Raw genomic sequence first — 53,966 nt, forward strand, 5'->3', positions numbered from 1 at the left:
CTAGAAGCGATTGATTCCGGAACTATTCTTGTGAATGGAATCAATTTAAACAAAATAAAAGAAAAAGATTATTTTAAGAACCACCTTAGCTATTTATTTCAAAATTTTGGTTTGATTGACAATAGAACAATTCAGGAGAATTTGGAATTGGCATTTTTAGGTAAAAAAATAACTAAAAATGAAAAACTCTCCCAGATGCGCATGGCGCTTAAAAGTGTCAATTTGAATATCGATTTAAATAGAAAAATCTTTTCATTATCAGGAGGAGAAGCTCAACGTGTAGCGATTGCTAAAACCATACTCAAAGATTCTCCTATTATTTTAGCAGATAAGCCTATGGCATCTGTTGATAAAAAAATAGTGATGAAATTATTGAGCTAATCTTAGGGCTGAAAACGGAGAAAAAGATTATTATTATAGCAACACACTCTCCAGATATTTACAATAAAGTAGATCATATCATAAGAATCAGAAAAAGGTAATGCATGAAATTTCAATTATTAAGTATTTTATTGAATGGTATTATTTTTATAAATGCCACTTTTATTATGTTGACACAAATAGGGAGTATTAGGCAACCGACTAAATTGTTAGTACAAATAATCTTTGTACTGAGTTTATTGTCACCCATAATAACTGTCTACCAGTATTTAACGATGGAAAAAGATTGATACAAGGTTTAAGATTGTCTGAAATAGATACTGTGTAAATAAAAAAGCGACTAAATAATGCCAATAAATCAATCTTAGACAGATATAAGGTCTCAACAAGAAGTAGAAATAAAAGTATGTTAAAATAGTTTGAGGGGGTGGCGATTGCTATCACAATGTTTGTTATTCATTAACTAGTCTAATTTACAATTATTTTAGTTCAAAAAACAAGTAACTATTAGTTATTTTAAGGAGCTTACATTGAATAAAAGGATATTATTTAACCTAGTGATGACATTGTTTTTTATCCTATTAGCTATTGTTTCTATTTTCCTTAATTTTGATTATTTAATAGGTATTTTAGGATTAGGAATTTTGACAATCATACTCTTGTTTGGAAATTATTATCACAGATGTTCCCATCCAAAGAGTCTTAATAGCATATCCCACCATACAGAAAAAAGAAAAGTCAATATTTCACTATATTTATTTTTTACTTTTCTTATTTGTGAGTTAGGTATAATGGGGCTCATGCTATATTTAAACAATACGATATCACTTAAAAACCAAAAAGTATTAGCTTGTTTACTATGCGCCTCAATATTTTGTATGTTGCTTGCTGGATACCAATTTGAAAGTAATAGATTTCAAAGTTCTAAAAATTTTTCAGAAGTAAGATGCTTCGGTGTCGCCGTGAATCCCAGACACCCAATAGGTCGTGTAATCTATATAAGTGCCTTTGTTTTAATGGTTATTCTATTTTGTATTCTATTAATTTGGGGACCGACAGACTGATTGACTTATGATTCACAAAAGGACAGAGATTATTATGGAAGTCTCTAGTTTGTGATGCTTAGTATAAGTGTGTTGGCTAATACAGCTATAGATTTATCTATAGTGCTTGTTTATTGGAATTAACCCAAAGATTATTTATTGATAAAAACCCTCCTAAGTCTTAATGAACTTAGGAGGGTTCTTGCTATTTTACAGCTGGAATATTAGCATAAGCTATCAATTCTATTACATAAGGATAGACTATTGGTATGTCATCATTTCAAATGATCTACAGCATATTGGGCTTCATCATTTGTGAATTTATCGCCCAGCGTAGATGTCAATTGTTTATAGATTTCTTCTTTGGATAAAGAAGAACTACTTTGATAACTTTTAGCAGTCTCAAGAGCATTTTCTTTGAAATCTACTTTGAGATGGTCTATAGCATATTGGGATTCTTCTTTTGTAAATTTATCAGAGTGGGTTGCCTTATCTGGAGACTCCGAATAGAGCTGTTCAAAGATAGATTGTTTAGATAAATTCATGGTCTTTGAATAAATTTTGGCAGAAATCAAGGCATTTTTTTTGTAATCAACCTTGAGGTTATTAATCACAAAGTTGATGTCTTCTTGACGATATTTCTTAGAATCCTTTTTTAATTTTTCAATGATACTATCTTTAGACATATGGCCAGACTTAGCATATTCTCTTGCTTTTTTGACAATTGTTTTTTGAGTTTTATTAAATTTAACTTTTGCTTTCTTGGTGGCAGCATAAACGTTGTTATGATTAAAAATAGAAGTTGTTGGTGTATATAAGGCTATTCCTATTAAAAGAGTAGCGCAGATAAATAAGAATATCTTTTTGGTCATGTTTAGCTCCATCAGCTTTTTAGGTGAATCAGGTTTACACCTTGATTGATGCTTTGACATCAAGTCTAGATTAATTATAAGTATTAAGTAGAGAAAGGTCAAGAAATTACTGATGTGGTAGTGTTCTAAATGTACTACTTTACTACTTTTTATAAGTGATTAGAATGTACTTTTTCTTCAAAAAAGAGTATACTAAATTATCGAAGATTTTAATCAAAAAGGAAAGAACATGATTATCGACAAAACCGTTTCAACTAAAGGTTTGGAGACTTCTCCAGTGGCAGAAGCCTTGGCTGGTTTGCGTGCAAATGAAGCTCGCTATTTCTGGAATAAATTCAAAGTAGCCTACGAAACATTTCCAGTATCAGACTATCCAGAATTGATGGCAGATATTAATCACCTTCTAAAAAATGAACGTAACCTTGTTTTTGCTGCAAAGCCTTTAGAGATTTCACAGCTTTTTTTAGAGAATCGTATTTTATGGACACATGTTTTCTATGAGGATGGTTTAGCCATTAATATTTTATATGAATTAGATAATCCTAAAAAGAGAGCTGTAGGTTTAAAATTATCAGATGGAATGGATATTCCTATTGAATTAGCGGACAAGTTTAAGTTCGCTCGTCAAAAGTCAAAACTCGCAGGTATAATACGTGGTTCTTATTTTACCCTAAAAGGAGAAAATGAAACTCTGATGCAGCGTTGGTTGGATAATATGAAGTGAGGTATGGTAATGAAAGCAATTGAAATTTATATGAATATTAATGGGCGTGGGGCCGAAGCTATTACATTTTATGAAGAGGCTTTTAATACAAAAGCAGAACACGTCACAACTTTTGCACAGGGCTGGCCAGATTGTCCGCCAGAACTTGAATATTTAATTATGAACGCTCAATTTAATATTGATGGTATTCGAATGCAACTTTCTGACAATAATCCTATTTTTGATTTTCAAATTGGACAAAATATGACAGCAGCTTTAATTGTAGAATCTGTAGAAGAAGCGCAAGAGTTATTCAATAAGCTTTCTCGAGATGCAATGAACATTAAAATGCCTCTACAAGCAGTTCCGTGGAGTCCAGCTTATGGAAATGTGACTGACAAATATGGTATGACATGGCAAATCAATACTGAGCTTAGCTAAAATGGGGTTGAGGATTATTTCTCAGCCTTTTTAAATAGCATTGACAGAGTATTCTAGCTAAGCTAAAATAAATTGATTAAGGTGAAAAGGAGAAAAAAGATGTATCAAACTCAGACAAATAAGGAAAAATTTGTTTTATTTTTGAAATTATTTATCCCAGTATTAATTTATCAATTTGCTAATTTTTCAGCTACTTTTATTGATTCGGTTATGACTGGACAGTATAGTCAGCTACATTTGGCAGGTGTGTCAACTGCTAGTAATTTATGGACTCCGTTTTTCGCTTTATTAGTAGGTATGATTTCAGCATTAGTACCAGTAGTTGGTCAACATTTGGGTAGAGGAAATAAAGAACAAATTCGCACAGAATTTCACCAATTTCTATATTTAGGTTTGATACTGTCCTTAATATTATTTTTAATCATGCAATTCATTGCTCAACCTGTCTTGGGGAGTTTGGGTTTAGAAGATGAAGTTCTAGCAGTTGGTCGTGGTTATTTAAATTATATGTTGATTGGAATCATGCCGCTGGTGTTGTTTAGCATTTGCCGTTCATTCTTTGATGCATTGGGGTTAACAAGGTTATCTATGTATCTGATGCTTTTAATTCTACCCTTTAATTCATTTTTTAATTATATGCTTATCTACGGTAAATTTGGTATGCCTAGACTAGGAGGTGCGGGGGCAGGTCTTGGAACTTCTTTAACTTATTGGGCTATTTTTATTGTTATTATTATTGTGATGGCACTTCATCCTCAAATTAAAACATATCATATATGGACTCTGGAAAGAATAAAAACTCCTTTGATTATTGAAGATATTCGATTGGGATTACCGATTGGTTTACAAATTTTTGCAGAAGTTGCAATTTTTGCAGTAGTAGGCTTATTCATGGCAAAATTTTCTTCAATCATTATTGCAGCACATCAGGCTGCTATGAATTTTTCATCATTAATGTATGCCTTTCCTTTAAGTATTTCCACTGCTCTAGCTATTACAATATCGTTTGAAGTAGGGGCAGAGCGCTTTCAGGACGCAAACACTTACAGTAGGATAGGACGCTTAACAGCGGTAGGGATTACATCAGGGACCTTACTATTTTTATTTCTATTTCGTGAGAATGTAGCAGCAATGTATAATAGTGACCCTCACTTTGTCGCTATTACAGCTCAATTCCTAACTTATAGTCTCTTTTTCCAGTTTGCAGATGCTTATGCAGCTCCTGTACAGGGGATTTTACGAGGCTATAAGGATACAACAAAACCGTTTATGATCGGTGCGGGCGCTTATTGGTTATGTGCTTTGCCATTAGCGGTTATCTTAGAAAAAAATAGCCAGTTAGGTCCGTTTGCCTATTGGATTGGTTTAATCACAGGTATTTTTGTTTGCGGTCTATTTCTAAACCAACGTCTGCAAAAGATTAAGAAGTTGTATTATTAAAGTTTGACAAGATTTATACCAAAAAAGGCTTAGTTCTTTACTAAGTCTTTTTTATCATTTACATTGACTTGCCATTAAATGTGAAGCGTATATTAGGAAATTCTTCTTTGCCGTCTTTATCACTCATGAAAGCTTTCGCATCTTTTTTGATTTGGAGAAGATTTATCCCTTGATCTTTAGCACCGAAGATACACCCACAGTAACATTGGCGGTAGATATCATAATCTTTACACATCTCAACGGAACGTTGGTAACCTTTATTTTTTTTAAGGTCGCTAGGAAGATACTGAGTATCATAAATTTTTTGGACATCAATACCAATAGTATTGATTGTTTGAGAGTTTTTGTGAGGACTAATAGTTAGGGCACTGCCAAAGTAATCAAAACCTAGTTCAACGGCTTTTTCCGCTGTCTTATCAAGACGGAAATCATAGCAAACTTTACAACGCTCCCCACCTTCAGGTTCTTCTTCTAACCCATGAACAATTTTGAAAAATTCATTTGGTTCATATGGTGCTGATAAGAATTGTACAGAATATCCAGTATTTTTGTTGAAATCATGAACAAATTTTTGAGTAACATATTCGCGGCGATAATATTCATCTTTAGGATGGATATTTGAATTAGCAAAATAGATGGTAACATCTGCCCATTGTGATAAGTATTCAAGGGTATATGTACTACAAGGAGCACAGCAGACATGCATCAGAATTTTAGGACGGATATCACTAGCTTGCCACTGCTTAACCATTTGTTGCATGACCCAATCGTAATTGATTTTTTGGTTAGGTTTCATTTTTTCAAGAATATTCTCAACGTCTATCATAAAAACTCCTCAATAATTCACTTGTTTAAAGTGTAACATAAAATAATTGCTTAGACTAGGAGTATTGAGGTTTTATTCAAGTATTGGAAGATACAATAGATGTTGGGGAATAGTATTTATTTCGTAAAGATTACAGTACATTTTGTTATAATAGTTCTATGAATGAACTGATTAAACATAAGCTAGAATTGTTACCAGACAGTCCTGGTTGTTACCTTCATAAAGATAAGAATGGGACAATTATCTATGTAGGTAAGGCTAAAAATCTTAAGAATCGTGTGAGAAGTTATTTTCATGGGAGTCATAATACTAAGACAGAACTTTTGGTCTCTGAGATTGAAGACTTTGAATACATTGTGACAACATCTAATACCGAAGCTCTATTATTGGAAATTAATTTAATCCAAGAAAATATGCCGAAGTATAATATTCGATTGAAAGATGATAAGTCTTACCCATATATCAAAATAACAAATGAACGTTATCCTCGTCTTATGATTACACGTCAAGTAAAAAAATCAGATGGCACTTATTTTGGACCTTATCCGGATTCTGGGGCAGCAACTGAGATTAAGCGGTTACTAGATAGGCTCTTTCCTTTTAAGAAATGTACTAATCCAGCAAATAAAGTATGCTTTTATTATCATTTAGGGCAATGCAATGCACATACAGTTTGTCAAACTAATAAAGCTTATTGGGATAGTCTGAGAGAAGATGTAAAACAGTTTCTTAATGGTAAAGATAATAAAATTGTTAACGGATTAACTGAAAAAATGAAGAGCGCTGCTATGACTATGGAATTTGAGCGTGCGGCTGAGTATCGAGATTTGATCGAAGCAATTAGTTTGTTGCGTACTAAGCAGCGTGTTATTCATCAAGATATGAAGGATAGAGATGTTTTTGGTTATTTTGTTGATAAGGGTTGGATGTGTATACAGGTCTTTTTTGTTCGAAATGGAAAATTGATTCAGCGTGACGTGAATATGTTTCCTTATTATAATGAACCAGAGGAAGATTTTCTAACTTACATAGGGCAATTTTATCAAGATACAAAACATTTTCTACCCAAAGAAGTCTTTATTCCACAGGATATTGATGCTAAGTCGGTTGAAACAATTGTAGGCTGTAAGATTGTTAAACCACAACGTGGTGAAAAGAAACAGTTAGTAAATCTGGCAATAAAAAATGCTCGTGTCAGTTTACAACAGAAGTTTGACTTACTGGAAAAAGATATTCGTAAAACTCATGGGGCAATTGAAAATTTAGGTAATCTTCTTAATATCCCTAAACCAGTACGCATAGAAGCATTTGATAATTCCAATATTCAAGGGACAAGTCCAGTAGCTGCTATGGTGGTATTTGTGAATGGAAAGCCAAGTAAAAAAGACTATCGAAAGTTTAAAATTAAGACTGTTATCGGACCAGATGATTATGCTAGTATGAGAGAAGTCATTCATCGGCGTTATAGTAGGGTTTTAAAAGATGGCTTGACACCTCCGGACTTGATTGTAATTGATGGTGGTCAGGGGCAAGTAAATATAGCGCGTGATGTTATTGAGAACAAATTTGGTTTAGCCATACCTATTGCAGGTTTGCAAAAGAATGATAAACACCAAACACATGAATTACTTTTTGGAGATCCTTTAGAAGTAGTAGAGCTACCGCGTAATTCAGAAGAATTTTTCTTACTTCACCGTATTCAAGATGAGGTACATCGTTTTGCTATTACTTTTCATCGTCAATTACGCTCCAAAAATTCCTTTTCTTCAAAATTAGATGGTATCACTGGGTTGGGACCAAAACGTAAACAATTGCTAATGAAACATTTTAAAAGCTTACCTAATATCCAAAAAGCTGAGATTGAGGACATTATTATGTGTGGTATTCCTAGGACTGTTGCAGAAAGTCTCCGAGATTCTCTTAATGATCCTCCTAAATAAAAAACTTAGTAGATACTGTTCTACTAAGCTTTTTATTTAATTTAACCCTCGCTATCAATAAGTTGGAGAGCTCTTTGATAATAATTAGGGCTATTTTTGATATCTTTATTAATGACCTTGAAAAGATTGAGTTCATCTGTGATGATTCCATTAACTGGGCTTTGTAAATAACGTATCATAAGGTTATCACGGTTAATAGTCCAAACATAGAGCTGTTTATTATATTCTTGGGCGAGATATGCAATCCAATCATTGTATGAAAATTCCTCAATCCCATAAAAGTCAACGTTATGATTTTGAAGCGTCCCCCAGTGTAGTGGGATTAGGTAACCTGTATCAAGTTGTGGCAATTTTTTCTCAACCTTTTCAATGAGTGTCAAGTTGAGAGACATTACTTTATGCTTGGTTGATAGACGAAGCTCTTTAAATTCTTTGATAAATTCATCCGCATAGATATCGAGGTTTTGATTATACGGTTTCAATTCAATCATGATTTTTTGATCTAGTGACTGAGCGGTCTTCATAAATTCTGCAAATGATGGAATGTAACTAGCAAAACGCCCTTGGTGAATTGGGATTTTTGTAACTTGATCTAAAGTTAGTTTAGAAACATCTTTGTTCATACCAGAGAGTCGTTTGAGATTATCATCATGGATGACTACTAATTTATGATCTTTTGTCATGATAACATCCATCTCTGAGTAATCTGCTTTTGCTTTATGGGCTGCTTTTAATGCTTCAATAGAATTTTCAACGCCATGTGATGTATCACCACGATGGGCTATTAATTCTTTTTTAATTGAAATGTTATCTTGTAAGAGAGCCAGAGCTATAGCATTTTTTAAGGCAGTGGTACCAATAGCTAGAGCTAGGATAACACAAGCAATGTGTTTAAATTTTTGCTTATGTTGGACGCCTTTCCAAGCTCTCCATTGTTGAACAATACTTTTATTTTGTTTAATATCTGCTAATAGGTGACTTATGATTAAACATTTAATAAGAAGTGTTACGGCAAAAAGTATTGATTTTAAAAGGTTATAGAAAGTGGCTTGAAGAGGAAAATTGTTTCCAGAATGATCAATGAATGAAAATGTACCAGCAACAACAGCTAGTGCAACTGTTCCAATTACAGATATAAATAAACTGGTTAAAATAATTTTACTTAGAAGACGCCACTGACGCTTTCCGTGGCTAAGTTTCCAACTCTCTAAAAGTGCTTCTTTAGCATTGTAGTCAGTTAAAATGGTCAGCGGGAGAAAATAAATTAATCGAAGGTTTAAGTAACAAATAAGCAGTAAAAGGGTAGAGTAACCTATCTTTCCAAAGACTGTCTTTGTTAACTCGCCAGAAATAAAGTCAGGAATTTTAAGATGCTCTAGTATACTTGACCTTAGACCAAGGTTAGCTAGAGGAATTGTCAAAAGTAAGTAGATTGATACCCAAATTAGCTGTGGTCCTAAAAGTGATTTTATTTTTTTAGGAAAGATTGTTAGCCATTTTTTGATACTGAGAGAAAATTCAGTTTTCAGTATGGCAATAGTATAGATAGCGAACTCAGTATAGATGAACCCAATTAGGATTACGATATAAAGTATAAAGAGTAATAAAGCTAAGGGATGATTAAAAAGCAAAGTCCAATTGTCTTTAGTCACTGCGGGAGTATTTGACAATATCAATATCCGACGAAAGATAAAACTCAGAATTCCTTTTACTAAATAAGCAACTAAAGTTTGGATTAAGATACCAGTTCCAATGTAAACCCAAAATTGATTTTTTAAAGAGGTTAAGGTTAGAAAAAAATCTTCTTTTAATGCTCGTAGCATGAATAGCTCCTTTTTTATAGTCATTAGATATTGTACCACAAGTTTGTTTGTTTTTTATGGTAGTTTTCAAACCGGTTTCACTTTTTTATCAATTTTGCCTTCAAAAGCTGAAACGCATTTTAAAAAGTGATAGAATAGTAGGGAAAATCAAATAGAATAGGAGGTTTTTATGAAATTTCTAGAATTAAATAAGAAGCGCCATGCTGTGAAACATTTTAATGATAAACCAGTCGACTTTAAAGATGTTAGAACTGCTATTGAAATTGCGACATTAGCGCCATCTGCTAATAATATTCAGCCTTGGAAGTTTGTCGTTGTCCAAGAAAAAAAATCTGCTCTAGCAGAAGGTTTACCGGAAAGTAATTGTAACCAAATTAATCAAGCGCAGTATGTTATTGCTTTATTTACAGATACAGATTTAGGACAGAGATCACGGAAAATAGCTCGTATTGGTCGTAGATCTCTTCCTGATGATTTAATTGGTTATTACATGGAAACTCTACCACCACGCTATGCTTTATATAGTGAAAAACAAACTGGAGAGTATCTCTCTTTAAATGCAGGTATCGTTGCTATGAATTTAGTACTTGCCTTGACAGATCAAGGTATTAGTTCTAATATGATTTTAGGGTTCGATAAAGCGATTACTAATGATGTCTTAGAGATAGATAAACGTTTTAGACCAGAAATATTAATTACTGTTGGTTATAGTGATGAAAAGGTTGAACCTAGTTATCGTTTGCCAGTTGATCATATTATTGAAAAACGTTAATTTTTAAGCACAAACTACATAATATTTTATAGAAGGAGTTGCCGTAATGACAATTGATTTTAGAGCAGAAGTAGACAAACGCAAAGACGCTTTGATGGACGATTTAATAAATCTTCTTCGCATTAACTCGGAGCGTGATGATTCACAAGCTGATGCAGAGCATCCATTTGGTCCTGGACCTGTAAAAGCCTTGGAATTTTTCCTTGAGATGGCTGAGCGAGATGGCTACGAAACAAAAAACGTAGATAATTATGCGGGACACTTTACATTTGGTCAAGGCGAAGAAGAACTAGGTATTTTTGGGCATTTAGATGTTGTTCCTGCAGGCAGCGGTTGGGATACAGACCCTTATGAACCAGTTATCAAGGATAACCGTTTATATGCTCGAGGCTCATCAGACGATAAGGGACCAACAATGGCATGTTATTATGCTCTAAAAATTATTAAAGAGCTTGGGCTACCAACATCTAAGAAAGTTCGTTTTGTTGTAGGAACTGATGAAGAATCTGGATGGGGAGATATGGATTACTACTTCGAACATGTTGGTCTTCCAAAACCTGATTTTGGTTTCTCTCCAGATGCAGAATTTCCAATTATAAATGGTGAAAAAGGTAATATTACTGAATATTTACATTTTTCAGGAGAAAATAAGGGAGCTGTTAGACTGCATAGCTTTTCTGGCGGACTTCGCGAAAACATGGTTCCAGAATCAGCCACAGCACGTTTCACAAGTCATTTAGATCAGACAACACTTGGGGCTAGTCTAGCTGATTTTGCAAGTAAACATAATTTGAAAGCAGAATTATCTGTAGAAGATGAGCAATATACAGCAACAGTTTATGGTAAATCTGCTCATGGTTCAACACCACAAGAAGGTGTTAATGGGGCGACTTATTTAGCTCTTTATCTAAGTCAATTTGATTTTGAAGGTCCTGCTCGTGCTTTCTTAGATGTTACAGCCAACATTATTCACGAAGACTTCTCAGGTGAAAAACTTGGAGTAGCTTATGAAGATGACTGTATGGGACCATTGAGCATGAATGCAGGTGTCTTCCAGTTTGATGAAACTAATGATGATAATACTATCGCTCTTAATTTCCGTTACCCACAAGGGACAGATGCTAAAACTATCCAAACTAAGCTTGAGAAACTTAACGGAGTTGAAAAAGTGACTCTTTCTGACCATGAACACACACCACACTATGTACCTATGGACGATGAATTAGTATCAACCTTACTAGCTGTCTATGAAAAGCAAACTGGTCTTAAAGGACATGAACAGGTTATTGGTGGTGGGACATTTGGTCGCTTACTTGAACGGGGTGTTGCATACGGTGCCATGTTCCCAGGAGATGAAAACACTATGCATCAAGCTAATGAGTACATGCCTTTAGAAAATATTTTCCGTTCGGCTGCTATCTACGCAGAAGCTATCTATGAATTAATCAAATAAAATAATCCTTAAACTAAATATGTGATCAATGATAAAGGGTGGTGAAGACATGAAAGTGTCTTTGCCTCTTTTCATAAGGTTAGATTTGGAGACTTTATGACTGACTTGGAAAAAATTATTAAAGCAATAAAAAGTGATTCACAGAATCAAAATTATACAGAAAATGGTATTGATCCTTTGTTTGCTGCTCCTAAAACAGCTAGGATCAATATTGTTGGCCAAGCACCTGGTTTAAAAACTCAAGAAGCAAGACTCTATTGGAAAGATAAATCTGGAGATCGTCTACGCCAGTGGCTTGGAGTTGATGAAGAGACATTTTACCATTCTGGAAAATTTGCTGTTTTACCTTTAGATTTTTATTACCCAGGCAAAGGAAAATCAGGAGATTTACCCCCTAGAAAAGGTTTTGCGGAGAAATGGCACCCTCTTATTTTAAAAGAAATGCCTAATGTTCAATTGACCTTGCTAGTTGGTCAGTATGCTCAGAAATATTATCTTGGAAGCTCCGCACATAAAAATCTAACAGAAACAGTTAAAGCTTACAAAGACTATCTACCCGATTATTTACCCCTGGTTCACCCATCACCGCGAAATCAAATTTGGCTAAAGAAGAATCCATGGTTTGAAAAAGATCTAATCGTTGATTTACAAAAGATAGTAGCAGATATTTTAAAAGATTAAGGATAGGAGTTGGTATGAGAGATAATCATCTACACACGTATTTTTCCTATGATTGTCAAACGGCATTTGAGGACTATATTAATGGTTTTACAGGTGAATTTATCACAACAGAACATTTTGATTTATCAAATCCTTACACCGGTCAAGACGATGTTCCTGATTATAGTGCTTATTGTCAAAAAATAGATTATCTTAATCAGAAATATGGAAATCGATTTAAAAAAGGAATTGAAATCGGTTATTTTAAAGATAGGGAATCAGATATTTTAGATTATTTAAAAAATAAAGAATTTGATTTAAAACTATTGTCAATCCATCATAATGGTAGGTATGATTATCTGCAAGAAGAAGCTCTGAAAGTACCAACAAAGGAGCTTTTAGCAGATTACTTTAATCGTATGGAATTTGCCATAGGCCGTGTGGAAGCGCACGTTTTAGCTCACTTTGATTATGGTTTTCGTAAGTTAAACTTAGATGTAGAAGATTTAAAACCGTTTGAAACGCAATTGAAGCGCATTTTCATAAAGATGTTATCTAAGGGGTTAGCTTTTGAACTAAATACCAAATCCCTTTATCTATATGGGAATGAAAAACTTTATCGCTATGCTTTAGAGATACTCAAACAGCTTGGTTGTAAACAATACTCTATAGGCTCTGACGGTCATATTCCTGAACATTTTTGTTATGAATTTGATAGACTTCAAGGTCTGCTAAAGGACTATCAAATTGATGAAAATCATTTGATATGAGGAAATTTTTGATAAAAAAGCTAGGCAATATTGCTTAGCTTTTTTGTAATGCTATTGATAGTTTTAGTGAAAATTTCAAAAAAATAAAGAAATCATTTACTTGTTGCAAGCGCTTGCGTAAATTGTTATGATTTTATTGGTAACAATTCATTAAAAAAGGAGAATGATATGAAAAGAAAAGACTTATTTGGTGATAAACAAACTCAATACACGATTAGAAAGTTAAGTGTTGGAGTAGCTTCAGTTGCAACAGGGGTATGTATTTTTCTTCATAGTCCACAGGTATTTGCTGAAGAAGTAAGTGTTTCTCCTGCAACTACAGCGATTGCAGAGTCGAATATTAATCAGGTTGACAACCAACAATCTACTAATTTAAAAGATGACATAAACTCAAACTCTGAGACGGTTGTGACACCCTCAGATATGCCGGATACCAAGCAATTAGTATCAGATGAAACTGACACTCAAAAGGGAGTGACAGAGCCGGATAAGGCGACAAGCCTGCTTGAAGAAAATAAAGGTCCTGTTTCAGATAAAAATACCTTAGATTTAAAAGTAGCACCATCTACATTGCAAAATACTCCCGACAAAACTTCTCAAGCTATAGGTGCTCCAAGCCCTACCTTGAAAGTAGCTAATCAAGCTCCACGGATTGAAAATGGTTACTTTAGGCTACATCTTAAAGAATTGCCTCAAGGTCATCCTGTAGAAAGCACTGGACTTTGGATATGGGGAGATGTTGATCAACCGTCTAGTAATTGGCCAAATGGTGCTATCCCTATGACTGATGCTAAGAAAGATGATTACGGTTATTATGTTGATTTTAAATTATCTGAAAAACAACGAAAACAAATATCTTTTTTAATTAATAACAAAGCAGGGACAAATTTAAGCGGCGATCATCATATTCCATTATTACGACCTGAGATGAACCAAGTTTGGATTGATGAAAAGTACGGTATACATACTTATCAACCCCTCAAAGAAGGGTATGTCCGTATTAACTATTTGAGTTCCTCTAGTAACTATGACCACTTATCAGCATGGCTCTTTAAAGATGTTGCAACCCCCTCAACAACTTGGCCAGATGGTAGTAATTTTGTGAATCAAGGACTATATGGAAGGTATATTGATGTATCACTAAAAACTAACGCCAAAGAGATTGGTTTTCTAATCTTAGATGAAAGTAAGACAGGAGATGCAGTGAAAGTTCAACCCAACGACTATGTTTTTAGAGATTTAGCTAACCATAACCAAATTTTTGTAAAAGATAAGGATCCAAAGGTTTATAATAATTCTTATTACATTGATCAAGTGCAGCTAAAGAATGCCCAACAAATTGATTTAACAAGTATTCAAGCAAGTTTTACAACTCTAGATGGGGTAGATAAAACTGAAATTTTAAAAGAATTGAAAGTGACTGATAAAAATCAAAATGCTATACAAATTTCTGATATCACTCTCGATACTAGTAAATCTCTTTTAATAATCAAAGGCGACTTTAATCCTAAACAAGGTCATTTCAACATATCTTATAATGGTAACAATGTCATGACAAGGCAATCTTGGGAATTTAAAGACCAACTTTATGCTTATAGTGGAAATTTAGGTGCAGTTCTCAATCAAGATGGTTCAAAAGTTGAAGCCAGCCTCTGGTCACCGAGTGGTGATAGTGTCACTATGATTATTTATGACAAAGATAACCAAAACAGGGTTGTAGCGACTACCCCCCTTGTGAAAAATAATAAAGGTGTTTGGCAGACGATACTTGATACTAAATTAGGTATTAAAAACTATACTGGTTACTATTATCTTTACGAAATAAAAAGAGGTAAGGATAAGGTTAAGATTTTAGATCCTTATGCAAAGTCATTAGCAGAGTGGGATAGTAATACTGTTAATGACGATATTAAAACGGCTAAAGCAGCTTTTGTAAATCCAAGTCAACTTGGACCTCAAAATTTAAGTTTTGCTAAAATTGCTAATTTTAAAGGAAGACAAGATGCTGTTATATACGAAGCACATGTAAGAGACTTCACTTCTGATCGATCTTTGGATGGAAAATTAAAAAATCAATTTGGTACCTTTGCAGCCTTTTCAGAGAAACTAGATTATTTACAGAAATTAGGAGTTACACACATTCAGCTTTTACCGGTATTGAGTTATTTTTATGTTAATGAAATGGATAAGTCACGCTCAACAGCTTACACTTCCTCAGACAATAATTACAATTGGGGCTACGACCCACAGAGCTATTTTGCTCTTTCTGGAATGTATTCAGAGAAACCAAAAGATCCATCAGCACGTATTGCCGAATTAAAACAATTAATACATGATATTCATAAACGTGGCATGGGTGTTATACTTGATGTCGTCTATAATCACACTGCAAAAACTTATCTCTTTGAGGATATAGAACCTAATTATTATCACTTTATGAATGAAGATGGTTCACCAAGAGAAAGTTTTGGAGGGGGACGTTTAGGAACCACCCATGCAATGAGTCGTCGTGTTTTGGTTGATTCCATTAAATATCTTACAAGTGAATTTAAAGTTGATGGTTTCCGTTTTGATATGATGGGAGATCATGATGCGGCTGCGATTGAATTAGCTTATAAAGAAGCTAAAGCTATTAATCCTAATATGATTATGATTGGTGAGGGCTGGAGAACATTCCAAGGTGATCAAGGTAAGCCGGTTAAACCAGCTGACCAAGATTGGATGAAGTCAACCGATACAGTTGGCGTCTTTTCAGATGATATTCGTAATAGCTTGAAATCTGGTTTTCCAAATGAAGGTACTCCAGCTTTCATCACAGGTGGCCCACAATCTTTACAAGGTATTTTTAAAAATATCAAAGCACAACCTGGGAATTTTGAAGCAGATTCGCCAGGAGATGTGGTGCAGTATATTGCTGCACATGATAACCTTACCTTGCATGATGTGATTGCAAAATCAATTAATAAAGACCCTAAGGTAGCTGAAGAAGAGATTCATAGACGTCTGCGTTTAGGAAATGTAATGATTTTAACATCTCAAGGGACAGCATTCATTCATTCTGGTCAAGAGTATGGTCGTACGAAGCGTTTACTTAACCCTAATTACATGACAAAAGTTTCAGATGACAAATTGCCTAATAAAGCAACACTTATTGAAGCTGTTAAAGAATACCCATATTTTATTCATGATTCATATGATTCTTCAGATGCCATTAATCATTTTGATTGGGCAGCAGCCACAGATAATAACAAACACCCAATTTCAACGAAAACACAGGCCTATACAGCAGGTTTAATCACATTAAGGCGTTCAACAGATGCTTTCCGGAAATTGAGCAAAGCAGAAATTGATCGTGAGGTTAGCTTGATTACAGAGGTAGGTCAAGGTGATATTAAAGAAAAAGATTTGGTTATTGCTTACCAAACAATAGATTCTAAAGGTGATATTTACGCAGTATTTGTTAATGCTGATAGTAAAGCTAGAAACGTTTTACTAGGTGAAAAATATAAACACCTTTTAAAAGGGCAAGTAATTGTTGATGCTGATCAAGCAGGGATTAAACCAATCTCAACTCCTAGAGGTGTTCATTTTGAAAAAGATAGTTTGCTGATTGATCCATTAACAGCAATTGTGATTAAAGTTGGCAAAGTTGCCCCTAGTCCTAAGGAGGAATTGCAAGCAGATTACCCCAAAACCCAATCTTTCAAGGAATCTAAAACGGTAGAAAAAGTAAATAGAATAGCTAATAAGACCTCAATAATTCCTGTAGTTTCTAAGAAAGCCGATTCATATCTGACAAATGAAGCTAATTTGCCAAAAACTGGAGATAAGTCATCAAAAATACTAAGTGTAGTAGGAATAAGCATTCTAGCAAGCCTACTTGCTCTAGTAGGTCTCTCTTTAAAGAGGAATCGTCACTTAAAATAAAAGCAAACTTTAGAAGAGCTTAAAAAAGAAGTTAGTCAATGGACTAGCTTCTTTTCATTAAGTTAATAAAATCACTTATCAGCAAAATCTAATTGTGTTATAATAGATGTAAACGTTTTTTTATGAGGTATATGATGAAAAATTGGGAAAAACCACCATTAGTGATGGCGGGATTAGTATTGGGGCTATTAGCTTTGGGGAACCTTCTAGAGGGATATGGCACCTATTTTCGCTATTGTTTAGGGCTAGTAGCACTTGTTTTTTGGATTTTTTTAATCAAAGGAATATTAAAAAATAAAAAAGAAAGCAGGAAGGAGTTAAGCAATCCTTTGATTGCTTCTGTCTTTACTACTTTTTTTATGGCAGGTATGATTTTATCGACCTATATCTTATTATTTAGAAGTTTAGGAATATGGGTAGCAGTTCTGTCAAAAGGTGTATGGTGGTTGTCATTTATTGCGTTAATCATTCATATGGCTATTTTTTCATGGAAATATTTGAGACACTTTTCGATGGCTAATCTTTTTCCTTCTTGGTCTGTCCTCTATGTTGGTATAGGGGTAGCTAGCCTGACAGCACCAATTAGTGGACAATTCACTATTGGGAAAATAGTTTTTTGGTATGGTTTTATTGCAACTTTAGTATTATTACCATTTCTATTCATTAAAGCATATAAAATCGGGCTACCTTCGGCAGTTAAGCCTAATATAACTACTATTTGCGCTCCAATGTCGCTAATCACAGCGGGATATGTCAATAGTTTTGTGTCACCAAATAGAGGTTTATTACTGCTATTAATCGTAATGGCACAATTTCTTTATTTTTTCATTCTTTTTCAGGTGCCTAAATTACTGATTGGTGATTTTACACCAGGTTTCTCAGCCTTTACTTTCCCCCTTGTTATCTCAGCTACCTCACTTAAATTAAGTATTCAGCATCTATCATTACCAGTTGATATACAGGGGCTAGTCCACTTTGAAATTGGGACAACAACTCTTATTGTTATGATAGTAATGGTACGTTATATTTTCTTTTTAAGGCGAACAATTTAATATAAAATAACTCCCTTACTAGCTAGTAAGGGAGTTATTGTTTAATGAGAGACACGTTTACGTGCAGCTTTTTTACGATTTTCTTCGATAAAAGCTATTTTTTCTTCCTCAGGTTCAATAATTGTTTTTTTGATAGCAAATGCAGCACCTGCAAGAGTAGCAGCTGTTGCAACGACTCCTGTTGCTATTCCTTTAGCAAATGCGAATTTTTTAACCATAATAATTCTCCAATCTATGATGAAGACTCTGCTTCTATCTATGATATAATTATGGTAACGAAATACTAGTTAAATTTCAAGTAAAAACCTTTATAGAATTGAGAAGTATCATGAGAAAAATCAAGCTTATAGCAGTTGTTGGTCCAACTGCGGTTGGGAAGACAGCATTAGGAATTGAATTAGCTAAAACTTTCAATGGCGAAATCATTAGTGGTGATAGTCAGCAAGTTTATCAGAAGTTAGATATCGGAACGGCTAAAGCTAGTAAAGAAGAGCAAGACCAAGCTTATCATCACTTGATTGATGTTCGTGAAGTAAATGAGAACTATTCGGTTTATGATTTTGTCAAAGAGGCAAAAGTAGCTATTGATACGATTATTTCTAAGGGGAAAATTCCTATTATTGTTGGAGGTACTGGCCTATATTTACAGAGTTTGTTTGAGGGCTATCATCTAGGAGGCGAAGTCAATCAAGAAACTCTTATGGCCTATCGTGAAAAATTAGAGTCTCTAAGTGATGAAGATTTATTTGAAAAGTTGACAGAACAATCCATTGTTATACCGCAAGTTAATCGTCGACGTGCCATTCGTGCATTAGAATTGGCGAAGTTTGGGAATGATTTGCAAAATAGTGAAAGTCCGTATGATGTTTTATTAATTGGATTGAATGATGATCGTCAGGTGCTTTATGATCGTATCAATAGACGAGTTGATTTGATGATAGACAATGGTCTCTTAGATGAAGCTAAATGGCTATACGATAACTACCCGAGTGTTCAAGCAAGTAGAGGAATTGGCTATAAAGAATTATTTCCTTACTTTTCAAAGCAAATACCATTAGAAGAAGCTGTTGATAAACTAAAACAAAATACCAGACGTTTTGCAAAACGCCAATTAACATGGTTTAGAAACCGTATGAATGTCGAATTTATTATGGTTGGTGAGGAAAATTATCAACAAAAAATCAAGCGAAAAGTCAGTGATTTTTTATCATCAAAGTAAATAAAGCCGTTTCTCGCATTTAAAGGGCATTATGTTATAATAAAGATTACGTATTTAGAACAAGAAAAAAATATTGAAAGGAGATTATAGGTGATAGAAACTAAAGAAGAGCAAGAACGTGTTATTTTAGTTGGGGTAGAACTTCAAGATACTGAGAATTTTGAAATGTCCATGGAAGAACTTGCTAGCTTAGCTAAGACAGCAGGAGCAAATGTTGTTAATCATTATTATCAAAAAAGAGATAAATATGATAGTAAATCATTTATCGGATCTGGTAAATTAGAGGAGATAAAAGCTATTGTAGAAGCAGATGAGATTGATACCGTTGTGGTTAATAATCGTTTGACTCCGCGACAAAACTCTAATTTGGAAGCTGAACTTGGTGTTAAAGTTATTGACCGTATGCAACTTATTTTAGATATCTTTGCTATGCGTGCTAGAAGTCATGAAGGAAAATTACAGGTTCATCTAGCGCAATTGAAATATATGTTACCACGCTTAGTTGGACAAGGTATTATGCTTAGTCGTCAAGCAGGAGGAATCGGAAGCCGAGGTCCAGGAGAATCTCAGTTAGAGTTGAATCGTCGTTCCATTCGTCATCAAATTTCTGATATCGAAAGACAATTGAAGATTGTAGAAAAAAATCGCGAGACAGTTCGAGAAAGACGTGTTGATTCGACAACCTTTAAAATTGGATTAATTGGATATACAAATGCTGGCAAGTCAACTATTATGAATGTTTTGACCGATGATAAGCAATATGAAGCCAATGAATTATTTGCAACGTTAGACGCTACAACCAAGCAGATCTATTTACAAAATCAATTTCAAGTCACTTTAACAGATACTGTTGGTTTTATTCAAGATTTACCTACAGAGTTAGTTGCGGCTTTCAAGTCTACCTTAGAAGAAAGTCGACATGTCGATTTATTACTTCATGTTATTGATGCTAGTGATCCTAATCATGAAGAACACGAAAAAGTTGTTATGGAGATTCTTAAAGACTTAGATATGATAGATATTCCTCGTTTAGCGATATACAACAAGATGGATGTCACTGAGCAGCTGAATGCAACAACTTTTCCTAATGTGAGAATTGCAGCCAAAAAACAAGGGAGTAGGGATTTACTACGCCGTCTTATTGTGGATGAAATACGACATATCTTTGACGAATTTTCGATTAGAGTGCATCAAAATCAAGCATATAAGCTCTATGATCTCAATAAAATAGCATTGCTTGACACCTACACCTTTGAAGAAGAATACGAGAATATTACAGGCTATATTTCTCCTAAACAAAAATGGAAGCTGGAAGAATTTTATGATTGATTATATTGATTTAGCTTTGACTTATGGTGGTTTTACGAGCTTAGATAAAGTTTATCTAGAGAAAAAACTAGATGGCCTCTCTAAGCAACAACGACTTGATTTTATCACCCCACCTCCTAGTGTGATTAATGCTTATTTTGCTGAAATATATCAAAAGCAAGGGCCAGAAGCGGCAACTGATTACTATTTTGATCTTTCCAAAGCCTTGGGCTTGTTTCCAAAACATTTATCGTTTGATGAAGAAAAACCTTTTATTCGTTTGAATTTATCAGGAAAATCATTTGGTTTTGCTTACCTAAATGATCAAGAAGAAGCGAGTGTTTTTTCTGAAGTTAAAGAAGTCATTACACCGCAGTTACTCTTAGAAATTGCACAGATTTTTCCTCAATATAAAGTCTATCAAGATCGGTCTGGTATCAGAATGGCAAAAATAGATTTTGATGAAACAGAATCTCAAAATATTACACCAGAAACAAGTTTACTAGGGAATGTCTTACAACTTAAAAAAGATATTATTAAAATAACTAGTTTCAATCAAGAAGAGCTATTAGAGTTGGTTAAAACAAAGTCAGGTAAATACTATTATTCTAGTCAAGGACGTGAGTCGGTTATTTATATTGATACTAAATCTACTAATTAAATTTATTAAGTTATGGAAGGATTATAAAAAAGTCAACAAGTATGGAAATTCAATTTTTAGGAACTGGAGCTGGTCAACCAGCGAAAGCTCGTAATGTTTCAAGTTTAGTCTTGAAATTATTAGATGAAATTAACGAGGTTTGGATGTTTGATTGTGGGGAGGGTACCCAACGTCAAATTTTAGAAACCACGATTAAACCTCGTAAAGTCAAAAAAATTTTTATCACGCACATGCACGGAGACCATGTTTTTGGTCTTCCAGGTTTTTTATCCAGTCGGGCTTTTCAAGCCAATGAAGAACAGACAGATTTAGATATTTATGGACCGGTTGGTATAAAAAGTTTTGTTATGACTGGCTTAAGGACATCAGGTTCACGTTTACCTTATCGAATCCATTTTCACGAGTTTGATGAATCATCACTCGGAAAAATTATGGAAACAGATAAATTTACCGTTTATGCAGAAAAGCTAGATCATACTATCTTTTGTATGGGATATCGTGTTGTGCAAAAAGATCTTGAGGGCACTTTAGATGCTGAAGCATTGAAACTAGCAGGTGTTCCATTTGGTCCTCTTTTTGGGAAAGTCAAAAATGGTGAGAATGTTACCTTAGAAGATGGTAGAGAAATTATTGCTAAAGATTATATTTCTGAACCGAAAAAGGGTAAAGTAATCACTATTTTGGGAGATACTAGAAAAACAGATGCAAGTATTAGGTTAGCTTTGGGCGCTGATGTTTTAGTTCACGAATCTACTTATGGTAAGGGTGATGAGCGAATTGCTAAATCACATGGGCATTCAACCAATATGCAAGCAGCTGATATCGCTAAACAAGCAAATGCTAAACGACTATTATTAAATCATGTTAGTGCTCGTTTTATGGGGCGAGATTGTTGGCAAATGGAAGAAGATGCAAAGACGATTTTTTCAAATACCCATCTTGTTAGAGATTTAGAAGAAGTAGGTATATAAAATGGCAAGAACGATACTGATTACAGGAGCTTCTGGTGGTTTAGCACAGGCAATTATTAACCAATTACCTCAAGACGACCATTTAATTGTCACAGGGAGATCAAGAGAAAAACTTGAAAAGCTTTATGGAAAGAGACCAAATACCTTATGTTTATCACTAGACATAACTAATGACAATGCTGTAACGAATACGATTGAAAAAATTTATGGTGAATTTGGTCAAATTGATATTTTAATTAATAATGCTGGATTTGGTTCTTTTAAAGAATTTTGGGATTATAGTGATGAAGAAGTCAAAGACATGTTTGCTGTGAATACATTTGCAACGATGTCTATAGCTCGTCAGATAGGACATAAGATGTCTCTTGTAAAATCTGGTCATATCGTTAATATTGCAAGCATGGCCGGCCTCATAGCAACAAGTAAAGCTAGTGTTTATGGGGCTAGTAAGTTTGCTGTCGTTGGATTTTCGAATGCTCTTCGTTTAGAATTAGCAGAAAAAAATGTTTATGTGACAAGTGTAAACCCTGGACCAATCAAAACAGGATTTTTTGCTAAGGCTGATCCAAGTGGTGATTATTTAGCAAGTATAGGTCGTTTTGCTCTAACACCAGAAAAAGTAGCTAAAAAAGTAGTTTCTATTCTTGGAAAAAATAAGAGAGAATTAAATCTTCCTTTTATATTAGCTTTTGCGCATAAATGTTATAGTTTATTTCCAAAAACAGCTGATTATTTTGCCAGAAAGGTATTCAATTATAAATGATATCTGCTAAGTATAGTTGGGTCCTCAATAACCAAAAGCCAGACGCTGGCTTTTTTGAGGCTTCAAAAAAAGAAAAGATAAGTGAAGCGGTGGCTTCCTTAATTTATTCGCGAGGTATTAAGACATCAGCGGAATTACATCATTTTTTACAAACTAATTTGGAAAATCTCCATGATCCTTATTTGTTAAATGATATGGATAAAGCTGTTAATCGTATTAGACGAGCTATTGAAAATAATGAAACTATTTTAGTTTATGGAGACTATGATGCTGATGGAATGACATCAGCATCAATCATGAAAGAAGCTTTAGATATGATGGGAGCTGAAGTCCAGGTTTATCTCCCAAATCGCTTTACAGATGGTTACGGTCCCAATGAAAGTGTTTATAAATATTTTATTGAACAACAAGATGTTTCATTAATCATTACGGTTGATAATGGTGTGGCGGGGCATGAAGCAATTGCATATGCTCAAAATCAAGGTGTGGACGTGGTAGTTACTGATCATCACAGTATGCCAGCAGATTTACCTTGTGCTTATGCTATTATTCACCCAGAACATCCTGATGCTAATTATCCATTTCCTTATTTAGCAGGGTGTGGTGTTGCTTTCAAAGTAGCTTGTGCTCTCTTAGAAACAATCCCGACAGAAATGTTGGATTTGGTTGCTATTGGGACGATTGCAGATATGGTTAGCCTAACTGATGAAAATCGTATCATGGTAAAAGCTGGACTTGAAGTTATGAAAGATAGTGAAAGAATAGGCTTACAGGAGCTAATATCTCTATCAAATATTGATTTAAAAACACTAAATGAAGAAACTATTGGATTTAAAATTGCTCCACAATTAAACGCTTTAGGAAGACTTGATGACCCTAATCCAGCTATTGAATTACTGACAGGGTTTGATGATGAAGAATCTCAAGCAATAGCCCAAATGATTGATCAAAAAAATGAAGAGCGCAAAGAAATCGTTCAAACTATCTTTGACCAAGCTATGCAAATGCTTGATCAAACAAAGCCTGTACAAGTTTTAGCAAAAGAAAATTGGCATCCAGGGGTTTTAGGTATTGTGGCGGGTCGTATTTTAGAGAGAACTGGACAACCTGTTATTGTTTTGAATATTGAAGATGGTATTGCTAAAGGAAGTGCCAGAAGTGTAGAAGCACTTGATATTTTTCAAGCTTTTGACCAGCATCGAGAATTATTCATTGCTTTTGGAGGTCACAGCGGAGCAGCAGGCATGACTTTAGAGGAAAGTAAGGTGGGTGATCTTTCTCAAGTTTTATGTGACTATATCTCTAAAAAACAATTGGACATGAGTCAGAAAAAAACTCTGACAATTGATAGTGAGCTACGTTTTGACGAACTTAGTTTAGACACTGTTAGAGATTTTGAAAAGTTAGCGCCATTTGGAATGGATAATAAAAAGCCAGTCTTTTTGTTAAAAGATTTTAAAGTGAGTCAAGCTAGAGTCATGGGGCAAAACGGTGCTCATCTGAAATTAAAACTAGAACAAGATGGACAAGCACTTGATTTGGTAGCATTTAATATGGGGAGTCAACTACAAGAGTTCCAACAAGCACAACATTTGGAGTTAGCTGTCACTTTATCTGTTAATCAATGGAATGGTGCCACAACCCTACAATTAATGTTGGAGGATGCGCGTGTAGACGGTATTCAATTATTTGATATTAGAAGCAAAGCAAGTAGCTTACCTCATGGAGTGCCAATCCTATCTCAAGAAGAGCAGAGCAAAGAAGTTATTCTTTTGACTGTTCCCGATCATCCACAAGAATTAAAACAAATGACTCAAGGTAAACAGTTTGATGCCATCTATTTTAAAAATGAGATACCAAAAAATTATTTTATATCTGGTTATGGTACACGTGATCAGTTTGCTAGTTTATATAAAACAATATATCAATTCCCAGAATTTGACGTTCGTTATAAGTTAAAAGAGCTCAGTTCCTACCTTCATATTCCTGATATTTTATTAATTAAAATGATTCAAATTTTTGAAGAACTACATTTTGTTACGATTACAGAAGGGATTATGACAGTCAATAAAGAAGCAGAAAAGCGAGATATCTCTGAGAGTCAAATTTATCAAGAATTAAAAGAGACAGTTAAGTTTCAAGAATTAATGGCTTTAGGGACACCTAAAGAAATATATGATTTTATGATGAGTTGATAATATACTAAAGAAGCCACTTTTTAAGTGGTTTTTTTGGCATATAAATAAGTTATTTCAATAATAATATTGCAAATATTATTAAAATGTAATAAAATTAAGAAAATAATGGAATTTTTGATAAAGGATATTAAAGGTGAGGATAAAATCTATGAGACCTATCGTTAGAAAAAAGATGTACAAAAAAGGTAAATTTTGGGTCGTTGCAGGTATCGTTACTATTTTAGGTGGTAGTGCAATTCTTGGTCAAGATGTCAAGGCAGAACAGGCAGAAGCAGTAACTTCAACGATCTCAGAGAAAACTGATAGCAGTCAGACTATTTCGGATACTTCCAAGTTAACGTTACCTGCTAATTCCTCGGAGGCTATGAAAAATAGTGCAGAGCCTTTAATAAAAACAGCCTTTGCTACATCTGTTTCATCTAATCCTAGAGAGATAGCAGCTACCCCAGTCAAAACCTTTGATGCTAGCTCAAAAGTTGTTGTAAAAGCTAGTACTGCTGAGCACTCAGCAAATCAAACAAATTCTAATGTTAATCAAGTAGCTAATGATAGTGAAGTTATTACTCAACAAAATTCAACAAAGCAATTACCAACAGTGACTTACTCTGCTCATGTTCAAGATATTGGATGGCAAAAGTCGGTTGATAATGCAACAGTTTCAGGAACAGTAGGACAGGAAAAGCAGGTTGAGGCAATAAAATTGTCTATTAAAGCACCTGAAGGAATAACAGGAAAACTTAGCTATAAAACTTATGTTAAAGGACAAGGTTGGCAATCTTCAGTAGAGAGTGGTCAAGTTAGTGGTACTGTTGGTCAGAGTAAACCTATTGAAGCACTAAGCATTAACCTTACTGATAATTTACAAAAATTATATGATGTCTATTATCGTGTTCATGTTCAAGATATCGGGTGGATGGCTTGGGCTAAAAATGGAGCTTACGCTGGAACTTTGGGAATGTCAAAGCGCCTTGAAGCTTACGAAGTAAAGTTTACCCTTAAAGGACAATCTGTTTTAACACCAACTATACCTAAGGAAGAGAGACCTGTCTTAAATTATCAGGTTAAGGTAGGCCAAAATGGTTGGCAATCTAATAAACTTGAAGGACAAATGGCGGGAACTTTAGGAGAATCCAAAGCCCTAGATGGAGTAAAATTCACTCTTAGCACCTTGAAGTATGGGGACATTCTCTATCGTACTCATGTACAAGATAAAGGTTGGGGAGAAATTTTAGGTAGTCAAACAAGTAAGGATTATCAAGGAAAAAGACTAGAAGCTATTCAATTGGACTTAAGTGGGAATTTAAAACAAAATTATGATATTTATTATCGCGCTCACGTCCAAGATAAAGGTTGGATGGCTTGGCAAAAAAATAATAGTGTAGCAGGTACAGTCGGAGAATCGAAACGTTTAGAGGCTTTGGAAGTAAAACTAGTAGCTAAAGCTTCAGATTTTAGTTCCCAAACAAATCATTCATTCTTAGAAATGAAACATCCTGGATTAAGTTATCAAACTTATCTTCAAAAAGATGGTTGGCAACCAACGGTTTTGGAAGGCCAATTAGGAGGTAGTATTGGACTTTCAAAATCTATAAAAGCCATCAAACTTAACTTAGGTAGTACAGCTCTAGGAAATATAGAATATAGAACTTTTCTTAATGGTTCAGGTTGGCAAACTGTTGTTAATGCAGGGAGAGAAAGTAATGTACCAAATGAATCTCAACAAGTAGAAGCTATTCAGATGCGATTGACAGGTCTGCTATCGATAACCTATAGTGTGATGTATCGAGTTCACATGCAAGATTATGGTTGGCAGGATTGGACTTATAACAATAACATCGCTGGTAGTACTAACCAAGGAAAACGAATTGAAGCAATCGAAATTAAATTAGTTGAGACTGCTAAAATACCTGTAACTGTCCAAACGACCTATAAGGGAACTGGAAACTATAATGTACGAGTGACAAATGTTATTAGTCCTGGGAATTTAAAAATTGCTATTTGGTCAGATAAAAATAATCAGGATGACCTTAAGTGGTATACCGTCACACCCAAAAATCATGAAGCTACATTGACATTTAATGTTACAAATCATAGAGACAATGGTAAATACTTTATCCATGTTTATCAGGAAAATGCTTCTAATCAAAAACAATTATTGATAAAAACTTCTCTACAAGTCGCACATTCAAATTATAATACTCCTTACTTTAGCCAACGTGATGGAAGGTGGGCAAGTCGAAGATATGGTACGGCAACTTTAGGAGAAACTGGTTGTGTACCAACTTCTCTAGCTATGATTTTGTCTTCTTTGAAAGGAGAAACTGTTTTACCAACGCAAATTGCAGATTACCTTTACCATAAGACAGTTGAATTTAATCGTGGTGTTCAAGGAACAACTTCTAGAGGAATTTTAAAAGCAGCCAAAGAATGGGGTGTAACTGCAACTGCATTAGGAACTCAAGCTAACCTTGTACAAGCGTTGAAGGATGGTTATCATGTCCTAGCGGCAGTACAAAATAATGTTTTTGTTCTTCATGGAAGTCATGAAATCGTTCTCAAAGGATATAATAACGGATTGACACATGTCTCTGACCCTTACACACCGTCCTTGTCTGGTTGGTATCCAATTTCACAACTTTGGAAAGAACAGAGCTATTATAGTGAGGATAGAATTGATATTGGAGCACCTTTTGTCAAGGTAACAGATGCCTAATTTTTTAAACCATATGCAAAACTAGCATATGGTTTAAAAGTTTCCAGTACTATTTTATTTAATTTTATGATATAATGAAGAGTAAAACATTTTAGGGGTTTCCCCTTAGAAAGACAAGTGAAATGGATTTAAATAATTACATCGCTTCAATTGAAAACTATCCTCAAGAAGGAATTACTTTCCGTGATATCTCCCCATTAATGGCTGATGGTAAAGCATACAGCTATGCTGTTCGTGAAATTGTACAATATGCTGCTGATAAAGATATTGATATGATTGTTGGACCAGAAGCTCGTGGCTTTATTGTTGGTTGCCCAGTTGCTTATGCTCTTGGTATTGGTTTTGCTCCAGTCCGTAAACCAGGTAAATTACCACGCGAAGTTATTTCAGCTGACTATGAAAAAGAATATGGTCTTGATACATTGACAATGCACGCAGATGCTATTAAACCAGGTCAACGTGTTTTAATTGTTGATGACCTTTTAGCTACTGGTGGAACAGTAAAAGCGACAATTGAAATGATTGAAAAACTTGGTGGCGTTGTCGCAGGCTGTGCTTTCCTAGTTGAACTTGATGGATTAAATGGTCGTAAAGCTATTGAAGGTTATGATACTAAGGTATTGATGAACTTTCCAGGATAAGGCCTATTCAAGATAGATGAATGATAAGGGCGCCTCTAAGTGCTATGATAATAGTTGAGAGGTGCTTTTTGTTACACATTTCATAATTTTAGGACGATAGAGAGGATTTGAAAGGTTATGACTTATTTGGAACAATATCAGTCAGGGCAATTGACTCTACCAAGTGCTTTATTTTTTCACTTTAAATCTATTTTTAAGACAGCAGACGATTTTTTAGTTTGGCAATTTTTCTATTTACAAAATACAACTAATTTATCCGATCTAACACCGAGCCGTATTGCGACATCACTTGATAAAACAGTGGCAGATATCAATCGTTCTATATCGAATTTAACAAGTCAAGGTTTACTAGATGTCAAAACAATTGAGTTGAATCATGAAATCGAGATTATCTTTGATACAAGCCCTGTGTTTGCTAAATTAGATAAACTTTTCGAAGAGGATAATCAAGTAATAATAGACAATAAAACCTCTGATTCGAATCGTCTGAAAGATTTAGTAGGAGACTTCGAACGTGAATTAGGTCGCCTATTAAGTCCTTTTGAATTAGAAGATTTACAAAAGACACTGCAAGAAGATCAGACAGATCCTGATATTGTTAGGGCAGCTCTTAGAGAAGCGGTTTTCAATGGGAAAACAAGTTGGAATTATATCAATGCTATCCTTCGCAACTGGCGGCGTGAAGGATTGACGACACTTCGACAAATTGAAGAGAGAAAACAAGCACGTGAAGATAACCAAATGAAAGATTTAGCGATTTCGGATGATTTTAAAAATGCAATGAATTTATGGGAATAAGTTTACTAGGAGGAGACAGAATGGTTGATACATTAGGTCTGCTCCTTTTCTTTTGATGTTAATGATGTTATACTTTTAACAGAGAAAAACTGAAGGAAATACAATGGATTTACAATTATCAAAACGATTACAAAAAGTTGCAAACTATGTTCCAAAAGGAGCTCGTTTATTAGATGTAGGAAGTGATCATGCTTACTTACCTATTTTTTTGTTACAGATGGGATACTGTGATTTTGCCATTGCTGGTGAAGTGGTGAATGGACCGTATCAGTCTGCGTTGAAAAACGTTTCAGAACATGGTCTCACTTCAAAGATAGATGTTCGCTTAGCAAATGGTTTGTCAGCTTTTGAAGAAGCAGATAATATTGATACGATAACTATCTGTGGAATGGGTGGTCGTTTGATTGCTGATATTTTGAATAACGATATAGACAAACTTCAGCACGTTAAAACACTAGTCTTACAACCTAATAATCGGGAAGATGATTTAAGAAAATGGTTAACTGCAAATGATTTTGAAATACTAGCAGAAGATATCTTGACTGAAAATGACAAATGCTATGAAATTTTAGTTGTTAAGCATGGTCATATGAATTTAACTGCTAAAGAATTGCGATTTGGTCCATTTTTATTATCCAATAACACAACGGTTTTTAAAGAAAAATGGCAAAATGAGCTTAATAAATTAACTTTTGCTTTAAACTCTATTCCCAATAGTAAAATTGAAGAACGCGCTATTTTGGAAGATAAAATACAGGATATAAAGGAGGTTCTTGATGAAAGCTAGAGAACTTATTGATGTATATGAAACTTATTGTCCACAGGAATTATCTATGGAAGGAGATATTTCAGGTCTTCAAATTGGATCTTTAGATAAAGAAATAAAGACAGTCATGGTAGCTTTAGATGTTCGAGAGACTACAGTAGCTGAAGCAATTGAACGTCAAGTAGATCTTCTTATTGTAAAGCATGCTCCTATTTTTCGTCCATTAAAGGATTTGGTAGCAACGCCGCAAAATAAGATTTATATAGACCTTCTTAAATCAGACATTGCTGTTTATGTGAGCCATACTAATATAGACATCGTTCCTAATGGACTTAACGACTGGTTTTGTGAATTATTAGATATTCAATATCCCGATATATTATCTGAAACAAGTAATGGTTATGGTATTGGTCGCATTGGTGATGTTAGACCCCAGAGTTTTGAATTTTTTGCATGGAAAATTAAAGATGTGTTTGGTTTAGATAGCGTTCGTTTAGTTTCATATGATAAATCTAATCCTGAAATTCAACGAGTTGCTATTTGTGGGGGGAGTGGGCAAAGTTTCTACAAAGAAGCTATTGCGAAAGGAGCAGATGTTTTTGTAACAGGAGATATTTATTATCATACTGCACAAGAAATGATCACAAATGGTTTGCTTGCGATTGACCCAGGCCATCATATTGAGGTTTTATTTGTTTCTAAAATAGCTACTATGATTGAGCAGTGGAAACTTGAAAAAGACTGGGATATTTCAGTTTTAGAGAGTAAAGCTCCAACAAATCCCTTTTACCATATGTAGGAGCTATTATGAAAAAGATAGCAATTATTGGTGCAGGAGCAGTCGGAGCGACACTAGCCTATTACTTATCAAAAGAAAAGGATATTCAGGTTACTGTTTTTGACTATGGAGTTGGACAAGCAACTAAGGCTGCTGCGGGGATTATTAGCCCATGGTTTTCAAAACGTCGTAATAAAGCCTGGTATCGCATGGCGAGGTTGGGGGCTGATTTTTATTCAAAGCTAGTCACGGATTTACAAAAAGATGGTTTTGAAACAAAATTTTATCAGCAAACTGGTGTTTTCTTATTAAAAAAGGACGAGAGTCAGTTAGAGTCATTGTTTGCACTAGCAGATAAACGTCGACTAGAATCTCCTCTAATAGGTGATTTACAAATACTAAATAAAAGTGAAGCAAATACTCACTTTCCTGAGTTAGATGGCTATGAACAGTTACTTTATGCGAGTGGAGGAGCGCGAGTAGAAGGGGCGGACTTAACACGAATATTGTTAGAAGCAAGTGGTGTTAATGTCATCAAGGATGAAGTTCACTTTACGATAACTGATAATGGCTTTCGTGTTCAAGGAATTGATTTTGATAAACTTGTTTTAGCGAGTGGAGCCTGGCTAGCTAAGATATTAGATGAGCACAACTATCAGGTAGATGTTCGCCCTCAAAAAGGGCAATTGCGAGACTATTATTTTAGCAATATTAATACAGGAAAATATCCTGTTGTAATGCCAGAAGGTGAGCTAGATATTATCCCATTTGATAATGGTAAAGTCTCTGTAGGTGCAAGTCACGAAAATGATATGGCTTTTGATTTAAACATTGATTTAAAAGTCTTAGACAAGTTTGAAGAGCAAGCTATTGGCTATTTTCCGCAATTAAAAAAAGCAGATACGACTTCTGAACGTGTTGGAATTCGTGCCTATACAAGTGATTTTTCTCCATTTTTGGGCCCTGTCCCTTGTATGGAGGGTGCATATGCTGCAAGTGGATTAGGATCAACTGGCTTAACAGTGGGCCCATTAATTGGTTATGAATTATGTCAATTAATCTTAAATAAAGAAAATCAGCTAAATTTAGAGGATTACGATATTACGAAATACGTGAAAAAGATTAGTAGATGATAGCGTTTAAAAAAAGTGTTATAATATGTAGGATTAATATAAATAAGGAGACCTTACTATGAAAGGTATTATTTTAGCGGGAGGTTCAGGTACTCGCTTGTACCCATTAACTCGTGCTGCATCAAAACAATTGATGCCAATTTATGATAAACCAATGATTTATTATCCATTGTCAGTTTTGATGTTGGCAGGAATAAAAGAAATACTGATTATTTCTACTCCACAAGATTTGCCTCGCTTTGAAGATATGCTTGGAGATGGTTCAGAATTAGGAATCTCTCTTTCTTATGCTGAACAACCAAGCCCAGATGGGTTAGCACAGGCCTTCATTATCGGTGAAGATTTTATTGGCGATGATCACGTTGCCTTAGTATTAGGTGATAATATTTACCATGGACCAGGTTTATCTGCAATGCTACAACGTGCAGCTAGTAAAGAAAGTGGAGCAACTGTCTTTGGCTATCAAGTAAAAGATCCAGAACGTTTTGGTGTTGTCGAGTTTGATACTGATATGAATGCCATTTCTATTGAAGAAAAACCAGCGCAACCTAAGTCTAATTATGCTGTCACAGGTCTTTATTTCTATGATAACGATGTGGTTGAAATCGCTAAAAATATTAAGCCAAGCCCTCGTGGAGAACTTGAAATTACTGATGTTAACAAAGCCTACCTTGATAGAGGTGACTTATCAGTTGAGTTAATGGGACGTGGATTTGCGTGGTTAGACACTGGAACTCACGAAAGTCTTCTTGAAGCAGCACAATATATTGAAACAGTACAACGCATGCAAAACGTTCAAGTTGCTAACCTTGAGGAAATTGCTTACCGCATGGGCTACATCACTCGTGAACAAGTCCTTGAGTTGGCACAACCACTTAAGAAAAATGAGTATGGTCAATACCTACTTCGTTTGATTGGAGAAGCCTAATGACTGAACAATTTTTTGATAAAGAATTAACTTGTCGCCCAATTGAAGCCATTCCTGGATTGTTGGAATTCGATATTCCCGTTCGTGGAGACAACCGTGGATGGTTCAAAGAGAACTTTCAAAAAGAAAAAATGATACCGCTTGGTTTCCCAGAAAGCTTCTTTGAGGCAGACAAACTACAAAACAATATTTCGTTTAACAAAAAAAATACTTTGCGAGGTCTCCATGCAGAGCCTTGGGATAAATATGTTTCGATCGCTGATGAAGGACGTGTGATCGGTACTTGGGTTGACCTCCGTGAAGGTGACAGTTTTGGTAACGTTTACCAAACGATTATCGATGCCTCAAAAGGTATCTTTGTTCCACGTGGCGTTGCTAATGGTTTCCAAGTTCTTTCAGATAAAGCAGCTTATACTTATCTCGTTAACGATTATTGGGCACTTGAACTCAAACCAAAATATGCTTTCGTTAACTATGCAGATCCAAATCTAGGCATTCAGTGGGAAAACCTTGAAGAAGCAGAAGTCTCAGAAGCAGATAAGAATCACCCACTTCTCAAAGATGTAAAACCTTTGAAGAAGGAAGATTTGTAATGTTTGATTTTTTTTTGACTATCACCAATGAATTGAATCTAATAGGGATTACGCCTTTGTTGATGGGATCGGTTGGCTTAGAAGTACGTACAGGTCGAGATTGGAAAGCTAGAGACTTAGATATTCATGTTCCTAGTGACCCTAGAGGATGGGAGGCGCCTGATGAGGGGCGTATTTTCCAATTCGCTGAAATAAATGTGATAATGGAAAAACTAGGATTTAATCTTGTAGATCGTCATGAGCATGAATACCAGAAAGAAGGCCTTTCTGTTGAGTTTGGTGGTCTCCACTCACTTCCAGAATTTGCAGGTATACCTATAGATGACTTGGAAGAAATTGAGACAAATGGCGCTCACTATTTTCTACCAACTTTAGATCAATACCTAAAAATATACCAAGCATCCTCAAAAGATTCTTATCGATCAGATAAGAATAATCACAAAGACTTTGCAAAAATTGATTATTTAGAAAAATTATTAAGTAATAAAATGGTTCGTAATGCGAACCACTAAAAAGGTTTGCTCTGGATAACAGCAAGTCTTAATAAAAAATTGGAGAAAAAAATGTATAAAAACATTATCGTAACTGGTGGAGCTGGTTTCATCGGATCAAATTTTGTACACTATGTTTACAATAACCACCCAGATGTTCATGTAACTGTCCTTGATAAATTGACATATGCAGGTAATCGTGCTAACATTGAAGCCATTCTTGGTGATCGTGTTGAGTTAGTTGTTGGTGACATCGCTGACGCTGAATTGGTAGACAAATTGGCTGCTAAAGCGGATGCTATTGTTCACTATGCGGCTGAGAGTCACAACGATAACTCATTGGAAGATCCAAGTCCATTTATCCATACAAACTTTATCGGAACTTACACTTTGCTTGAAGCAGCTCGTAAATACGATATCCGTTTCCACCACGTGTCAACTGATGAAGTTTATGGAGATCTTCCACTTCGTGAAGACCTTCCAGGAAATGGTGAAGGACCAGGTGAAAAATTCACTGCTGAAACAAAATACAATCCATCATCACCTTACTCATCAACTAAGGCAGCTTCTGACCTTATCGTTAAGGCATGGGTACGTTCCTTCAGCGTAAAAGCGACCATTTCGAACTGTTCAAATAACTATGGACCATACCAACACATCGAAAAATTCATTCCACGTCAAATTACAAATATCTTGGCAGGAATCAAACCGAAACTTTATGGTGAAGGTAAAAACGTCCGTGACTGGATCCACACAAATGATCATTCAACAGGTGTCTGGGCTATTTTGACTAAGGGTCGTATTGGTGAAACATACCTTATTGGTGCCGACGGTGAGAAAAACAACAAGGAGGTTCTTGAACTTATCCTTGAGAAAATGGGTCAACCAAAAGACGCTTACGATCACGTAACTGACCGTGCTGGTCATGATCTTCGTTACGCTATCGATTCTACAAAATTGCGTGAAGAACTCGGCTGGGAACCACAATTTACAAACTTTTCAGAAGGTTTGGAAGAAACTATTAAATGGTATACAGAAAATGAGATATGGTGGAAAGCAGAAAAAGATGCTGTAGAAGCCAAGTATGCTAAAACTCAAGAAGTCATTAAGTAATTGAACCAAAAAACCTATCATTTTGATGATAGGTTTTTTATGTACGACTAGTTAGATAGCTAATTGGTCTGTTTTTGTCATGGTTTGAGGTTGGTAATAGACATTTTGATAGTCATTACCAACTTTTTGTACTAGGTAAAGTCCCGCTTTACTCATTTTGAATTGATTGTTAATGAGACTCTCTTGATTATCGTGTTTGATAACAGCCCAAGTTTGACTGTTTTTATCATAGATAACCTGTTGTTTTGAACTATTTTCTAGTAATTCTACTTCTTTGCTGTTGGCTAATTTATCAAAACTTGTGCGATCGATGTTTGGAACCATCATGTAACCATAGCTATCACCTTTGTTGTCATGCTTTTGGCTTATAGTGATAAAAGGATTGCTAACGATTGAGGTATTTTTAGAAGTACGATTAATGCTGTTCCAAGTACCTGTTTGCTCTTTGCGTTCAATATCAATAGTGCTATTTTTAAAGAAGATATAACCAATATTGCGACCAGGTTCTTTTGATTCTAAAAAGACACTCTTTGTATCTGTAAATTGTTGAGAACTTGCTTGCTTTAAATCAACAGTTTTTCCATTGACGTATGTAGTATAAGGTGTTTTAGAATCGTCTTTTCGTTGATCAATTGTTGTAGAAACATTTCCAATGCCGTTAGTATTCTTGATGTTGTTACCTAAAAAGACAATCTTATCATTTAAGATAACCCAACCTTTTTGTGCTGTTAAGGTGCGATCCCAGTTAGTAAAGTCCATAGCGGCAAGAGCAAAGTGATCATTAAGTTTGACGGAACCAACAAAGTCAGATGCTCCTGTAACTTGACCGGTTTTTTCTTTAGCGTCTTTGCTATGTTTGCTCATGAAATCCTTAGTCGTATCTTCACGCTTAGCATCTTTTTCAGTTGTTCCAGCCATTTTATAAGGATTGACGGTTGGCCAAAAATGATTACTATAATGAGATTGATCACTATTATAAAGATAGAACATACCATCTCCGGTATACCAACCACGTGTATTTTCATCATTCATTCCTTCATAGTTGAGGGTACGTTTAGAATGTAATGAAAGCGCGAAACCAAAGTCTTTCTCGGCATTATAATAAGCTAAGCGGTCCATGCTATTAAAGGTTGATAAATTACTTTTTAAAGGTTTAGTAGCGACTGTACTGTCATTAAACAGCTTATTCATGTTGGCAATATCGGAATACGATTTGAGGTTATTGAAGACGTTGTAGAATTTATTTGAAGTGATAATCGTTTTAATAGTTGATTTGAGGTCTAAGTTTCGCTCTTCATTAGACATGTTAGCCAATCTGAGGAAACCTCTGAGAACTTCAACTGCAGCCGCATGCGAAGAAGCAGCCTCTCTACTAATTGAGCGTCCACGACTCATATCCATTAACTCACCTTTTACAATTAAAGGTAAAAATGATTGATTAATCCATTTATAAACCATATCAAGTTCTTGATTAGAGATTTTATAGTCAGTTTCTTGAATGATAGGCAGCAATTGTGTCAAACCATCTATCAGAACATTACCATAGGCGCCAGTATAAGCAACATTCGTATGGTCGATGTAAGAACCGTCAGCATAGAAGCCTTCAGCTTTAGTAGCAGTAGTAAAAAGATTTTTTAGAGAATGAGAAGTTTTTTCGATAATAGTATTGTCTTTACGAAGTAAACCTTCAATGATTTTAACGCGTCCCATATCTACTAGATTACCACCAAGAGCTTTAAATGGATTGACAAGCGTTTTACGGAAATATTCTGCATCAGGAACAAAGTGTTCAATTGGGTCGGTATAAGTTTTTATTTCAGCGTCAGTGAAGTAGTTATTCATGAGAGCTAGGGTACCTGTAATTGAGCGAGGAACACCGATTTCAAAATCCCACCAATTGGCAGAGCCTTCTATATCTTTATTAACATTGTAGAAGTTTTGATGAAGCCAAGCCAGACTCTCTTTTACAGTACGAATAGCTTTTTCATTTTTGTAAATAGTAGAGTGTGGATTGGTGATTTGTTTAGCTAAATCTTCCAAACGACGATAAGTAGCGGTTAACTGTGCTGAATTATTGAGATTATCTAAATCTTTCCAAAGGAAAGTGCGATTAGAATCCAGTTTGATAGTTTTGATGTTTTTGGCGTTAGTTTCATCCAATTTCTGATTAATCTTTTGCATGTTCGAATCATTAGTATCGTAAACATGATTACCAATAGTCACGTCGTTCCATTTGTCGAGGAGTTTTGTAAACTTATCTTCTGTTGAAGCTGTAACTGATAACGGTACTTCTTTAATTATTTTACCAGATTTATCAGATATTTTAACAGTTGTTGAACCAGTAGCGTTTGGATACAATATTCCACCAACAATTTTCCCGAGAGACGGATTGGTTAGAGTGTATTGGTAGTCAGCTTTATTAAAAACGTAATTTTTGTTTAAAGCCGTATTAACGCTTTCTTCAATTTGTGTTGTGACGGGTTGTGGATGCTCTGAGTCTTTAGGGCCTTTTGCTTTCATTGATATATTATCAAAAGTAGCAGAACCAGTTCCTTTTTCATAATAAAGTTCAAGTGTCACCTCGGAGACATTTAACTTTGGGTTATATATCTTTGTTAAGGTATGTTTGTTAGTAGTACCGCTGGTCATCTCAGAAAGCCAAAGTCGCGTATTGTTGTCTTTTTTCTCCATAATACGAAGGAAAGCTTGTCCAGCCTTGTTACTTGTTTCAATATCAAACTTGACCTCATATTTTTTAGTGGGATCAATGTTCACTTTTTGTGTTACAGCACCTCTAAAGCCTTTGTCGCTGGATAGGCTTACTTGGCCTTGTTCGGTACGTTGGATAATAGGTGATTTATCAGCAGTATTTTCTTTATCAATCCAAGCAGACCATTCCCTAGCGCTTGTATGTGACCAGCTTCCAGATACAGGGTTAGTTTGATTAAAATCTCCGTTTTTCACCAGCTCCTTATTTTGAGTTTGATTATCTACTACTTGTTTCATTGTGCTATGAGTGGCTGTTGCAGTTGCGGTTGAAGCTGTGGGGTTAGACAGATCTTGTTGTGTGGTTGTGGTGCTAGTCTCTTTGACAGTGGTACTTTCAGTCTGGAGAACTTCAATATTATTAGTTTGAGTATCTCTTATTTGGGACGTTGAGGTAGTTTTGGTAAGCTCTTCAGCTTTAGCTTGGTAACTATTGTTAACCAATATTGTTCCTAAAATAAGGGCTGAATAAAGCATAATACGATGTTTCTTTTTGATTTCCATTTTTACTCCTTAGGGTTTAAAATTGTAAACCGGTTTTTCCTAATTATAGCATGCTTTAAAGGTTTATGATAAAGAACCTTTAAAATGTCATCAAAGTGAAAAGTAAATAACTGGTAAACAAAATAATTTGTTTAATCATTTGTGTGCTACTTTGATAGTAAATTGCCTAAATAAAGGTTATTTTTTGTTATAATATGAGAATGAGAGGAGTTTGAAATGACTAAATTAGCAACAATTTGTTACATTGACAATGGCAAGGAATTACTTCTATTGCACCGCAACAAAAAAGAGAATGATGTTCATGAGGGAAAGTGGATCTCGGTAGGCGGTAAACTGGAGGCAGGTGAAACTCCGGATGAATGTGCTAAGCGTGAAATTCTAGAAGAAACCCATTTAACAGTAAAAAAAATGGATTTTAAAGGAGTCATCACTTTTCCTGAATTTACGCCAGGTCATGATTGGTATACCTATGTCTTTAAAGTAACAGATTATGAAGGAGAGTTAATTTCAGATGATGAATCACGAGAAGGAACCTTAGAATGGGTACCATATGATCAAGTTCTCTCTAAGCCAACGTGGCAAGGAGATTACGAAATTTTTAAATGGATTTTAGAAGATGTTCCTTTCTTTTCTGCTAAGTTTGTTTATGATGAACACCAAAATTTAATTGAAAAGACGGTTAATTTTTATGAAAAATAGAGATTTTAGGGTTAGAGACCAGCTCGAAACATTCGGAGTCAGAGTTTCTGCTTTAATCATGGAAAATCAAAAACTGTTATTAATATATGCTCCTCATCTCGATAAATACTATTTGCCAGGTGGGGCGCTTCAAGTTGGAGAAGATAGCAATAAGGCTGTTGCGAGAGAAGTACTTGAGGAAATAGGTCTTCACAGCCAAGTTGGTGATTTAGCCTATATTGTTGAGAATCAGTTTAATATTAAGAGACATCATTATCACTCAGTTGAATTTTTATATTTTGTTAATCTCTTGGGTCAGGCGCCAGAATCTATCAAAGAAGGAACGCATAAGCGACATTTTGTATGGCTTCCAATAAAAGAATTAACAAAAATTGATTGTAATCCTAATTTTTTAGCACAGGATTTGATAGAATGGCCAGGTCATGTTGTGCATAAAATCGTTCAAAATTAACTTTTTACACTCTTGTTTTGAGTTTAATTTAATTTAACGTGTTATAATAAATGAGAATTAAAATTAGAATTCATCTTGAAAGGATATGTGAATGAATCGACCATCAGAAAAAGAATTTAAAAATAGTTTGTTTTTTAAATGGATCTTAAATAATCAAGCAGTTATTGCTCTCATGATTACCTTTTTGGTATTTTTAACGATTTTTATTTTTACCAAAATCTCTTTTATGTTTAAACCTGTGTTTGATTTTCTTGCTGTGCTGATATTGCCGCTTGTAATTTCTGGCTTGCTTTATTACCTATTAAAACCTATGGTTACATTTTTAGAGAAGCGGGGAATTAAGCGTGTAACAGCGATATTAGCAGTTTTTACTATTATAATCCTTCTGTTAATTTGGGCAATGTCTAGTTTTATTCCCATGATGAGTAATCAATTACGCCATTTTATGGAAGATCTCCCTTCATATGTGAATAAAGTGCAAATGGAAACAAGTTCGTTTATAGATCACAACCCTTGGTTAAAATCTTATAAAGGGGAAATATCGAGCATATTATCTAATATCAGTAGCCAAGCAGTCTCTTATGCTGAAAAATTTTCAAAGAATGTTTTAGATTGGGCAGGAAATTTAGCTAGTACAGTTGCACGTGTGACAGTAGCAACAATTATGGCTCCCTTTATTTTGTTTTATCTTTTAAGAGATAGCCGCAAAATGAAGAATGGTTTCTTAATGGTTTTACCAACCAAACTACGCCAACCAACTGATCGTATTTTGCGAGAAATGAATAGTCAAATGTCAGGGTATGTGCAAGGACAAATCATTGTTGCTATTACTGTTGGTGTTATTTTTTCAATAATGTATAGTATTATAGGCCTTAGATATGGCGTGACATTAGGGATTATTGCCGGTGTGTTAAATATGGTTCCCTATTTGGGAAGTTTTGTTGCCCAAATTCCAGTGTTTATCTTAGCGCTTGTCGCAGGACCTGTTATGGTTGTTAAAGTTGCGATTGTTTTTGTTATTGAGCAAACTCTAGAGGGACGCTTTGTCTCACCCTTGGTTTTAGGTAATAAACTTAGCATTCATCCAATTACAATTATGTTTATTTTATTAACCTCTGGAGCGATGTTTGGTGTTTGGGGAGTATTCCTCAGTATTCCGATTTATGCATCTATCAAAGTTGTTGTTAAAGAATTGTTTGATTGGTACAAAGCTGTCAGTGGGCTATATACAGTAGATGTTGTTACTGAAGAAAGAAGTGAAGAAGTTAAAAATGTTGAATAGTGAAAAAATGATTGTTTCTATCCAAAATCAGGATTTAGAACATGCTAACAAGTATTTCGAAAAAGCGTTGAAAAATGATCCTGAGGAAGTCTTATTGGAACTAGGAGCTTATTTGGAGAGTATTGGTTTTTTACCCCAAGCAAAACGTCTCTATGATCAAATCCGACCAAATTATCCAGAAGTTGCTATCAATTTAGCTCAAATTGTTGCCGAAGATGGAGATATTGAACAAGCATTCTTATACTTAGATTATATCTCAGAAGATAGTCAAGAGTACGTTTCAGCCCTCCTTGTTATGGCTGACTTATATGATATGGAAGGCTTGACTGATGTTGCGCGTGAAAAGCTTTTGCTAGCCAGCAAACTTAGCGATGACTCATTGGTTACGTTTGGTTTAGCTGAAATGAACCTTAGTTTGGAACATTATCAAGAAGCGATAGAAGGGTACGCCTCACTTGACAATCGAGAAATCTTAGAAACGACTGGAGTTTCAACTTATCAGCGTATTGGTAAATCCTATGCTATTATGGGGAAATTTGATGCAGCTATCGAATTTTTAGAAAAAGCCGTTGACATTGAGTATGATGATTTAACAGTTTTTGAGTTAGCAACAATCCTTTATGATCAAGAAGAATATCAAAAAGCTAACCTTTATTTTAAACAGTTGGATACTATTAATCCAGACTTTGATGGCTATGAATATATCTATGGTTTATCTCTTCGTGAGGAGCATAAATCTGAAGAAGCTTTACGTCTAGTTCAGCAAGGTCTTCGTAAAAATAGTTTTGATGGTCAACTTCTCTTACTAGCTTCACAATTATCGTATGAATTACATGATGTTCCTTCGTCGGAGTCTTATTTGAAACAAGCTGAAAAAGTTTCTGAAAACCAAGATGAAATTGTTATGAGATTGTCAAATTTGTATCTTGAAGAAGAGCGGTTTGAGGAAGTCTTGGAATTAGACAATGATGATTTAGAAAATATCCTTGCAAAATGGAATATCGCTAAAGCACACAAGGCTTTAGAAATGGATGATAGTGTAGACTATTATCAACCTTTGTATAATGATTTAAAAGATAATCCAGAATTTTTACAAGATTATGCTTACATTTTGAGAGAATTTGGTTACCTTGATAAGGCACAAGAAGTAGGAAAGGCTTATTTAAAATTAGTTCCAGACGATATAGAGATGTCAGAATGGGTGAATAACATTTAAATAGGAAAACACTTACAGAAAAAAATAAAAAATTCACAAGTAATTTTTCACAATCTGATGTAAAAACTGTGATATAATTGAACTATTCTTGTGAAAAGAGGGAGATAAAATGACAGAATCACATAATCAATATGGGGCTGACTTAATTGTCGATAGCCTAATTAATCATGATGTCAAATATGTTTTTGGTATCCCAGGAGCTAAGATTGACCGCGTATTTGACACTCTAGAAGATAAAGGTCCAGAGTTAATTGTTGCTCGTCATGAGCAGAACGCGACTTTTATGGCTCAGGCTGTCGGGCGTATTACGGGAGAACCAGGAGTTGTTATTGCAACTAGTGGACCTGGGATCTCGAACTTGGCAACAGGGTTAGTTACTGCGACAGATGAAGGTGATGCTGTTCTTGCAATTGGTGGACAGGTTAAGCGAGGAGATTTATTGAAACGTGCTCATCAATCAATGAATAACGTTGCTATGCTGGAACCTATTACAAAATATTCTGCTGAGGTTCATGACCCTAATACTTTGTCAGAAACTGTTGCAAACGCCTATCGTCTTGCTAAATCTGGTAAACCAGGAGCAAGTTTTATCTCTATTCCTCAAGACGTTACAGACAGTCCAGTCTCAGTAAAAGCAATCAAACCTCTTAGTGCACCTAAATTGGGTTCGGCATCTGTTTTAGATATTAATTATTTAGCGCAAGCTATTAACAATGCTGTTTTACCGGTACTGTTATTAGGAAATGGCGCATCTTCAGAGGGAGTAACTGCTGCCGTACGTCGACTTCTTGATGCTGTTAAACTACCAGTAGTAGAAACTTTCCAAGGTGCGGGTATTGTGTCACGTGAGCTCGAGGATGAAACATTCTTTGGTCGTGTAGGCCTCTTCCGTAATCAACCTGGAGATATGCTTTTGAAGCGTGCAGACCTAGTTATTGCTATCGGGTATGACCCTATTGAATATGAGGCGCGTAACTGGAATGCTGAAATTTCTGCTCGTATTATTGTTATTGATGTTGAACAAGCAGAAATTGATACGTATTTCCAACCCGAGCGAGAACTGATTGGAGACATGGCACATACACTTGATTTACTTTTACCAGCTATTAAAGGATATGAATTGCCTGAAGGTTCAAAAGAGTATTTGAAAGGTCTTCGTAATAACATTGAAAACGTTAGCGATGTTAAATTTGATCGTGACTCAGCTCATGGACTTGTCCATCCTCTTGATCTCATTGATGTACTCCAAGAAAATACCACCGATGACATGACTGTTACAGTTGATGTGGGAAGCCATTATATTTGGATGGCTCGCTACTTTAAATCATATGAAGCGCGTCACTTGCTCTTCTCAAACGGAATGCAAACATTAGGAGTTGCTCTACCTTGGGCAATTTCTGCGGCTCTTTTGCGTCCCAACACAAAAGTTATTTCAGTTTCTGGTGATGGTGGCTTCTTATTCTCAGCTCAAGAGTTAGAAACTGCAGTTCGTCTTCATCTACCAATTGTTCACATTATTTGGAACGATGGAAAATATAACATGGTTGAATTCCAAGAAGAAATGAAGTATGGGCGTTCTTCAGGTGTTGACTTTGGACCAGTTGATTTTGTAAAATACGCTGAAAGTTTCGGTGCTAAAGGTTACCGTGTAGACAGCAAAGACAGTTTTGAAGAAACACTCAAACAAGCTCTAATTGATGCTGAAAATGGACCAGTGTTGATTGATGTGCCTATTGACTATAAAGATAACGTGACACTAGGTGAAACAATCTTACCTGACGAGTTCTACTAAGACGAGGTCTAATATGTCAGAAACAGTTAAATTATTTCAATACAGTACCTTGAGTTCACTGATGGCAGGATTGTATAAAGGCAGTCTAACTATCGGAGAATTATTAACTCACGGTGACTTAGGAATCGGTACTGTTCATATGATTGATGGTGAATTGATTGTATTGGATGGGAAAGCTTATCAAGCTATTGGTACAGATGGTAAAGCAGAGATTATCCAATTATCAGATGATGTGACAGTACCCTATGCAGCGGTTTTACCACACCATATCCAAAAACAATTTGATATCAATGCTGAGATAGATAATAAGGATTTGGAAGAGATGATTCTAAAAAACTTTGAAGGTCAAAATCTCTTTAAGTCTTTAAAAATCAAAGGAACGTTTTCAAGAATGCACGTTCGTATGATTCCAAAATCTCCACAACATAAACGTTTTGCAGATATTGCATCTAATCAGCCAGAATTTACCAGAGAGAATGTATCTGGTACGTTGGTTGGGATTTGGACGCCGGAGTTATTTCATGGTGTGGGGGTAAAAGGGTTCCATGTCCACTTTATTTCAGACGATTTAACTTTCGGTGGGCATGTTATGGATTACTCGCTCACACAAGGAAAAGTTGAAATTGGGAAGGTTGACCAACTTGACCAATGTTTCCCAACTCAAGATCAAGAATTTTTGAAAGCTAACTTTGACCTACAAAAGCTTAGAGAAGATATTGATTTAAGTGAATAAGAATACCTATAAATAATTAATAACACTAAAAATAGACAGGGATATGTCCCAGTCTATTTTTTTAGTTTAAGGCTATCTATTTTTTCTTGTGTGGGAGTGACTCGTAAGGTTTTTTGACCAGTGTAAGTTACAAAACCTGGCTTAGTACCACTTGGTTTATTGAGTTTTTTTGCTTCAATCATGTCTACTTGAACAAGATTGGAGAGACGAGCTTTAGAGTAATAAGCAGCTAACTCGGCGGCATCTGTCTTAACCTCGTCACTTGGATTGAGGTTATCCCGAATTAACACATGACTTCCGGGGATATCCTTGGCATGAAACCACAACTCCCCTTTACGAGCCATTTTAAATGTTAACTCGTCATTTTGGAGATTATTACGTCCCACCATAATAATAGTCTTGCCATCGGATGCTAAATATTGTTCAGGTTTTTTGCGCTTATGTTGTTTATCATGTGCGCGTCGCTTAATAAATCCAGTTTCAACAAGTTCTTCACGAATATCATTGATATCTTCCATAGAAGCATGATTTAGCGATGTTTCAACAGATTCAAGGTAGGTGATTGTATTTTCCGTATCTGAAATAATTCCTTTTAAATGTTTTACAGCTTCTTTTAATTTTTGATATTTTTTAAAGTAGCGTTGGGCATTTTGGTTGGGTGTTAAAGCTCGATCAAGTGAAATCTCAATGGTTTGGTTGGTGTAATAATTATCAAGCACAACGACATCTTGATTATTTGGTACCATAGAGAGATAGGTAGTTAGAAGCTCTCCTTTTTGGCGAAACTCCTCTGCATTTTCAGTAGCTAGAAGTTCGTCTTGTTGCTTAGCTAGTTTTTTGATATTTTTCTCTAACTCACTTTGAACACGGTGGATGAGGTCACTAGCTTGCTGTGCTATGCGATCTTTTTCAGCCTTCTCTTGGTAGTAATAATCTAACAATTGTCCAAGAGACTGAAATGTTTCGTGACTGCTTGAGAATTGGACAGCGGAAAAGGATTTTTCTGTTAGGCTGGGATAATATTCTCTCGAAAAGAATTGACGAAAATCGTTAAGTTTATTGTCTTTCAAACAGTGAGATAATTCTAGCGCAGTATCGCGTCCTAAACCTTGGAAGAGCTGTTGGAGGTTTTTAGGGCTTAGATCATTGGTTTGAAGCAGCTCAAATAGGGTTTGATCAGAAACATCAAAAGGATTGATTGCTTTTGTTTTGGGTGGGGCAATGTAAGTCGAACCAGGAAGGATAGTACGATAGGAGTTTTGTGAGAAACCAACATGCTTAATTGATTCAATAATTTTATGTTCATTTTTATCAATCAAGATAATGTTACTGTGTTTTCCCATGATTTCAACAACAAGTGTTGCTTTAATGTGATCACCGATTTCGTTTTTATTAGACACGACGATTTCTAATATACGGTCATTTTCAATTTGTTGAATGGTTTCAATCACTGCACCTTGCAAATACTTTCTCATGATCATTGTAAAAGTATTTGGATTTTGAGGATTTTGGAAATTTGCTTCGGTAGTTTGGATACGTCCAAATACAGGATGAGCAGATAGGAGTAGTTTATAGTTGCGACGATTGTTGCGTATTGTTAATACCAATTCATGGTCAAAAGGTTGGTTAACTTTTTGGATACGTCCTTTTTTAATCTGTTCTTGTAATTCATTTGTGAGGTGATGTAAAAAAAATCCATCAAAAGACATGGCGTCCCCCTTATTCTAAAAATTATAGCTTATTTATTATACCATAGGCTGAGCTAAAAATATTTTTTTATAACGCAAAAGGCTTGCAATTTTCAGAATATAGTATATAATTATAGAAAAATTCATGAGAAAGGATGACTAGTAAATGACTAAAACATTATTTACCAATTGGCAAAACTGGCGTAGATAAAGTTGTGTTTATGGGTGCATAGATACGACTTTTTGGAGTACTTCAAAAAAGTATCTATGCGCTGGTCTAGTCTAACAATAGAGAGCGCAAGGTAAGTTATTTATCAGGCGCTTTTTCTTTTGCGCTAAACTCCAGAAAGTCAGAGTATTATTAAAGTGAGGAGAAAATATGAAAAATAAAGGACTGATAGCTACGCTAATTCTATTGACCATATTAGTGGTTGGGGAATTATTTTATAACAAATCAGAAAAACATCTTAATTTATCAGAAAAGCAAGTTGTTAAAATTGGTATTTTACAGTATGTAACCCATGATGCTTTGGATGCTATTGAAAAGGGAGTTGAAGATGGTCTAGCTCAAGAAGGATATAAAGGGAAAAAAGTTAAATTAACCGTTTTAAACGCCGAAGCTGATCAAAGTAAAATTCAAGCGATGAGTAAACAATTAGTTAATCATCACAATGATATTTTGATTGGAATTGCGACACCATCAGCACAAGGTTTAGCAGCTTCGACTAAGGATACTCCTATAATCATGGGAGCTGTTTCTGATCCTTTAGGGGCCAAGTTAGTAACGAATATGAAGAAACCAACAACTAATGTTACAGGATTATCAAACGTTGTTCCGACCAAGCAAACTGTGCAATTAATCAAGGATATAACTCCCAATGTTAAACGTATAGGAATTCTTTATGCTAGTAGCGAAGATAATTCTGTGTCACAAGTAACTGAGTTTACAAAATATGCTCAAAAAGCAGGACTAGAAGTTCTTAAATATTCTGTACCATCTACAAATGAAATTAAGACAAGTATGTCAGTCACGACCAAAAAAGTAGACGCTGTCTTTGTTCCACAAGATAATACTATTGCAAGTGCTTTTAGAACAGTTATCGTAGCAGCAAACCAAGCTAATATACCTGTGTATTCCAGTGTTGATACTATGGTTGAACAAGGAAGTATAGCATCAGTAGCGCAGAGTCAATATGGCTTAGGGTTAGAAACTGCAAAACAGGCCATTAAAGTCCTAAGAGGGAAGCCGGTTAAAGATGTACCAGTCAAAGTTATTGATACAGGGAAGCCAAGCCTCAATTTGAAAGCAGCCAAACACTTAGGAATTAAAATTCCTAAGAAGATTATGAAACAGGCAGAAATTACCGTTAAGGTTGACGATTAGAAAGAGGGTTTTATGATTATTTCATCAGTTTCACAAGGTTTATTATGGGGGATATTAGGATTAGGGATATACTTAACCTTTAGAATCTTAAAATTTCCAGACATGACAACAGAGGGCTCCTTCCCTCTAGGGGGAGCGGTTTGTGTTACCTTAATGAATCAAGGGGTTAATCCTATTTTGGCGACGATTCTAGGCATGCTATCAGGGATGTTAGCGGGATTTGTTACTGGTTTACTTTATACTAAAGGAAAGATACCGACGATTTTAGCAGGGATTTTAGTAATGACCTCATGCCACTCTATTATGCTAATGGTTATGAAAAGAGCAAATCTAGGTTTAAATGAGATTCAAACATTGAAAGATTTTCTTCCGTTTTCAAATGATTTAAATCTTCTCGTATTAGGTTTGATAGCTATTCTCTTGGCGATTTCTGCCTTAATTTATTTTCTCTATACACGCTTGGGGCAAGCTTATATTGCAACAGGAGACAACCCTGATATGGCAAAGAGCTTCGGCATTGATACCGACAAAATGGAAATGCTTGGCTTAATTGTATCAAATGGCTTAATTGCTTTATCAGGAGCTTTAGTAAGTCAACAAGATGGATATGCTGATGTATCAAAAGGTATAGGTGTTATTGTTATTGGGTTAGCTAGTATTATTATTGGAGAGGTACTTTACTCTACTGGTTTAACTCTCTTTGAACGTTTAATTGCTATAGTGGTGGGTTCTATTCTTTATCAATTTTTAATAACGGTAGTAATCGCCTTAGGATTTAATACGAATTACCTAAAATTATTTAGTGCAATAGTGCTTGGAATTTGTTTAATGGTTCCTGTCCTAAAAACGAAGATTTTGAAAGGAGTACGCTTATAATGGTGATGAAAATCATAGAGTTAAAAGAAGCAACTGTACAAGTCAGTAATGGTTTAGCAGAAATGAAAACGATATTAGACCATGTTAATTTGAGTATTTATGAACATGACTTCATTACAATATTGGGTGGAAATGGAGCTGGAAAATCAACGCTTTTTAATGTAATTGCAGGAACCTTGATGTTAAGCAGTGGAAATATTTACATCATGGGACAAGATGTTACTAATTTATCAGCAGAAAAACGAGCTAAATATTTATCACGGGTATTTCAAGATCCGAAAATGGGAACAGCACCTAGGATGACAGTTGCTGAAAATTTATTAGTTGCTAAATTTCGAGGTGAAAAGAGACCGTTAGTTCCTAGAAAGATTACTAACTATACCGAAGAATTTCAAAAATTGATTGCTAGAACTGGTAATGGACTTGATCGCCATTTAGAGACACCTACAGGTTTATTATCAGGTGGACAAAGACAAGCGCTTAGTTTATTAATGGCAACTTTGAAAAAACCAAATCTGTTATTATTGGACGAACACACAGCAGCGCTTGATCCTAGAACAAGTGTTTCGCTTATGGGCTTGACTGATGAGTTTATCAAACAAGATTCGTTGACTGCCTTAATGATTACACATCATATGGAAGATGCTCTCAAATATGGAAATCGTGTATTAGTAATGAAAGATGGCAAGATTGTCAGAGATTTAAATCAGGCACAAAAAAACAAGATGGCTATAGCTGACTATTATCAATTATTTGATTAAAAAGAAGTGAAATGGAAGTGTTTCACTTCTTTTTCTATACACTTTGCAAGAAATTATTTTCAAAATATGATATACTAATAATGCTGTAAATCGACTTGTAGAGACAAGGACCGTAAGTACAAATGGAATGAAAATAAGGACACACTCTTTAATTCATATTCCTATTATTGATTAATAAGGTTTTTCTTCAAACCCAAGAAAAGTTACCGATAAATCAATTACTAATGATAATAATTGGACAATTTCTTGTCTGCTTTATAAAAAAGAATTAACAAAATTTAAGGAGAAAACTCATTATGAGCGACATAAAAATCATGGCTCTTGGAGGTGTTCGTGAAAACGGAAAAAACCTATATGTAGTAGAAGTCAATGATTCTATCTTTGTTTTGGATGCTGGACTCAAATATCCTGAAAATGAACAACTGGGTGTTGATGTTGTTATTCCAAATCTTGATTACTTAATTGAAAATAAAAAACGTGTTCAGGGGATTTTCTTAACCCATGGACATGCGGATGCTATTGGTGCATTGCCTTATATTATCGCCGAAGTCAAAGCACCTGTGTTTGGCTCACCTCTCACAATTGAATTAGCTAAGTTATTCGTTAAAAATAGTACAGCAGTCAAGAAATTCAATAATTTCCATGTGATTGATAGTGAAACGGAAATTGAATTTCAAGATGCGGTGATTTCGTTCTTTAAAACGACTCATTCAATTCCAGAGTCAATGGGAATTGTTATTGGGACAAAAGAGGGAAATATCGTTTACACAGGTGACTTTAAATTTGATCAAGCTGCAAGGAAATATTACCAAACAGATCTAGCGCGTTTAGCTGAAATTGGTCGTGATGGTGTTTTAGCACTTTTATCAGATTCTGCAAATGCTACAAGCAATGAGCAAGTTGCTAGCGAATATGAGGTCGGTGATGAAATTAAGAGCGTTATTGAAGACGCAGAAGGTAGAGTCATCGTAGCAGCAGTTGCAAGTAACCTCATTCGTATTCAGCAGGTCTTTGATGCAGCGGCAGAAAACGGTCGTCGAGTAGTTTTAACAGGTTTTGATATTGAAAATATTGTTCGTACGGCCATTCGTATGAAACGCATTCATATTGCTGATGAAAATATGATTATCAAACCTAAAGATATGACACGTTATGAAGATAACGAATTATTAATCCTTGAAACTGGACGTATGGGAGAGCCGATAAATGGTCTCCAAAAAATGGCGATCGGACGTCATCGTTATATTCAAATTAAAGATGGTGATTTAGTATTTATCGTAACAACACCAAGTATTGCAAAAGAGGCAGTTGTAGCGCGTGTTGAAAATCTGATTTATAAAGCTGGTGGCTCAGTTAAATTGATAACACAGAATTTGCGCGTATCAGGTCATGCAAATGGTCGCGAATTACAATTATTAATGAATCTATTGAAACCTAAATACCTTTTCCCAATTCAAGGAGAGTATAGGGATTTGTCAGCACATGCGGGCTTAGCTCAAGAGGTAGGAATGTCAGCAGATGATATTTATATTGTGAAGCGTGGTGACATCATGGTTCTTGAAAAAGATGGCTTCTTCCATAGTGGATCTGTTCCTGCTGGAGATGTTATGATTGATGGAAATGCTATTGGTGACGTTGGTAATATTGTACTTCGTGACCGCAAGGTATTATCTGAAGATGGAATTTTTATTGTTGTTATAACTGTCAGCAAAAAAGAAAAGAAAATTATTTCTAAAGCTCGTGTTAATACGCGTGGTTTTGTGTATGTGAAAAAAAGCAGAGATATTTTGCGTGAGAGCGCAGAATTAGTTAATACAACGGTAGAAGATTACTTAAGTAAAGATACATTTGACTGGGGTGAACTTAAAGGGAAAGTGCGTGATGAGGTCAGCAAGTTCTTATTTGACCAAACGAAACGTCGCCCAGCAATCCTTCCTGTGGTTATGGAAGTTCGTTGATAGTGTTAAGAGGTTACCAAATTTTGGTAGCCTTTCTTGCTAGAATGGAGGTTTTTATGGCATTTTTTAATATTGAATATCACTCTAAGGTACTAGGAACGGAACGTCAAGTCAATGTTATTTACCCAGATGCTTTTGAGATGTCTGATGATAAAATTGATGATTGTGACATTCCTGTTTTGTATCTTCTCCATGGAATGGGGGGAAATGAGAATTCTTGGCAAAAACGCACAAATATAGAGCGTCTTTTACGTCATACTAATCTTATCGTCGTGATGCCATCAACAGACTTAGCATGGTATACCAACACAAAGTATGGGTTGGATTATTTTGATGCAATAGCTATCGAGTTACCAAAAGTTTTGAAACGTTTCTTTCCTAATATGTCTGATAAGAGAGAGAAAAATTTCATTGCCGGATTATCTATGGGGGGATATGGAGCATATAAAATAGCTCTACTGACTAATCGTTTTTCTCATGCTGCCTCTTTGTCAGGTGCACTTTCTTTTGACTTTGATTTATTATTCAATAATGGCAACGATAACATTAACTATTGGTCGGGAATTTTTGGCGATTTGAATAACACTGATAACATAGAGCGTCATTCACTAAGGCGTTACGTTGAGTCTTTTGATATGAAGACTAAATTTTATGCATGGTGTGGTTATGAAGATTTTCTTTTTGAAGCTAATGAAGTCGCAATTGATGAACTTCGTCAATTAGGTTTAACTATTGACTATTTCAATGATCATGGTAAACATGAATGGTATTACTGGAATCAGCAATTAGAAAAAGTATTAGAATGGCTCCCTATTGATTATGTCAAAGAAGAGCGCCTTTCGTAGTATTAGCTAAATCGTTGAAATCCAAGTAAAGTCTTGTTATACTAAATCATTAAGTTTTGGGAAATTAGACACAGAAGGTGAGATAAAAAATGAGAACACTATTTAGAATGATATTTGCTATTCCAAAGTTTATCTTTAGATTGATTTGGAATATCATTTGGGGAATATTCAAGACAGTTCTTGTTATTGCGATTATTTTATTTGGCTTGTATTACTATGCGAATCACAGTCAATCAGAATTTGCTAATCAACTTAGTGACATTATTCAGACAGGAAAAACATTTTTAAATTTTGCTGACACTAATCAGCTCAAAAATTCCTTTACTAATCTAGCTACGGATAATGTTCATCATTCAGAAAATACCAGATGGGATAAAAATCAGGCAACTATCTATATAGCAACTAGAGATTCTGAGTTGGTCTCTGCTTACAAGCAAGCAATCTCCAATTGGAATGCAACAGGTGCTTTTGTGTTACAAACAACAGACAATCCTAATGCTGATATTATTGCTAAGGATTACTCAGATGCTAAAACACAAGCTGCGGGTGTAGCTGAAACCGAGAAAAATGCTTTAACTAATCGTATTTCAAAGGTAACAGTTAAATTAAACACATTTTACCTTAAGAATAAACAGTTTGGTTATGACCATACTAGGATTGTTAATACGGCCGAACATGAATTAGGACATGCTTTAGGTCTAGGACATAATGATCAACAACATTCCGTTATGCAGTCAAAAGGTTCGCATTACGGCATTCAAGAAGTTGATATTCAAACGCTAAAAAACTTATATGCATAAAAAGATGAGCTAAGAAACTCATCTTTTTTGTTTGAACACTTATTTTAGGTGATATAAGTGCGTTAGCAATAGATTATTAAAAATAAAGAATTTGACTATCGCTACTAACTAAAATGCATAAAGAACAAAGAAAATGTTTTCAAAAATCACTTAAAAAATGGTATAATGTGTCTTGAGATAGTGTTTTGAATAGACTTATCAAAAATATTAGATAACATTAACTTAAAAGGGGAAAATATGGACGAACTAAAAAAACTTGCTGGAGTGACCGCTGCAAAATACGTTAAAAATGGTATGATTGTAGGTTTAGGGACAGGTTCTACAGCATATTTTTTTGTTGAAGAAATTGGACGCCGTGTCAAAGAAGAGGGATTGCAAGTCGTAGGCGTTACAACGTCAAACCGTACGACTGAGCAGGCAAGAGGATTAGGTATTCCGTTGAAATCAGCAGATGATATTGATGTCATTGATGTCACTGTGGATGGAGCAGATGAAGTAGACCCTGATTTTAATGGTATCAAGGGTGGCGGTGGTGCGCTGCTCATGGAAAAAATAGTAGCTACTCCAACTAAAGAATATATCTGGGTTGTCGATGAGAGCAAACTTGTTGAAACGTTAGGTGCATTTAAATTGCCTGTTGAGGTTGTTAGATATGGTTCTGAGCGTCTTTTTCGGGTTTTTAAATCAAAAGGTTATTGTCCTTCTTTCCGTGAAACAGAAGGTGACCGCTTTATCACTGATATGGGGAACTACATTATCGACCTAGATTTGAAAAAAATAGAGGATCCAAAGCAGTTAGCGAATGAACTTGACCATACAGTTGGTGTTGTTGAACATGGTTTATTTAATGGTATGGTTAATAAAGTTATAGTAGCAGGCAAAAACGGTCTTGACATACTTGAAAAATAATTATTTAAATAATCGGTTTTAGGAGCTAACCGTAACCTCCTTAGAAAGAAGATATAATGTCACAATTTGATCGCATTCACTTAGTTGTCTTAGATTCAGTGGGTATTGGAGCGGCACCAGATGCT

General features: G+C 35.1%; 47 protein-coding genes and 1 pseudogene. 42 read left to right on the forward strand and 6 right to left on the reverse strand.

The window, feature by feature from the left end:
• Window positions 1-381: ATP-binding cassette domain-containing protein (locus tag HMPREF9171_RS108690; protein WP_001872203.1), on the forward strand; the 381-nt coding region annotated here is incomplete at its 5' end.
• Between the two features lie 530 nt (window positions 382-911).
• A complete protein-coding gene (locus tag HMPREF9171_RS1000000114110) occupies window positions 912-1,445 on the forward strand; it encodes a hypothetical protein (RefSeq protein ID WP_001042298.1) in 534 nt (177 codons plus the stop codon).
• A 254-nt stretch (window positions 1,446-1,699) separates the two neighbouring features.
• On the opposite strand, the gene HMPREF9171_RS108675 is transcribed toward HMPREF9171_RS1000000114110, so the two are convergent.
• Window positions 1,700-2,296 carry an Ltp family lipoprotein gene (locus HMPREF9171_RS108675; RefSeq protein WP_000162271.1) on the reverse strand — a complete coding sequence of 199 codons (597 nt, stop codon included), beginning with the start codon at window positions 2,294-2,296 and terminating at the stop codon, window positions 1,700-1,702.
• A 229-nt stretch (window positions 2,297-2,525) separates the two neighbouring features.
• On the opposite strand from HMPREF9171_RS108675, the gene HMPREF9171_RS108670 reads away from it, so the two are divergent.
• The 3 genes from HMPREF9171_RS108670 to HMPREF9171_RS108660 all read left to right on the forward strand — a co-directional run bounded on the left by HMPREF9171_RS108670 (window position 2,526) and on the right by HMPREF9171_RS108660 (window position 4,880).
• Complete coding sequence (locus HMPREF9171_RS108670) at window positions 2,526-3,020, forward strand: DUF8821 family protein (protein ID WP_000582628.1); 495 nt, start codon at window positions 2,526-2,528, stop codon at window positions 3,018-3,020.
• 3 nt (window positions 3,021-3,023) lie between these two features.
• Window positions 3,024-3,440, forward strand: coding sequence for a VOC family protein (locus HMPREF9171_RS108665; RefSeq protein WP_001872211.1), 417 nt, complete (start codon window positions 3,024-3,026; stop codon window positions 3,438-3,440).
• Window positions 3,441-3,539: 99 nt separating this feature from the next.
• Window positions 3,540-4,880 carry an MATE family efflux transporter gene (locus HMPREF9171_RS108660; protein WP_000285043.1) on the forward strand — a complete coding sequence of 447 codons (1,341 nt, stop codon included), beginning with the start codon at window positions 3,540-3,542 and terminating at the stop codon, window positions 4,878-4,880.
• 58 nt (window positions 4,881-4,938) lie between these two features.
• On the opposite strand, the gene HMPREF9171_RS108655 is transcribed toward HMPREF9171_RS108660, so the two are convergent.
• On the reverse strand, window positions 4,939-5,706 hold the full coding sequence (locus HMPREF9171_RS108655) for an epoxyqueuosine reductase QueH (RefSeq protein ID WP_000567587.1): 768 nt from the start codon (window positions 5,704-5,706) through the stop codon (window positions 4,939-4,941).
• A 158-nt stretch (window positions 5,707-5,864) separates the two neighbouring features.
• On the opposite strand from HMPREF9171_RS108655, the gene uvrC reads away from it, so the two are divergent.
• Window positions 5,865-7,646, forward strand: coding sequence for an excinuclease ABC subunit UvrC (uvrC, locus tag HMPREF9171_RS108650; RefSeq protein ID WP_001003963.1), 1,782 nt, complete (start codon window positions 5,865-5,867; stop codon window positions 7,644-7,646).
• A gap of 41 nt (window positions 7,647-7,687) precedes the next feature.
• Here the strand turns inward: uvrC and HMPREF9171_RS108645 are convergent, their stop codons facing one another.
• Complete coding sequence (locus tag HMPREF9171_RS108645) at window positions 7,688-9,469, reverse strand: glycerophosphodiester phosphodiesterase (RefSeq protein ID WP_000942615.1); 1,782 nt, start codon at window positions 9,467-9,469, stop codon at window positions 7,688-7,690.
• Between the two features lie 169 nt (window positions 9,470-9,638).
• Here HMPREF9171_RS108645 and HMPREF9171_RS108640 point away from each other — a divergent pair, with 169 nt between their 5' ends.
• The 6 genes from HMPREF9171_RS108640 (at window position 9,639) to HMPREF9171_RS108615 (ending at window position 18,103) form a co-directional block, all read left to right on the forward strand.
• Window positions 9,639-10,241 (forward strand): nitroreductase family protein, encoded by a 603-nt coding sequence (locus HMPREF9171_RS108640; protein ID WP_000670189.1) that lies wholly within the window; start codon window positions 9,639-9,641, stop codon window positions 10,239-10,241.
• Between the two features lie 46 nt (window positions 10,242-10,287).
• Entirely contained in the window at window positions 10,288-11,694 is a 1,407-nt protein-coding gene (gene pepV, locus HMPREF9171_RS108635; RefSeq protein WP_000150956.1) for a dipeptidase PepV, read from the forward strand.
• A 96-nt stretch (window positions 11,695-11,790) separates the two neighbouring features.
• Window positions 11,791-12,375 carry a uracil-DNA glycosylase family protein gene (locus HMPREF9171_RS108630; protein ID WP_000130593.1) on the forward strand — a complete coding sequence of 195 codons (585 nt, stop codon included), beginning with the start codon at window positions 11,791-11,793 and terminating at the stop codon, window positions 12,373-12,375.
• A gap of 14 nt (window positions 12,376-12,389) precedes the next feature.
• Window positions 12,390-13,124, forward strand: coding sequence for a PHP domain-containing protein (locus tag HMPREF9171_RS108625; protein ID WP_001205495.1), 735 nt, complete (start codon window positions 12,390-12,392; stop codon window positions 13,122-13,124).
• A gap of 168 nt (window positions 13,125-13,292) precedes the next feature.
• Window positions 13,293-17,051, forward strand: coding sequence for a pullulanase (locus HMPREF9171_RS108620; protein ID WP_000823023.1), 3,759 nt, complete (start codon window positions 13,293-13,295; stop codon window positions 17,049-17,051).
• Window positions 17,052-17,185: 134 nt separating this feature from the next.
• Entirely contained in the window at window positions 17,186-18,103 is a 918-nt protein-coding gene (locus HMPREF9171_RS108615) for a TDT family transporter (RefSeq protein ID WP_000800361.1), read from the forward strand.
• Between the two features lie 41 nt (window positions 18,104-18,144).
• On the opposite strand, the gene HMPREF9171_RS05950 is transcribed toward HMPREF9171_RS108615, so the two are convergent.
• Window positions 18,145-18,321, reverse strand: coding sequence for a DUF3042 family protein (locus HMPREF9171_RS05950; protein ID WP_000239229.1), 177 nt, complete (start codon window positions 18,319-18,321; stop codon window positions 18,145-18,147).
• A gap of 110 nt (window positions 18,322-18,431) precedes the next feature.
• Here HMPREF9171_RS05950 and miaA point away from each other — a divergent pair, with 110 nt between their 5' ends.
• The 16 genes from miaA (at window position 18,432) to rfbB (ending at window position 35,177) form a co-directional block, all read left to right on the forward strand.
• Window positions 18,432-19,322 carry a tRNA (adenosine(37)-N6)-dimethylallyltransferase MiaA gene (miaA, locus tag HMPREF9171_RS108610; RefSeq protein ID WP_001226479.1) on the forward strand — a complete coding sequence of 297 codons (891 nt, stop codon included), beginning with the start codon at window positions 18,432-18,434 and terminating at the stop codon, window positions 19,320-19,322.
• Window positions 19,323-19,412: 90 nt separating this feature from the next.
• Window positions 19,413-20,651, forward strand: coding sequence for a GTPase HflX (hflX, locus tag HMPREF9171_RS108605; RefSeq protein WP_000573351.1), 1,239 nt, complete (start codon window positions 19,413-19,415; stop codon window positions 20,649-20,651).
• Window positions 20,644-21,291, forward strand: a complete 648-nt coding sequence (locus tag HMPREF9171_RS108600) for a cystathionine beta-lyase (protein ID WP_000568321.1) — start codon at window positions 20,644-20,646, stop codon at window positions 21,289-21,291. Before hflX ends, HMPREF9171_RS108600 begins: the two co-directional genes overlap by 8 nt.
• A 41-nt stretch (window positions 21,292-21,332) precedes the next feature.
• Complete coding sequence (rnz, locus tag HMPREF9171_RS108595) at window positions 21,333-22,262, forward strand: ribonuclease Z (RefSeq protein ID WP_000405388.1); 930 nt, start codon at window positions 21,333-21,335, stop codon at window positions 22,260-22,262.
• A gap of 1 nt (window position 22,263) precedes the next feature.
• Window positions 22,264-23,025 carry an SDR family NAD(P)-dependent oxidoreductase gene (locus HMPREF9171_RS108590; RefSeq protein WP_000124586.1) on the forward strand — a complete coding sequence of 254 codons (762 nt, stop codon included), beginning with the start codon at window positions 22,264-22,266 and terminating at the stop codon, window positions 23,023-23,025.
• Window positions 23,022-25,220: a single-stranded-DNA-specific exonuclease RecJ gene (recJ, locus tag HMPREF9171_RS108585; RefSeq protein ID WP_000622225.1), complete on the forward strand. Its 2,199-nt coding sequence runs from the start codon at window positions 23,022-23,024 to the stop codon at window positions 25,218-25,220. The genes HMPREF9171_RS108590 and recJ overlap by 4 nt, the downstream gene beginning before the upstream one ends.
• Window positions 25,221-25,371: 151 nt before the next feature.
• The gene (locus HMPREF9171_RS108580; RefSeq protein WP_001247515.1) at window positions 25,372-27,936 is read left to right on the forward strand and encodes a GBS Bsp-like repeat-containing protein; all 2,565 of its coding nucleotides are present in this window, start codon (window positions 25,372-25,374) and stop codon (window positions 27,934-27,936) included.
• Window positions 27,937-28,058: 122 nt separating this feature from the next.
• Window positions 28,059-28,577 carry an adenine phosphoribosyltransferase gene (locus tag HMPREF9171_RS108575; protein ID WP_000365343.1) on the forward strand — a complete coding sequence of 173 codons (519 nt, stop codon included), beginning with the start codon at window positions 28,059-28,061 and terminating at the stop codon, window positions 28,575-28,577.
• Between the two features lie 117 nt (window positions 28,578-28,694).
• Window positions 28,695-29,375, forward strand: coding sequence for a DnaD domain-containing protein (locus tag HMPREF9171_RS108570; RefSeq protein WP_000221657.1), 681 nt, complete (start codon window positions 28,695-28,697; stop codon window positions 29,373-29,375).
• A gap of 103 nt (window positions 29,376-29,478) precedes the next feature.
• A complete protein-coding gene (locus HMPREF9171_RS108565) occupies window positions 29,479-30,162 on the forward strand; it encodes a tRNA (adenine(22)-N(1))-methyltransferase (protein ID WP_000365680.1) in 684 nt (227 codons plus the stop codon).
• On the forward strand, window positions 30,152-30,940 hold the full coding sequence (locus tag HMPREF9171_RS108560) for a Nif3-like dinuclear metal center hexameric protein (RefSeq protein ID WP_000647414.1): 789 nt from the start codon (window positions 30,152-30,154) through the stop codon (window positions 30,938-30,940). The genes HMPREF9171_RS108565 and HMPREF9171_RS108560 overlap by 11 nt, the downstream gene beginning before the upstream one ends.
• 8 nt (window positions 30,941-30,948) lie before the next feature.
• Window positions 30,949-32,052, forward strand: a complete 1,104-nt coding sequence (locus tag HMPREF9171_RS108555) for an NAD(P)/FAD-dependent oxidoreductase (RefSeq protein ID WP_000716834.1) — start codon at window positions 30,949-30,951, stop codon at window positions 32,050-32,052.
• A gap of 58 nt (window positions 32,053-32,110) precedes the next feature.
• Window positions 32,111-32,980, forward strand: coding sequence for a glucose-1-phosphate thymidylyltransferase RfbA (rfbA, locus tag HMPREF9171_RS108550; RefSeq protein WP_000676112.1), 870 nt, complete (start codon window positions 32,111-32,113; stop codon window positions 32,978-32,980).
• The gene (locus HMPREF9171_RS108545) at window positions 32,980-33,573 is read left to right on the forward strand and encodes a dTDP-4-dehydrorhamnose 3,5-epimerase family protein (protein WP_000139158.1); all 594 of its coding nucleotides are present in this window, start codon (window positions 32,980-32,982) and stop codon (window positions 33,571-33,573) included. Before rfbA ends, HMPREF9171_RS108545 begins: the two co-directional genes overlap by 1 nt.
• Window positions 33,573-34,085 (forward strand): hypothetical protein, encoded by a 513-nt coding sequence (locus HMPREF9171_RS108540; RefSeq protein WP_000459248.1) that lies wholly within the window; start codon window positions 33,573-33,575, stop codon window positions 34,083-34,085. The genes HMPREF9171_RS108545 and HMPREF9171_RS108540 overlap by 1 nt, the downstream gene beginning before the upstream one ends.
• Before the next feature lie 51 nt (window positions 34,086-34,136).
• On the forward strand, window positions 34,137-35,177 hold the full coding sequence (gene rfbB, locus HMPREF9171_RS108535) for a dTDP-glucose 4,6-dehydratase (RefSeq protein ID WP_000277597.1): 1,041 nt from the start codon (window positions 34,137-34,139) through the stop codon (window positions 35,175-35,177).
• 51 nt (window positions 35,178-35,228) lie between these two features.
• Here rfbB and hylB read toward each other — a convergent pair whose 3' ends face one another.
• The gene (hylB, locus tag HMPREF9171_RS108530; protein ID WP_000403405.1) at window positions 35,229-38,447 is read right to left on the reverse strand and encodes a hyaluronate lyase; all 3,219 of its coding nucleotides are present in this window, start codon (window positions 38,445-38,447) and stop codon (window positions 35,229-35,231) included.
• 216 nt (window positions 38,448-38,663) lie between these two features.
• On the opposite strand from hylB, the gene HMPREF9171_RS108525 reads away from it, so the two are divergent.
• The 6 genes from HMPREF9171_RS108525 (at window position 38,664) to budA (ending at window position 44,620) form a co-directional block, all read left to right on the forward strand.
• Complete coding sequence (locus HMPREF9171_RS108525) at window positions 38,664-39,146, forward strand: NUDIX hydrolase (RefSeq protein ID WP_000163512.1); 483 nt, start codon at window positions 38,664-38,666, stop codon at window positions 39,144-39,146.
• Window positions 39,136-39,597: an NUDIX hydrolase gene (locus tag HMPREF9171_RS108520; protein ID WP_000796048.1), complete on the forward strand. Its 462-nt coding sequence runs from the start codon at window positions 39,136-39,138 to the stop codon at window positions 39,595-39,597. The genes HMPREF9171_RS108525 and HMPREF9171_RS108520 overlap by 11 nt, the downstream gene beginning before the upstream one ends.
• A 91-nt stretch (window positions 39,598-39,688) precedes the next feature.
• Window positions 39,689-40,879, forward strand: coding sequence for an AI-2E family transporter (locus HMPREF9171_RS108515; protein ID WP_001081530.1), 1,191 nt, complete (start codon window positions 39,689-39,691; stop codon window positions 40,877-40,879).
• Complete coding sequence (locus tag HMPREF9171_RS108510; protein WP_000934877.1) at window positions 40,869-42,095, forward strand: tetratricopeptide repeat protein; 1,227 nt, start codon at window positions 40,869-40,871, stop codon at window positions 42,093-42,095. The genes HMPREF9171_RS108515 and HMPREF9171_RS108510 overlap by 11 nt, the downstream gene beginning before the upstream one ends.
• Before the next feature lie 109 nt (window positions 42,096-42,204).
• Entirely contained in the window at window positions 42,205-43,887 is a 1,683-nt protein-coding gene (alsS, locus tag HMPREF9171_RS108505; RefSeq protein ID WP_000140344.1) for an acetolactate synthase AlsS, read from the forward strand.
• Window positions 43,888-43,900: 13 nt separating this feature from the next.
• Window positions 43,901-44,620: an acetolactate decarboxylase gene (gene budA / locus HMPREF9171_RS108500; RefSeq protein WP_000005476.1), complete on the forward strand. Its 720-nt coding sequence runs from the start codon at window positions 43,901-43,903 to the stop codon at window positions 44,618-44,620.
• Window positions 44,621-44,673: 53 nt separating this feature from the next.
• On the opposite strand, the gene HMPREF9171_RS108495 is transcribed toward budA, so the two are convergent.
• Window positions 44,674-46,329 carry an Rqc2 family fibronectin-binding protein gene (locus HMPREF9171_RS108495; protein ID WP_000006733.1) on the reverse strand — a complete coding sequence of 552 codons (1,656 nt, stop codon included), beginning with the start codon at window positions 46,327-46,329 and terminating at the stop codon, window positions 44,674-44,676.
• Window positions 46,330-46,687: 358 nt separating this feature from the next.
• On the opposite strand from HMPREF9171_RS108495, the gene trpX reads away from it, so the two are divergent.
• From trpX to HMPREF9171_RS1000000114190, 8 genes and pseudogenes are all read left to right on the forward strand, one after another.
• Window positions 46,688-47,692, forward strand: coding sequence for a tryptophan ABC transporter substrate-binding protein (gene trpX, locus HMPREF9171_RS108490; RefSeq protein WP_000790862.1), 1,005 nt, complete (start codon window positions 46,688-46,690; stop codon window positions 47,690-47,692).
• A 12-nt stretch (window positions 47,693-47,704) separates the two neighbouring features.
• Window positions 47,705-48,568, forward strand: a complete 864-nt coding sequence (locus HMPREF9171_RS108485) for an ABC transporter permease (RefSeq protein WP_000587300.1) — start codon at window positions 47,705-47,707, stop codon at window positions 48,566-48,568.
• Window positions 48,568-49,329, forward strand: a complete 762-nt coding sequence (locus tag HMPREF9171_RS108480; RefSeq protein WP_000245087.1) for an ABC transporter ATP-binding protein — start codon at window positions 48,568-48,570, stop codon at window positions 49,327-49,329. Before HMPREF9171_RS108485 ends, HMPREF9171_RS108480 begins: the two co-directional genes overlap by 1 nt.
• A 296-nt stretch (window positions 49,330-49,625) precedes the next feature.
• Window positions 49,626-51,287 (forward strand): ribonuclease J, encoded by a 1,662-nt coding sequence (locus HMPREF9171_RS108475; protein ID WP_001280074.1) that lies wholly within the window; start codon window positions 49,626-49,628, stop codon window positions 51,285-51,287.
• 56 nt (window positions 51,288-51,343) lie between these two features.
• Window positions 51,344-52,132, forward strand: a complete 789-nt coding sequence (locus HMPREF9171_RS108470; RefSeq protein ID WP_000863789.1) for an alpha/beta hydrolase — start codon at window positions 51,344-51,346, stop codon at window positions 52,130-52,132.
• 89 nt (window positions 52,133-52,221) lie between these two features.
• On the forward strand, window positions 52,222-52,932 hold the full coding sequence (locus tag HMPREF9171_RS108465; RefSeq protein ID WP_001259487.1) for a matrixin family metalloprotease: 711 nt from the start codon (window positions 52,222-52,224) through the stop codon (window positions 52,930-52,932).
• Window positions 52,933-53,169: 237 nt separating this feature from the next.
• Window positions 53,170-53,841, forward strand: a complete 672-nt coding sequence (gene rpiA, locus HMPREF9171_RS108460; protein ID WP_000343882.1) for a ribose-5-phosphate isomerase RpiA — start codon at window positions 53,170-53,172, stop codon at window positions 53,839-53,841.
• 56 nt (window positions 53,842-53,897) lie between these two features.
• A pseudogene (locus tag HMPREF9171_RS1000000114190) lies at window positions 53,898-53,966 on the forward strand (phosphopentomutase); the annotation flags it as partial.

The sequence above is a fragment of the Streptococcus agalactiae ATCC 13813 genome, from assembly GCF_000186445.1.
Classification (GTDB): domain Bacteria; phylum Bacillota; class Bacilli; order Lactobacillales; family Streptococcaceae; genus Streptococcus; species Streptococcus agalactiae.

Excerpts from the sequence above, each read along its gene's own strand:
- HMPREF9171_RS108675 (WP_000162271.1), bottom strand. The coding sequence starts at position 2,296 with ATGACCAAAAAGATATTCTTATTTATCTGCGCTACTCTTTTAATAGGA.
- HMPREF9171_RS108670 (WP_000582628.1), top strand. The coding sequence starts at position 2,526 with ATGATTATCGACAAAACCGTTTCAACTAAAGGTTTGGAGACTTCTCCA.
- HMPREF9171_RS108665 (WP_001872211.1), top strand. The coding sequence starts at position 3,024 with ATGGTAATGAAAGCAATTGAAATTTATATGAATATTAATGGGCGTGGG.
- HMPREF9171_RS108660 (WP_000285043.1), top strand. The coding sequence starts at position 3,540 with ATGTATCAAACTCAGACAAATAAGGAAAAATTTGTTTTATTTTTGAAA.
- HMPREF9171_RS108655 (WP_000567587.1), bottom strand. The coding sequence starts at position 5,706 with ATGATAGACGTTGAGAATATTCTTGAAAAAATGAAACCTAACCAAAAA.
- uvrC (WP_001003963.1), top strand. The coding sequence starts at position 5,865 with ATGAATGAACTGATTAAACATAAGCTAGAATTGTTACCAGACAGTCCT.
- HMPREF9171_RS108645 (WP_000942615.1), bottom strand. The coding sequence starts at position 9,469 with ATGCTACGAGCATTAAAAGAAGATTTTTTTCTAACCTTAACCTCTTTA.
- HMPREF9171_RS108640 (WP_000670189.1), top strand. The coding sequence starts at position 9,639 with ATGAAATTTCTAGAATTAAATAAGAAGCGCCATGCTGTGAAACATTTT.
- pepV (WP_000150956.1), top strand. The coding sequence starts at position 10,288 with ATGACAATTGATTTTAGAGCAGAAGTAGACAAACGCAAAGACGCTTTG.
- HMPREF9171_RS108630 (WP_000130593.1), top strand. The coding sequence starts at position 11,791 with ATGACTGACTTGGAAAAAATTATTAAAGCAATAAAAAGTGATTCACAG.
- HMPREF9171_RS108625 (WP_001205495.1), top strand. The coding sequence starts at position 12,390 with ATGAGAGATAATCATCTACACACGTATTTTTCCTATGATTGTCAAACG.
- HMPREF9171_RS108620 (WP_000823023.1), top strand. The coding sequence starts at position 13,293 with ATGAAAAGAAAAGACTTATTTGGTGATAAACAAACTCAATACACGATT.
- HMPREF9171_RS108615 (WP_000800361.1), top strand. The coding sequence starts at position 17,186 with ATGAAAAATTGGGAAAAACCACCATTAGTGATGGCGGGATTAGTATTG.
- HMPREF9171_RS05950 (WP_000239229.1), bottom strand. The coding sequence starts at position 18,321 with ATGGTTAAAAAATTCGCATTTGCTAAAGGAATAGCAACAGGAGTCGTT.
- miaA (WP_001226479.1), top strand. The coding sequence starts at position 18,432 with ATGAGAAAAATCAAGCTTATAGCAGTTGTTGGTCCAACTGCGGTTGGG.
- HMPREF9171_RS108600 (WP_000568321.1), top strand. The coding sequence starts at position 20,644 with ATGATTGATTATATTGATTTAGCTTTGACTTATGGTGGTTTTACGAGC.
- rnz (WP_000405388.1), top strand. The coding sequence starts at position 21,333 with ATGGAAATTCAATTTTTAGGAACTGGAGCTGGTCAACCAGCGAAAGCT.
- HMPREF9171_RS108590 (WP_000124586.1), top strand. The coding sequence starts at position 22,264 with ATGGCAAGAACGATACTGATTACAGGAGCTTCTGGTGGTTTAGCACAG.
- recJ (WP_000622225.1), top strand. The coding sequence starts at position 23,022 with ATGATATCTGCTAAGTATAGTTGGGTCCTCAATAACCAAAAGCCAGAC.
- HMPREF9171_RS108580 (WP_001247515.1), top strand. The coding sequence starts at position 25,372 with ATGAGACCTATCGTTAGAAAAAAGATGTACAAAAAAGGTAAATTTTGG.
- HMPREF9171_RS108575 (WP_000365343.1), top strand. The coding sequence starts at position 28,059 with ATGGATTTAAATAATTACATCGCTTCAATTGAAAACTATCCTCAAGAA.
- HMPREF9171_RS108570 (WP_000221657.1), top strand. The coding sequence starts at position 28,695 with ATGACTTATTTGGAACAATATCAGTCAGGGCAATTGACTCTACCAAGT.
- HMPREF9171_RS108565 (WP_000365680.1), top strand. The coding sequence starts at position 29,479 with ATGGATTTACAATTATCAAAACGATTACAAAAAGTTGCAAACTATGTT.
- HMPREF9171_RS108560 (WP_000647414.1), top strand. The coding sequence starts at position 30,152 with ATGAAAGCTAGAGAACTTATTGATGTATATGAAACTTATTGTCCACAG.
- HMPREF9171_RS108555 (WP_000716834.1), top strand. The coding sequence starts at position 30,949 with ATGAAAAAGATAGCAATTATTGGTGCAGGAGCAGTCGGAGCGACACTA.
- rfbA (WP_000676112.1), top strand. The coding sequence starts at position 32,111 with ATGAAAGGTATTATTTTAGCGGGAGGTTCAGGTACTCGCTTGTACCCA.
- HMPREF9171_RS108545 (WP_000139158.1), top strand. The coding sequence starts at position 32,980 with ATGACTGAACAATTTTTTGATAAAGAATTAACTTGTCGCCCAATTGAA.
- HMPREF9171_RS108540 (WP_000459248.1), top strand. The coding sequence starts at position 33,573 with ATGTTTGATTTTTTTTTGACTATCACCAATGAATTGAATCTAATAGGG.
- rfbB (WP_000277597.1), top strand. The coding sequence starts at position 34,137 with ATGTATAAAAACATTATCGTAACTGGTGGAGCTGGTTTCATCGGATCA.
- hylB (WP_000403405.1), bottom strand. The coding sequence starts at position 38,447 with ATGGAAATCAAAAAGAAACATCGTATTATGCTTTATTCAGCCCTTATT.
- HMPREF9171_RS108525 (WP_000163512.1), top strand. The coding sequence starts at position 38,664 with ATGACTAAATTAGCAACAATTTGTTACATTGACAATGGCAAGGAATTA.
- HMPREF9171_RS108520 (WP_000796048.1), top strand. The coding sequence starts at position 39,136 with ATGAAAAATAGAGATTTTAGGGTTAGAGACCAGCTCGAAACATTCGGA.
- HMPREF9171_RS108515 (WP_001081530.1), top strand. The coding sequence starts at position 39,689 with ATGAATCGACCATCAGAAAAAGAATTTAAAAATAGTTTGTTTTTTAAA.
- HMPREF9171_RS108510 (WP_000934877.1), top strand. The coding sequence starts at position 40,869 with ATGTTGAATAGTGAAAAAATGATTGTTTCTATCCAAAATCAGGATTTA.
- alsS (WP_000140344.1), top strand. The coding sequence starts at position 42,205 with ATGACAGAATCACATAATCAATATGGGGCTGACTTAATTGTCGATAGC.
- budA (WP_000005476.1), top strand. The coding sequence starts at position 43,901 with ATGTCAGAAACAGTTAAATTATTTCAATACAGTACCTTGAGTTCACTG.
- HMPREF9171_RS108495 (WP_000006733.1), bottom strand. The coding sequence starts at position 46,329 with ATGTCTTTTGATGGATTTTTTTTACATCACCTCACAAATGAATTACAA.
- trpX (WP_000790862.1), top strand. The coding sequence starts at position 46,688 with ATGAAAAATAAAGGACTGATAGCTACGCTAATTCTATTGACCATATTA.
- HMPREF9171_RS108485 (WP_000587300.1), top strand. The coding sequence starts at position 47,705 with ATGATTATTTCATCAGTTTCACAAGGTTTATTATGGGGGATATTAGGA.
- HMPREF9171_RS108480 (WP_000245087.1), top strand. The coding sequence starts at position 48,568 with ATGGTGATGAAAATCATAGAGTTAAAAGAAGCAACTGTACAAGTCAGT.
- HMPREF9171_RS108475 (WP_001280074.1), top strand. The coding sequence starts at position 49,626 with ATGAGCGACATAAAAATCATGGCTCTTGGAGGTGTTCGTGAAAACGGA.
- HMPREF9171_RS108470 (WP_000863789.1), top strand. The coding sequence starts at position 51,344 with ATGGCATTTTTTAATATTGAATATCACTCTAAGGTACTAGGAACGGAA.
- HMPREF9171_RS108465 (WP_001259487.1), top strand. The coding sequence starts at position 52,222 with ATGAGAACACTATTTAGAATGATATTTGCTATTCCAAAGTTTATCTTT.
- rpiA (WP_000343882.1), top strand. The coding sequence starts at position 53,170 with ATGGACGAACTAAAAAAACTTGCTGGAGTGACCGCTGCAAAATACGTT.